The following is a 55,142-nucleotide window of genomic DNA, read 5'->3' on the forward strand; positions in this document are numbered from 1 at the left end:
CCTTGCGGCCGTGATAGGTGTGTCCTCGGATCAGGTCGACGGTCATGCCACCTCCGCCATTGCGCCGCGCGCCAGGATCGCCCCGGCCACCTCCGCGCCACTGGCCAGCCCGTCTTCGTGAAAGCCGTTCTTCATCCAGGCGCCGCAGAACCACGTCCGCGATGTGCCGTTCATCGCCGCGATCTCGCGCTGCGCCTCCAGCGCGCCCAGGTCGTAGACCGGGTGGCGCAGCGTCACCTCGTCATGGATCAGCTCTTCGCGGATCGGGCGGGTGGTGTTGAGCGTCACGAACAGCGGGTCATTTTCCGGGATCGGTTGCAGGCAGTTCATCCAGTAGGTCAGGTCGATGCAGTTCATCTCCTTGCGCGCCGCCTCGGTGTAGTTCCACGCGGACCAGCAGGCCCGGCGTTTGGGCATCAGCGACGTGTCGGCGTGCAGCACCACGCGGTTCGGCTGGTAGGCGACCTTTCCCAGCGCCGAACGCTCGGCCGGTCGGGCATCGGACAGCAGGCGCAGGGTGTCGTCCGAATGGGTGGCAAAGACCACCTCGTCGAAACGTTCCCACGCGCCGCCCCGGGCGCGCACCTCGACCCCGTCGGGCAGGCGGCGGACGCCAGCGATGGGCGCCCCCAGCCGCAAAGCCACGTTCTGCGCCCGCATCGCTGCCTCCAGCCGCGACACGTATTCCTGCGCCCCCCCCCTGACCGTGTACCACTGGTGCTGGCCGGTATGGCTGAGCAGGGCGTGGTTCTCGAAAAAGCGGATCAGCGCGTAGGCCGGGAAATCCAGGATCTTTTCCGTCGGTGTGGACCAGATCGCCCCCGACAACGGCAACAGGTAGTAGTCGCGGAACCAGTCGCCGGTGCCCAATTTCGCCAGGAAATCACCCAGCGGCACGTTTGGATCGCGCGCCTCGTCCAGCGCGCGCGAGTTGAACCTCATGATATCCCGGATCATCCGCAGGAAGCGCGGGTTCAGGGCATTGCGTTTCTGCGCAAAGACGGCGCGCAGGTCACGCAGGCCGTATTCCATTGCCCCGCCGCGCAGGCTGGCGGAAAAGCTCATGTCCGATTTCACCACCGGCACGTCCAGCTTGTCGAACAGCGCGGTCAACAGTGGGTAGTTGGCATAGTTGAACACGATGAACCCGGTGTCGACCGGCTGCGTCCCGCTCTTGCCCGCCAGACGCGTGCGGGCGTGCCCGCCCAGCCGCGGCTCGGACTCGAACAGGGTGATCCGATGCTGGTCGGCCAGCATGTGGGCTGCGCCCATGCCGGAAATGCCCCCGCCGATCACGGCAATCTTGCGTCGGGCGGCCGGGGTGGCTTCGAATGGCATGTGCTGTCACGTCCCTTTGAGAAAGCTTTGTCATGTACCGTTTACGCCGCAGCTTTCACAACGGATGAAAAAAGAACCGAAAAGTTCCGCCCCCGGGTGTGATCCAAACCGCCACGCGCGGCGTATCCTTCACATGTTAGGCGCACTGCACCCTCACGACCCCCGCGACGCTACGACTATTGCCGCCGCGTCGATCGCAAGGCATGTCAAGGCGAGGAACTTTGACAAGGGTAAGCCCGTGGGAGCGCAGAAAGCAGAGGGCGACACAAAGGATTGGGTCGCGGTCCTGGTCCGCATTCGCGATGACCGGGACGAACGGGCCTTCGTCGAGGTGTTTCGGCACTTCGCGCCGAGGATCAAGGCGTTTCTCATGCGGTCCGGCGCCGATGCCGCGCTGGCAGAGGAATGCGCGCAGGAGGTGATGGCCACCGTCTGGCAGAAGGCGGCGCAGTTCGATCCCTGCCGCGCCTCGGTGGCGACGTGGATCTTCACGATCGCCCGCAACCGCAGGATCGACGTCCTGCGCCGACACAAACGACCGGAGCCCGAGGATCTTCCCTGGGGCCCGGAGGCCGAGCCGGACCAGGAGGACTGGCTCAGCCTGCAACAAGAGAGTGAACAACTGGGAGAGGCGATTGCCTCTCTCCCCGACAAGCAACGGGACCTGATCGAAAAGGCCTATTTCGGCGATCTGTCGCACAGCGAGATCGCCGAGGCGACCGGCCTGCCCCTGGGCACGATCAAGTCCCGCATACGATTGGCGCTGGACCGCCTCAGACACGCTATGGACAGGAAGTGATCACGCGATGAGCAAGATAACGCATCACCTGACCGATGACCTCATCATGGGATATTCCGCCGGGCTGCTGCCCGAGGCGGTCAACCTTGTCATCGCAACCCATGTGTCGCTTTGCGACGAATGCCGCGCGGCGGTGGAGGCGCATGACGCCGTGGGGGGCGCCGTGCTGGACACGGCCGAAGGCGTCGCCGTGTCGGAGGACTGCCTGCAAGGCGCGCTGGTGCTGATCCGCGGCATGGAGCCGGAACCCGCGCGTCGAGAGATCCGCGTCGCGTCCGACCCGGTGCTGCCGGCCCCGCTGCTGGACTACATCGGCGGATCGCTGGACGCGGTGAAGTGGCGGCCCATCGGCATGGGGGTCAAGCAGGCCATCCTCAAGACCTCGCCCGATGCGACGGCGCGCATGCTGTACATCCCCGCCGGAACCGCGATGCCGGATCACGGCCACCGCGGGCTGGAACTGACGCTGGTCCTCAAGGGCGCCTTTCACGACGACGAAGGCTATTTCGCGCGCGGCGATATCGAGATCGCGGACGCCTCGCTGAACCACACGCCGGTGGCCGACATCGCCGAGGACTGCATCTGCCTCGCGGTGACCGATGCGCCGCTGCGGCTCAAGGGGCTGGCGCGGCTGGCACAGCCTTTCCTCAAGATCTGACCCTCCTCCCGTCAGATCGCGAAGCGGGCCTGCGACCACCCCGGTCGCAGGCCTGTTTCTTGTCTGGCACCCGGCGAAACCTAGTGCTTGATCATCACGTGCCGCGCGACGGTGTAGTCCTCAAGCGCGTACATCGACATGTCCTTGCCATAGCCCGAGGCCTTGAGCCCGCCGTGCGGCATCTCGTTGGTCAGCATGAAATGCGTGTTGATCCAGGTGCAGCCATAGCGCAACCGCGCCGCCGTCGACATGGCGCGGCCGATGTCCCTGGTCCAGACCGACGACGCCAGGCCATAGTCGCTGTCGTTGGCCCAGTTCACCGCCTCGTCGACGTCACTGAACGGCGTGACTGACACCACGGGGCCAAAGACCTCGCGCTGCACGATCTCGTCGTGCTGCTGCGCACCCGCGATGACGGTGGGCGTATAGTAGTAGCCGCGTTGGCCATGCACCGCGCCGCCGGTTGTGATCTCGATGTGGTTCACGTCGCGGGCGCGTTCGACAAAGCTGGCCACGCGGTCGCGCTGGCGGGCCGAGATCAGCGGCCCGATCTCGTTCTGCGTGTCGTCGGCGTTGTCATAGACGATCGACGACACCGCCGAGGTCAGGTCGGCGACAAGGTTTTCGTAGACCTTTTTCGAGGCGTAGATCCGGCAGGCGGCGGTGCAGTCCTGCCCGGCGTTGTAATAACCAAAGGCGCGCAGCCCCTCGACCACCTCCGAGATATCGGCATCGTCGAACACGATGACCGGCGCCTTGCCGCCCAGTTCCAGGTGCGTACGCTTGACCGTCTTCGAGGCCGCTTGCAGCATCTTCTTGCCCGTCGCCACGTCCCCGGTGAGGCTGATCATGTCCACGCCCTTGTGCGTGACCAGCGCGTTGCCCACCGTTTCGCCGCGCCCGGTGATGACGTTGACCACGCCCTTGGGCAGTTCCTCGGCCAGGATTTTCGCGAATTTCAGCGCCGTCAGCGGGGTCTGCTCGGACGGCTTGAACACCACGGTGTTGCCGCCCGCGATGGCCGGGGCCAGTTTCCACGCCATCATCATCATCGGGTAGTTCCACGGCGCGACAGAGGCGACCACGCCCACCGGGTCACGCCGGATCATCGAGGTATGGCCGGGCAGGTATTCACCCGCGACCGGCCCGTGCATATTGCGCGCGGCCCCGGCGAAATAGCGGTAGGTGTCGACGATGGCCGGGACCTCGTCGCCGATGGCGGCGTTGATCGGCTTGCCGCAGTTCAGCGCCTCGAGCGCGCCGAAGGCCTCGCCCTCGGCCTCGATCCTGTCGGCGATGCGCAAGAGCGCGGCCGAGCGTTCCGCGGGCGAGGTGCGCGACCAGCCATCAAAGGCCTCGTTCGCGGCGGCGACGGCGGCGTCTACCTGCTCGGGCGAAGCTTCGGGCAGGTCGAGGATGGTCTCGCCGGTGCGCGGGTTCAGGATCGCCTCGGCCGTCTCGGTGCCTGCGGTGAAGGCGCCGTTGATCAGAAATTGGGTGTCCATGTCAGGTCTCCACGTCTTTGTGTCACTTGCCGCCCCCGGCGGTCTCAGCGCCGCCGCGGGTCAGGTAATAGGCGCCGAGGATCGGCAGGAAGGTCACCAGCACCACCATCATGGCGACGACGTTGGTCACCGGGCGCTGGCGCGGGCGCACCAGTTCCTCCAACATCCAGATCGGCAGCGTCTGCTGCTGGCCGGCGGTAAAGGTGGTCACGATCACCTCGTCGAAGGACAGCGCAAAGGCCAGCATCCCGCCCGCCAGAAGCGCGGTGCCGATGTTGGGCAGCACGATGTAGCGGAAGGTCTGGAACCCGTTGGCCCCGAGATCGGCGGAGGCCTCCAGCATCGGGCCGGAAATGCGCCGGAACCGCGCCACCGCGTTGTTGTAGACGACGACGATGCAAAAGGTCGCGTGGCCCAGGATGATGGTCAGGGTCGAAAACGGGATGCCGCCCAGGTTGAAGGCCGACCGCAGCGCGATGCCGGTGACGATGCCGGGCAGCGCGATGGGCAGGATCACCAGCAGCGACACGGTTTCCCGGCCAAAGAACCGCGCGCGGCTGACGGCGGCGGCGCAGAGCGTGCCCAGTACCAGCGCCAGCACGGTCGAGACCGTGGCGACCTTCAGCGAGAGCGTCAGCGCCTCCCACACGTCGGGGCGGTTCCAGGTCACGCCAAACCACTTCAGCGTCAGCCCTGGCGGCGGCCACTGGTAGGTGCGGTCCTCGGTGGTGAAGGCGTAGACAAAGATCAGCAGGATCGGCAGGTGCAGGAACAGCAGCCCGGCAAAGGCCGCGATCTTCAACCCCAGGGAGGCGCGGTCAGAGGGCATCGAAGGCTCCCTTCCGCTTGGCCACCCACAGGTAGACCCCCATGATGACGATGGGCACCACGGCAAAGGCGGCGGCCAGCGGGATGTTCCCCGCCGTACCCTGGTGGGCATAGACCGCCTGACCGATGAAGTTGCGCGACGAGCCGACGATCTGCGGGATGATGTAGTCGCCCAGTGTCAGCGAAAAGGTAAAGATCGACCCGGCGATCATCCCCGGCAGCGCCATCGGCAGCACGACATGCCGCAGCGTCTGGCGGCGCGAGGCGCCGAGGTCGTCCGAGGCCTCCAGCAGGTTCTGCGGCACCCGCTCCAATGAGGCCTGCAGCGGCAGGATCATGTAGGGCAGCCAGACGTAGAGAAACACGAGGAAGGTGCCGATGTAGCTGACCGAGAGCGAGTTGCCTCCGATCACCGGCAGCGCGAGGATCGCGTTCAGCACCGCGCTGGCGCCGATGCCGTCCACCGCCCAGGTCAGAATGCCCTCCTTGGCCAGGATCAGCTTCCAGGCGTAGACCTTGACCAGGTAGCTGGACCACAGGGGCAGCATCACGGCCAGGTAGAAGAACGCCTTCATCCGGCCCCGCGCATAGCGCGCCGCGTAATAGGCGATGGGAAAGGCGATGAAGACAGAGGCCACCGTGACGGCGGCCGCCATGACCGTCGTGCGGATGACGATGTCATAGTTCGACGGGCGCAACAGCTCGCCGTAGGTCTTGAGCGTGAACTCGTAGTTGATCAGCCCTGAGAATTCGTCGATCGAGAAAAAGCTCTGCACCAGCAGCGCGGCGAGCGAGCCGATGTAGACCACCCCCAGCCACAGCAGCGGCGGCCCCAGCAGCAGCGCCAGCAGGACGCGCGGACGCCGCCAGAACAGGTCGGACAGCGGATCGGTCAGGCGGGCGAGGGCGGCCATCAGCCTTCCTCCATCCGGTGCAGCGCGTCCGCGTCCCAGGTCAGGCCCACGGCGGTGCCCGGCGCGGGCGCGTCGAGGCTGGCGGGCTGGTCGACGGCCAGCTCGGCCGCACCGGCGCGGACCGTGATGCGGTTCACCGGACCCAGGTAGCGGCGGCCGGTCACCGTGCCGTCGATCAGCCCCACGCCGGGGGCGGTCAGCGCGATGACCTCGGCGCGCAGGCTGGCCCAGCTTTTCGGCGAGCCGACAGCGGCGCAGAACGCGGGCGGCAGCACGTTGGCGGAGCCGACGAAATCCGCGACAAAGCGTGTGCGGGGGCGCTGGTAAATCTCTTGCGGCGTGCCGATCTGCACGATCCGCCCCTCGTTGAAGACGGCGACCTGGTCAGCCATCGACAGCGCCTCGCCCTGGTCGTGGGTGACAAAGACAAAGGTGATGCCCAGCCTTTGCTGCAGCGTCTTCAGCTCGTCCTGCATCGCCTCGCGCAGCTTGAGGTCCAGCGCGCCCAGCGGTTCGTCCAGCAGCAGCACCTTGGGCTTGTTCACCAGCGCGCGCGCCAGCGCCACGCGCTGCCTTTGGCCGCCAGACAGCTGTGCGGGTTTGCGGTCGCCGTAGCCCTCCAGCTTGACCAGGGCCAGCATCTCCTCGGCGGCGGCGTGCCGTTCGGGGCGGGACACGCCGCGCACCATCAGCCCGTAGGCCACGTTGTCGCGCACGCTGAGGTGCGGAAACAAAGCGTAATCCTGAAAGACGGTGTTCACCGGGCGACGGTTGGGCGGCAGGTCGTCAGACTGCGCGCCAAAGATGCGCACATGCCCCGACGACGGCCGCTCAAAGCCCGAGATCAGCCGCAGACAGGTCGTCTTGCCCGAGCCGGACGGCCCGAGCATGGCGAAAAAGCTGCCTTCGGCGATTGTCAGCGATACGCCGTCCACCGCGCGCACTGTCCCGAAATGGCGCGAAACCCGGTCGAATTCCACCGCGTGAGTCATGACACATCCCTTCATCGGCGGCGCTTTGACAGCGCCGCCGGCAATGGCGTTCCGTGAGTGGATTTGATCAGCGGCCGCCGATCACGCCGATGTAGTCAGAGACCCAGCGATAGTAGGGCACGCATTCGCCCTGGCTTTCGCACTTGCTGACCGGGGTGGTCCAGAAGCGGATCTTGTCGAAATCGGCGAGGCCGTTGGCGTCGCAGCCTTCTTGCGTCTGCATCCCGCGCCCGTCCGAGCAGGCCGCCGGGACCGAGGGAACCGCGCCGAACCAGACCGACAGGTCTGATTGCAGGTTCGACGACAGCGTGTGCTCCATCCACATGTAGGCGCAGTTCGGATGCGCGGCGTCGGCGTGCAGCATGGTGGTGTCGGCCCAGCCGGTGGCCCCCTCTGCCGGGATCACCGAGGAGATCGGCAGGCCCTCGCTCTTGAGGATGTTCACCTGGAACGGCCAGGAACCGGAGGCGACGACGCCCTCGTTCTTGAAATCGTCCATCTGAATGAAGGCATCATGCCAATAGCGGCCCACGAGGGTCCGCTGCACCCGCAGCAGGTCCAGCGCGGCGGCGTACTGGTCAGCGTTCAGCTCGTAGGGCGAGGTGATGCCAAGCTCGGGCTTGTGGGTCATCAGGTACTGCGCCGCGTCGGCGATGTGGATCGGGCCGTCATAGGCCTGCACCCGCCCTGCGTTGGACTTGCCATCCGGCAGGGTCATTTCCTCGAACACCACGTTCCACGAGGTCGGCGGCTCGGGGAACACCTCGGTGTTGTACATCAGCACGTTCGGACCCCACATGTAGGGCGTGCCATAGTGGACGCCGTCCACGGTGTGCCAGGGCGCGCTCTTCAGCCGGTCGTCGACCGTGTTCCACGAGGGGATCAGGTCCGTGTTGATCGGCTGCACCCGCTTGCCGGCGATCAGCCGCAGCGAGGCATCGCCCGAGGCGGTCACCAGGTCAAAGCCGCCTTCGTTCATCAGCGCCACCATCTCGTCCGAGGTGTTGGCGGTCTTGACGTTGACCTTGCAGCTGGTGGCCTCTTCGAACTTGGTCACCCAGTCAAAGGCGGCATCGGTTTCGCCGCGCTCGATGTAACCCGGCCAGGCGACAATATCGACCTGGCCCTCACCCGCGCCCAGCGCTGCCATTTGCGCCAGAACCGGCTGCGCAACCACCAGCGCCGAAACCGCGGCCGTCATCAGAAAACGTGCAGTCATATCCATACTCCCCGTTGGTTATTGTATGTCGCGTTCCCGCGGTCACGCAGAGGCGCCGCAGGTTTGGCGAAAGTGTCCGCCCGACCGCGCATATTCGCAAACTCAAAATCCCGGCGCTCGATATCGGAAATACCGATACCTCAGGACACCCCCTGGAACGAACTGCGCGCCAGGCGCACGAAATCGCGCGCGTTGTCCGACAGGGGCGCGCCGCGCCGCCAGGCCATGCCCACCTGCACCGTGGGCAGATCGCCCGAGACATCGCGGATTTCGATCCGGTCGCCTTCCAGCGACCAGGGGCGATAGATCAGGTCCGGCAGGATCGCCACGCCCATGCCCGTCGCCACCAGCGAGCGCACCGCCTCCACCGAGCTGGTGCGAAAGGCCACCTCGGGCCGCGCGCCCAGCGAGGACAGCAAGGACTGGGTGCTCGACTCGATCTCCTCGACCGACAGCATGATCAGCGGTTCGCGCGCCACGTCGGCCAGGCTGACCGCCTCTTCGGCCGCCAGCGGATGGCCCAACGGCAGCCACAGCCGCATGGCCGAGGCGGCGATGCTTTCCATCTGGAACGCGGCGCGGTTGTGCAGGTTCGACACGATCAGAAAGGCGACGTCGATCTCGCCGCCGATCAGCAGGTGTTCGAGGTATTCGCCGCTGTCCTCGACGGCGCTGATGTGCACGCCGGGAAAGGTGCGGCGGTAGCGGCCCAGCGCGTCCGACAGCCCGTAGCCCGCCACCAGCGAGGTCACGCCCAGTCGGATCTCGCCGGTGCGCGCGTCGCTTTCCACCATGAAGGCGCGGCGCGCGTCGGACACGTCATCGCGGATCTTGCGGGCGTGGCGCAGGAACTGGTGGCCCGCCACGGTGATCTCCAGCCCGCGCGCGCGGCGTTCGAACAGGCGAATACCCAGGTCGGCCTCCAGCGCCTTGATCGCCTCGGTGACGGAGGATTGCGAGATCGCCAGCGCCTTGGCCGCAGCCGAGACGCTGCCCTGCTCCGCCGCCGCGACAAAGAACTGAAGCTGCCTGAGCGTGAACGCCACCTGTCCTCCGGGTTCGATCCCCAACCAGTGAAGCAGGTTTCGCCCCACCGCGATAGCGCGTCAGAGCGTGATCGTCTCCACCCGCAGCGTTTCCTTTGATGCGGCGGCATGGCGCGCGATCTCTTCCATCGGGGCAAACCACACGTCGCCCGCCGCCAGCGCCCTCTCCAGCAGCTTTTCCATCTGGTGCCAGCGCGCCAGCCGCCCGGTCAGGAAGGGGTGCAGCACCGGCATCCAGAAGCCCCCCGCCGCGTGCATGGCGTCGAACTCCTCGGCAAAGGCGCGGACCCCATCCGAGGGCGCGCGCACCGGCATCAGGTAGTCGATCTCGGCGAAATGGGCGAAGGGCGGCCAGTCGTCCGCGCCCCAGTGCGGCGGCAGCTCGATCAACTCGCCCTTGGGTGTCTTGACCAGGTAAGGCAGGTCATCCGCCATCATCGAGCTGTCGTAGAGAAAGCCGTGGTCCAGCAGGCGCCCGACCATCGGCGGCGTGATCGAGTAGACCGGCGCGCGGTAGCCGCGCGGCTTGCGGCCCGTCATCCGCACATGAACCTCGACGGCGCGCTCGAACAGCTCGGCCTCGACCTCGTCGGAATGGTGCATCGGGTCCTCGTGGCACCAGGAATGGTGCCCGATCTCGTGCCCGTCCTTGAGGATCGCCTCGACCGTGGCGGGATATTCCTGCATCACCCAGGCCGGCATGAAGAAGGTCTGCGTCAGCCCCAGCCGGCGATAGGTGTCCAGGATGCGCGGCACACCCACCGTCGGCCCGTAGCGCCCCATCGAGATTGGCTGAAGCCGCAATTCCGCGTCCTTGGGCCGGGCCGTCCGGATCAGCGAATCGGCGTCCACGTCGAAGGTCACGCAGGCGGCGCAGCGCTTGCCCTCGGGCCAGTCCAGCGGGTGAAGGAACATCGGTCTCTCCTGTATCAAGGCCCGCGGGGTCAGGCCGCGCGCACGGCAAACAGCGCCGCAAGGTCATTGCGCAGGCGAGTCTCGACCTCGTCGCGAGTCAGCGCATCGGACGAAATGAACTGGATGAAGTGGGCGTTCTGCAAGTGGAACAGCGCCTTGCCAAGGTGCACCGGGTCGATGCCCGCGGGCAGGTGTCCCGCGGCCTGCATCGCCTCGATGCGCGTGATCAGGACTTGGGCCAGCTGCTGGTCCAACTTGAAATAGGCCTTGCTCAGCTGGGTTCCGGCCTCGCTGGTCACGGCGGCGATCACCTGACGCCAGATCTTCTTTTCCAGGTTGCCCATGGCGTGATCCATGATCTCGCGCGCAAAGGTCACGGTGAGGTCGGTCAGGTCGGTGGCATCGCGGGGCAGCGTTTCGGACAGCTTGGCGATCAGCAGCGCATCGCTGTCGACCACCAGCGCCAGCAGGACGCCCGCCTTGGTGCCGTAATAATTGTGCACGGTGACGCCGGACACGCCGGCCGCCTCGGCAATGCTCTCGATCGTGGTGGCCTCGTAGCCATATCTTTTGAAAAGGCTTTTGGCCGCAGCAACGATCCTTTTGCGGCGGTCTTCCTTCTGCCGGGCGCGCAGCTTGCTCACCAGTCTCTCCCGTCCCGCCGGGCACCGGGCCCGTCTTCTTCCGGATTATTAGCGGAGACAAAATTTTTATTGAATAAAAAATTTGCCCCGGTACATTTTTTCACAACGTCCAGACGACCAGCATCGGGGATCATCATGCGCACCATCCGTACCATCGCAGCGGCCACCGTCATCGCCACCGGCGGCGCCGCCAGCGCCGACACCGTGAACGTCGGCCTCTGCGTGTCCTGGCCCGGCTACGCCATGCTGGAAGTCGCCCGGCAAAAGGACCTGCTGCCCGGCCACGACCTGAACCTGACCATCTTCGAGGATCCGCTGGGCGGCCACGCCGCGCTGGCCGCCGGGCAGATCGACGTCTACGAATGCACCGCCGACTACACGCCGCTGATCGTGGATCGCGGCACGGACGTGGTGAACGTCGGCTTCATGAACCCGTCCTACGGCGTCGATCACATCATCCTGTCCCCGGATGTCGAAGTCGCCGACCTGCCTGGCAGGAAGGTCGCCGCGCCGCAGGCCTACATCGGCCACCTGCTGATGGGGATCTGGCTGGATTCCATGGGCATCACCCCGGACCAGGTGGACTGGGTGAACCTGAACGCCGACGAGGCGGTAGGCCCGATGATGTCCGGCGACCTCTCGGCCGCCTATATGTACGAGCCGTGGATTTCGAAGGTGCTGGAGGCCAGGCCCGGCTCGCGCTCCATCGTCGATACCGGCGCCGCGGACGTGTTGCAGACCGGCATCTTCATGGACGCCCTTTACATGAACAAGAACTTCATCGCCGAGAACCGCGACACCGCGCTGGCAGTGCTCAAGGCGCGCTGGGACGGGCTGGGTTACTGGAACGCCAACGTCGCAGAAACCAACCAGCTGCTGGCCGACTACCTGCAATGGCCGGTCGAGGACATCGGCTATGTCATCGGCACCGACGGCAAGAGCTTTGAAGGCGGGATCTACATGTTCGACTTCGACGAATCCGCCCGGCTGTGCGGCGTGCTGGACGGCGACGGCCCCTTCGGCATGGCCAACGGGTCGATGGTCGCCTCCGTCGCCCTGACAAATGAATGGTGGATCAAGCTGGGCCTGATGGACAAGACGGTGGATCCCGCCGCCGGCGTCGACTGTTCGCTGATGGGTGACCTTGTCGCCTCGGGCTATCGCCAGACCCTGACGGCGCGCTGACATCTGACCGGGCGCGCCCGTCGTGCCCGGTCTCGCGGTGGCTGGAAAGGATCGGCCGTGGCCTCCAACTTCTTTGGATTGCGCAAGCCCGTCGGGCGCGGCCAGCGCCTTGTCTCTGCCCTGGGCATCTGGGCGCTGTTTTTCGGTATCTGGGTGCTGGCCTCTGCCGCAGGCTGGGTGAACGCGCTGCTGGTGCCTTCGCCGCAGGCGGTCTTTGCCACCACCTTTGACCTGTTCTGGAACCGCGGCTTCGGCAGCGACGTGCTGATCTCCATCGGCCGGGTGCTGGCGGCCTTTGCCATGGCCTGCGCCATTGCCGTGCCGCTGGGCGTGCTGATGGGCAGTTTCCCGGCGATCGAGGCGGTGTTTTCGCCTTTCGTGTCAGCCTGGCGCTACCTGCCCGCGCCCTCCTTCATCCCGATCCTGCTGATGTGGTTCGGCACCGGCGAGGCGCCGAAACTGGCGCTGCTGTTCCTTGGCGTGATCTTCTTCCTGATCACGCTCATCCTCGACCACACCAGGAACGTGCGCGAGGAGCTGATCGAAACCGCGCTCACCCTGGGCGCGGGGCGGTCCACGGTGGTGGCGCGGGTGATCTTTCCCGCCGTGCTGCCCGACATCGTGGTGTCGATGCGGCAGATGCTGGCCATGGCCTGGACCTACCTGGTCATCGCCGAAATCGTCGCCTCCACCACCGGGATCGGCGCGATGATGATGCGCGCGCGGCGCTTTCTGAACACCGACGAGATCCTCGCCGGGATCATCGTGATCGGCGCTTTGGGGCTGTTCTTCGACCTCATGTTCGCGGCGCTGCACCGCCGCGCCTTTCCCTACCTGCGGAAGGGCTGACATGAGCACCGACAGCGCGCTGACCGTCCGCAACCTCTCGAAACGCTTCGACCTGGGCAAGGGCAGGTCGGTGCAGGCGGTCCAGGACCTCAGCTTTGACGTGGAGCCCAACGGCATCTGCGTCCTGCTCGGCCCCTCGGGCTGCGGCAAATCCACGGTGCTGCGCATGATGGCGGGACTGGAGACGCCGACCGAGGGCGAGATCACCCTGGGTGGCCGCCGGGTCGACGGGCCCGGCCGCGACCGGGGCATGGTGTTCCAGGCCTATACCTCGTTCGACTGGCTCTCGGTCCGGCGTAACGTCGAATTCGGCATGAAGATCAACAACGTCCCGGCGTCCGAACGCGAGGACCGCGCGGCGCATTTCATCCGCCTCGTGGGGCTGGAGAAATTCGCCGACGCCTATCCTTCGCAGCTGTCCGGGGGGATGCGCCAGCGCGTCGCCATCGCCCGCACCCTGGCCAATGGCCCCGAAGTGCTGCTGATGGACGAACCATTCGGCGCGCTCGACGCCGAGACGCGCTGGCAGATGCAGGAGATGATGATCGGCATCGCCGAACAGACCAGCACCACCATGGTGATCGTCACCCATGACCTCGAAGAGGCGATCTTTCTCGCCGACAAGATCGTGTTCCTGTCCAGCCACCCCGGCCGCCTGCGCGCGGAGATCATGCCCGAATTCAAGCAGGGCCGTCGCATCGCCGACAAGGAAGAGGTCGTGCGCCTCGACGGCTACGGCGATCTCGAATCGCACCTGATGCGCCTGATGCGCGAGGAAGGACACCGCACCCCATGACCGGACAGGCGCGTTTCGATTTCACCGACGTGTCGGTCCTGGTGACCGGCGCCTCCAGCGGGATCGGCTTTGGTGTCGCGCAGGCCTTTGCCGAAGCGGGCGCGGAGCTGACCATCCTGGCCGAGACCGACGCCATCTTTGACGCCGCCGCCCGCCTGCCCGGCGCCCCCCGCGCCATCCGCTGCGACATCGCCGATGCAAGCGCCGTGACAGAGGCGCTGTCGGGCATCGAGCATCTCGACGTGCTGGTGAACAACGCAGGCCTCGAGCGCCCTACCCCGCTGACGGGCCGGAACCCGACAGGCAATGCCACCTTCGAGCGCATCATCGCCGTCAACGTCACCGGCACGCAGAACATCACCGACACGCTGGCAAGCCGCATCGCGGACGGCGGGCGGATCATCCTGACCGCGTCGATCTGGTCGCGCACCGCGGTGCCCGGCTTTTCCGCCTATGTCGCCAGCAAGCACGCCAGCCTTGGCCTGATGCGGACCTGGGCGCAGGAACTTGGGCCGCGCCGGATCTGCGTCAACGCGGTCTGCCCCGGCTGGATCATGACAGGCCCGGCGCTGAACTCGCTGCGCGAACTGGCGGACAGCAGCGGCCGGACCGAGGCGGAGGTGCAGCAGGAGATCATGTCGGCGCAGGCCATCGACGGGCTGATGGAGCCGCGCGACATCTCCGCGCTCTACGTCTTCCTCGCCTCCGACGCCGCCGCCAACATCACCGGGCAGGCGATCAACATCGACCGGGGCGAGGTCATGGCGTGACCCTTTCGGGCCAGACCGCGCTTGTCACTGGCGGGTCGCGCGGGATCGGGCGGGCCATCGCGCTGGCGCTGGCGGTGGCCGGCGCGCGCGTGGCCTTCTGCCACCCCGGAGACCCGCAAGCGGCGCAGACGCTGGACGACCTGTCCCGGCACGGCGAAGCGATGGCCGTGCAGGCCGACGTCTCGGACGAGGCGCAAATGATTGCGTTCTTCGATAGGGTCACAGACCATTTCGGACCTCCTGACCTGCTGATCAGCAACGCGGGCATCCTGCACGAGGCGCCCATTACGGAAACCCGCGCCGAGGATTTCGACCGCGTGATCGCCGTCAACCTGCGCGGCACCTTCCTCTCGGCCCGCGAATTCGCCCGCCGCACGGACAGGGGCCGCATCGTCACCATCGCCAGCGACCTCGGCCACCTCGGGCGGCAGGGCATGACCGCCTATGCCGCCTCCAAGGGTGGGGTCATCGCCCTCACCCGCAGCCTCGCGCGTGAACTCGCCCCCGGCATTCTCGTCAACGCCATCGCTCCCGGCCCCATCGACACCGACATGACCAGCCCCGCCAGCATGAGCCCCGAGCAACTGGCGCTGGACCTCGACTCGCCGCTGGCCCGCTTCGGTACGCCGCAGGACGTGGCCGCCATGGCGGTCTTTCTCTGCGGACCGGGTGCGGGCTTCATCACCGGCCAGTGTTTCGGCGTCAACGGCGGCAGCGTCATGACCTGAGCCTTGTCGCCGGGGACGGTGGGCGGGGCGATGTTCCGGCTCCGAACGGAGCCGGGACGAGCGTCGTTCCCGTCCCTGCAAAGGAAAAGGGCGGCCGAAGCCGCCCTTTCAGAAATTCCAGTCGCCTCAGTGCTTGCGCTTCTTCGGCGGCATCAGGTCGGTGATCGTGCCCTCGTACATCTCGGCGGCAAAGTTTACCGTCTCCGACAGCGTCGGGTGCGGGTGGATCGTGTGGCCCAGGTCCACCGCGTCCGCCCCCATCTCGATCGCCAGCGCAGCCTCCGAGATAAGGTCGCCCGCGTTGGTGCCCACGATGCAGGCGCCGATGATGCGATCGTCCTCCGGGTTGAACAGCAGCTTGGTGATGCCCTCGCTGCGCCCGTTCGACAGGCTCTTGCCCGATGCCGCCCAGGGGAACACGCCCTTTTCGTACTTGATCCCCTTGGCCTTGGCCTCGGTCTCGGTCACGCCGCACCAGGCGACTTCCGGATCGGTGTAGGCCACCGAGGGGATCAGGTTGGCGTCGAAGAACCGTTTGTGCCCGGCACAGACCTCGGCCGCCACCTTGCCCTCGTGCACCGCCTTGTGCGCCAGCATCGGCTGGCCCACCACGTCACCGATGGCAAAGATATGCGGCACACCGGTGCGCTGCTGGCGATCCACGGCGATAAAGCCGCGGTCATCCACCGCCACGCCGGCCTTGTCGGCATCGACCAGCTTGCCATTCGGCCTGCGGCCCACGGCAACCAGCACCTTGTCGAAGGTGTCCGAGAAGGTTTCGCCCTTGTCGTCCTCGAAGGTGACCTTCAGACCCTCGTCCAGCGCCTCGACTGCCGTCACCTTGGTCTTGAGGAAGATGTTTTCATATCTCCCCTTGATGCGGGTCATCAGCGGCTTGACGATGTCCTTGTCGGCGCCCGGGATGATCTGGTCCATCAGTTCGACGACCGTGATCCTGGATCCCAGCGCGTCGTAGACACAGGCCATTTCCAGCCCGATGATCCCGCCGCCCAGCACCAGCATCCGGCCCGGAATGTCCTTCAGCTCCAGCGCGCCGGTCGAATCGATCACCCGCGGGTCGTCGTGCGGGATGAAGGGCAGCGCGACAGGTTCCGACCCGGCAGCAATGATGCAATTGTCAAAGGAAACGGTGGTCACCCCCTCGTCGCCCTGGACCGAGATCATGTTCGGCCCGGTGAACTTGCCGTAGCCGCGCACCACCTGCACCTTGCGCGCCTTGGCCAGCCCGTCGAGACCGCCGGTCAGCTGCCCCACGACACCGTTCTTGAAGGCGCGCAATTCGTCCAGGTCGATCTTCGGCTTGCCAAAGCTGATGCCGTGCGAGGCCATCTCCTCGGCCTCGGTGATCACCTTTGCCACGTGCAGCAGCGCCTTGGAGGGGATGCAGCCGACGTTGAGGCAGACACCGCCCAGCGTCGGGTTGCGCTCGATCAGCACAACCTTCTTGCCCAGGTCGGCGGCACGGAAGGCAGCGGAATAGCCGCCGGGGCCCGAGCCCAGCACCACCACCTCGGCGTGCACATCGCCCGGGCCGCTGGCTGTTCCGGTGGCCGCAAGCGCCCGAGGCGCTGCCTCGGCGGCCGAGGGGGGTTCAACGCCCCCCGAGGCCGGGGCGTCGCCTGCATCCGCGCCTTCCAGCACCAGGAGGACCGATCCCTCGGACACCCGGTCACCTTCCTTGACGGCGATCGACACGACCTTGCCCGCGGCGGGCGAGGGCACTTCCATCGTCGCCTTGTCGCTTTCCAACTCGACCAGCGGGTCCTCGGCGCTGACCGTGTCACCGACCGAAACCAGCACGGCGACGACAGGAACGTCCTTGAAATCGCCGATATCGGGTACTTTCACATCCATCGGTTTTCCCCTCACCACATCAGCTTGCGCATGTCGCCGAGCAGCGTCTTGAGCGTCACGCAGAAGCGCGCGGCCAAGGCACCGTCGACGGCGCGGTGGTCATAGGACAGCGACAGCGGCTGCATCAGGCGCGGCACGAACTGCTCGCCATCCCAGACCGGCGCGATCTTGGACCGGGTCAGGCCCAGGATCGCCACCTCGGGCGCGTTGACGATGGGCGTGAACGAGGTCCCGCCGATGCCCCCCAGCGAGGAAATGGTAAAGGTCGCGCCCTGCATGTCGGGGCCCTTCAGCTCGCCCTTGCGCGCCTTGGCGCTCAGCTCGCCCAGTTCCTTGGAGATCTCGACCAGGCCCTTGCGGTCCGCGTCCTTGATCACCGGCACCATCAGCCCGTTGGGCGTGTCCGCCGCGAAACCGATGTTGTAGTAGGACTTCCTGATCAGCTTGTCGCCGTCTGGATGGATCGACGAGTTGAACTCCCAGTGGGTCTTCAGCGCCGACACGGCAGCCTTGATGACAAAGGACAACAGCGTGACGCGATAGCCCTCTTCCTTGGCCTGGGTGTCCATCTCCTTGCGGTACTTGTCCAGTTCGGTGATGTCCGCCTCGTCGTTGTGGGTGACGTGCGGCACGTTCAGCCAGGACCGGTGCAGCGCGGGGCCGGAGATCTTCTTGATCCGCGGCATCTCCACGTCTTCCACCGGGCCGAACTTGGAGAAGTCGATCACCGGGATCGGCGGGATGCCCATCCCGCCCGACACCGCGCCGCCGCCCGCAGCCGCCGGAACGACCTGCGACTTCAGCGCCTTTTCCACGTCCTCGCGCAGGATGCGGCCCTTGCGGCCCGACCCGTTCACCTTGTTCAGGTCCACCTCGACCCGGCGCGCATAGGCGCGCACCGACGGAGAGGCATGCACCTTGGAGAACCCGGCATCGGTCACCGCCGCCGCGGCAGAGGCCGCAGCCGGCGCCGGAGCAGCCGCGGCCGGAGCCGCAGCCGCAGCCGCAGCCGGGGCGGCCGCCTTCGGCGCCTCGGCCTTGGGCGCGTCCTTGGCCGCCGGCGCATCCGCCGCCTCGACGATCAGCAGCACCGCGCCTTCGGAGACCCGGTCGCCCTCGGCGACCTTGATCTCCTTGACGACACCCGCCACCGCGGTCGGCACTTCCATCGTCGCCTTGTCGGACTCGAGCTCGACCACCGGGTCTTCGACGGCGATCGTGTCTCCCACGCTCACCAGGATCGTTACCACCGGCACATCCTTGAAATCGCCGATGTCCGGCACCTTAACTTCTACGGTCATGTGTTATGTCTCCTCGTGCCGCGTTTCAGACCAGACGCGGGTTCGGCTTGCCGCCGTCGATGTCGTATTTCTTCATTGCCGCCTCGAGATCCTTGTCCGAGACCGCGCCCTCGCGCCACAGGTCCACCATGGCCGCCGCCGCGATGTGGTTTGCATCCACCTCGAAGAAGCGTCGCAGGTTCACCCGGCTGTCCGACCGGCCGAAACCGTCCGTGCCCAGCACCGTAAAGCGGTTCTTGACCGCGCCGCGGATCTGCTCGGCATAGTTCTTCATGTAGTCGGTGGCGACGATGATCGGCCCCTGCGCGTTGGTCAGCGTCTGGGTGACGTAGGGCACCCGCTCTTCGGCGAAGGGGTTCAGGCGGTTGTGCCGGACGCAATCCTGGTAGTCCCGCGCCAGTTCGTTGAACGAGGTCGCCGACCAGATGTCCGAGGTGACGCCAAAGTCGTCCTCCAGCATCTGCGCCGCCTTCAGCGCCTGCACCAGGATCGTGCCCGAGCCCATCAGGTTGACGTGCTTCTTGGCCGGTTTTGCCGTCTTGCGGAAACGGTACAGCCCCTTGATGATGCCTTCTTCGGACCCCATCGGCATGTCCGGATGCTGGTAGTTCTCGTTCATCAGGGTGATGTAGAAGTACACGTCCTCCTGGTTGACGAACATCCGCTGCAACCCGTGCTGAACGATGACCGCGACCTCGTAAGAGAAGGTCGGGTCGTAGGTGATGCAGTTCGGGATGGTGCCGGCAAGGATGTGCGAATGCCCGTCTTCGTGCTGCAGGCCCTCGCCGTTCAGCGTGGTCCGCCCGGCGGTGCCTCCCAGCATGAAGCCGCGCGCCCGGCTGTCGCCGGCGGCCCAGGCCAGGTCGCCGATCCGCTGGAACCCGAACATCGAGTAGTAGATGTAGAACGGGATCATCGGCACGCCGTGGTTGGAATACGCCGTCGCGGCGGCGATCCAGTCGGCCATGGCGCCGGCCTCGTTGATGCCTTCCTGAAGCACCTGCCCGCTCTCGGATTCCTTGTAGTAGGACATCTGTTCACGGTCTTCGGGGGTATATAGCTGCCCCTTCGGGTTGTAGATGCCCACCGATCGGAACAGCCCCTCCATGCCGAAGGTACGGCTTTCGTCGGGCACGATCGGCACCACCTGCTTACCGATCTTCTTGTCACGCAGAAGCGTGGTCAGGATGCGGACAAAGGCCATGGTGGTGGAAATCTCGCGGTCGCCGGTCGATTCCAGCTGGGCCTTGAAGGCGTCCAGCTTGGGGATCTCCATCGGCGGCACATCCGAATGCCGCACCGGGAAGGCGCCGCCCAGCTCACGGCGACGGTCGGCCAGATAGGCCTTTTGCGCGTTGTTGAGCGAAACGAACGGGATGTCCTTGTCCAGTTCTTCATCCGTCACCGGAATCTTGAACCGGTCGCGCATCGCCTTGAGCTGGTCGAGCTGCATCTTCTTCTGCTGGTGGGTGGTGTTCTGCCCCTCACCGGCTGTGCCCATGCCGTAGCCCTTGACCGTCTTGACCAGCAGGACGGTGGGCTGGCCATCGGCCTTGGAGGCACGCAGGAAGGCGTTGTAGACCTTCTTGGGGTCGTGCCCGCCGCGGCGCAGGGCCCAGATCTGGTCGTCGGTCCAGTCTTTCACCAGTTCGGCGGTCTCCGGGTACTTGCCGAAGAAATGCTTGCGGATGTAGGCGCCGTCCTTCGACTTGAAGGTCTGGTAATCGCCATCGATGGTTTCATCCATCAGCTGCCGCAGCTTGCCGCTGGTGTCCTGTTCCAGCAGTTCGTCCCAGCCCCGCCCCCAAAGCAGCTTGATGACGTCCCAGCCGGAGCCGCGGAAATTGCCCTCGAGTTCCTGCACGATCTTGGAGTTGCCGCGCACCGGACCGTCCAGCCGCTGCAGGTTGCAGTTGATGACGAAGATCAGGTTGTCCAGCCCCTCGCGCGCGGCCAGGTGAATGGCGCCGATGCTTTCGGGTTCGTCCATCTCGCCGTCGCCGAGGAAGGCCCAGACCTTGCGGTCCTGCTTTTCGATCAGGCCGCGGTTCTCGAGGTATTTCATGAACCGCGCCTGGTAGATCGCCATCAGCGGGCCAAGGCCCATGCTGACGGTCGGAAACTGCCAGTAGTCGGGCATCAGCCAGGGGTGCGGATAGGACGACAGCCCGCCGCCGTTCACCTCGGAGCGGAAGTTCTTCAGCTGCTCCTCGCTGATCCGGCCCTCCATGAAGGACCGCGCGTAGATGCCGGGGATCACGTGCCCCTGGAAGAACACCAGGTCGCCGCCGTGGATCGCGCTCTTGGAACGCCAGAAATGGTTCAGACCGATGTCATACAACGCTGCGGACGAGGCGAACGACGCGATGTGACCGCCGTATTCGCTCGATTCCTTGTTGCGCTTGACCACTGTCGCCATGGCGTTCCAGCGGTTGATGGTGCGGATGCGCCATTCCATCTCGGTGTCGCCGGGGATCTCGACCTCGTCGTCCGGCGAGATGGTGTTCTGATAAGGGGTGGTCGCGGAAAACGGCAGCTTGGCGCCCGCCGCGCGGGCCCGCTGCACCGCCTTGTCCAGGAGATAATGCGCGCGGTCGGCCCCGTCGCGTTCGATCACATCCTCGATCGCGTCCTGCCACTCCTGGCTTTCGACGGGATCCATGTCCTGGGGGGTGTCTTTCATAGGCCCTCTTCCCTTATGTGCGCCGGCATCAGCGCGATTTGGTTTAACGTTAAACGAACCGGGAGATCCTGACAGGCGAAGCGTTGATCCACATCCCTGTCCGGTCCTCCCGGTGCTTGGCGGGTGGTTTACCAGCGCCGGGGACGTTGCGGCAGGCGCATGGATGCATAACGTCCTTGCACTGACTGCATGGCAAATGTTTAGGCTTAAACGATCTTGCGCGCATCAAATGTTTCATCCATTTCCCCGCCAAGGCCGTTCCGTCCGGGCCGGTCATGGACCGATCGGCAATCCGCCAAAGCACACGATCCTTCGCTCCCCAGCGATTCTCCCAAGAGTATAACCCCTTGTGCGGCAATTGATCCAAGCCCTTCGGCAAAGCAGTTTCGGCGCTAACATCAACATGCAGACATTCGGATCGGCTCACCACCCCCGAAGTGCAGTTTTTTCCGTTTTTGCCGGGCGGTTCGGGCCACGGACCTGTGACGGCAATCAGCCCGACCCGCCGATCAGGATGGCCGTTGCCGCAAGCCATTGACCTTGCTGGACTCAGCCCGTGCAGTGGCGGCCTATTCCGCTGGGTCGGTCAGGCGCAGCACGCGCCCCGCCGGTTCCTCTTTCAGATCCTCGAAATCGAACTGGTCCAGCCGGCGCGCCCGCTTGCCCGCCTTGTCGGCGCTGATCTTGATCTCTTCGATGTCCCGCGCCGCCTGGCCGAAATGCCGGTCAAGGTTGCCGACCCGCGCCGCCAATCGTTCGATGTCGCCATAGAGCGCGGACAGCTCGCGCCGGATCGCCCCGGCTTGTTCCTTCATCCGGGCATCCTTGAGCACCGCGCGCATCGTGTTCAGCGTCGCCATGCAGGTCGTCGGCGACACGATCCAGACCCGCGCGTCGAAACCTTCGCGCACCACCTCGGGGAAATTCGCGTGCAGCTCGGCGTAGACCGCCTCGGAGGGCAGGAACATCAGCGCGCCGTCGGCGGTCTCGCCCTCCAGGATGTAGCGGTCGGCGATATCGCGGATGTGCTTGCGCACCGACAGCCGAAACGCCTGCGCCGCGCGTGCCCGGCCATCCTGCCCCTCGGCCCGATGCAGCGCCTCGTAGCCTTCCAGCGGGAACTTGGCGTCCACCGCGATCGGTCCGGGCGGCTGCGGCAGGTGGATCAGGCAATCCGCCCGCCGCCCGTTCGACAGCGTGGCCTGGAGGGTATAGCCATCAGACGGCAGTGCGCGGGCCACGATCTCGCGCAGCTGGATTTCGCCGAAGGCGCCGCGCGTCTGCTTGTTCGACAGGATGTCCTGCAACGAAAGAACGTCACCCGACAGCCGGGTGATGTTGTCCTGCGCTTTGTCGATGACCTGTAGCCGTTCCTGCAATTCCCCCAAAGACCGCGCGGTACGCCGGGCCGAGCCATGCAGCGTCTCGCCCATGCGCTCCTGCACCTCGGCCAGCCGCCGCTCCATCATCTCCAGCATCGCGGTCTGGCTCGCCGCCTGCGCTTCGGACACGTGGTGCAATCCGCCGGCCAGCCGCTCCTGCCCGTCCGACAGGCTCTGCACCCGGGCGGACAAGTGACTGACGTGGTGCAGCAGCGGCTCGGTCATACGCGCCGTCCGTCCCGCCGTGCGCACCGCTGAGACCAGCAGGATGAGGAACAGCAGCACGACCCCGACAGCGGCCAGCCCGGCGAGCGTCCACGGATCGTCCAGGCTGACCGCACCGCCGCCGACCTCGATCATGTGCGCCCGAACAGCCGTTCGATGTCCGACAGCTTCAGTTCCACGTAGGTCGGACGGCCGTGGTTGCACTGGCCGGAATGCGGCGTGGCTTCCATCTCGCGCAGGAGGGCGTTCATCTCTTCGCCTCGCATTGCCCGGCCGGAGCGGATCGAGCCATGGCAGGCGACGCGCGACAGGATCGCCTCGATCCGCGACTGCACCAACTGGCTGTCGCCCAGGTCCGACAGTTCGTCCAGGATGTCGTGCACCAGCGCCGTGGCGTTGACCTCGCCCAGGATCGCCGGGGTTTCACGCACCGCGATGGCGCCGTGGCCAAAGGGTTCGATCCGCAGGCCCATGCGGTCCAGGTCGTCCGCCCGAGCCAGCAGGCAGGCAACGTCGTCGACTGACAGTTCGACCACCTCGGGGATCAGCAGGCCCTGCGCCGGCACGCCGTTTTCGGTCATCTGACGCTTCAGCTTTTCGTAGACCAGGCGTTCATGCGCGGCGTGCTGGTCGACGATGACAATGCCGTCCTCGGTCTGGGCGATGATGTAGTTCTCATGCACCTGCCCGCGCGCGGCGCCCAGCGGGCGTGCGACGGCTTCTTCGGCGGGTTCGGCTGCGGATGCCTCGGGCACCTCCACCACGCGCCCGGAAAAGCCGCCCGACACCTCGGCCAGTCCCGGCGCCTGCGCGGCCCAGGCCGCCTGCCGCGCGCCCAGCGAGGGGCGGTCCATCTGGTAGATACGCGGCGCCGCCGCAGGCTCGGGCCGGAACGCGCCCAGCGCCGCGCCCGCCACTGTGGTCGAGGCGCGATGCCCCGCCTCGGCCAGCGCGTGCCGTAGCCCCGAAACGATCAGCCCGCGCACCACGCCCGGCTCGCGAAAGCGCACCTCGGACTTGGCCGGATGCACGTTGACGTCCACCCGGTGCGGAGCGACATCGACGAACAGCGCCACCGCCGGATGCCGGTCGCGCGACAGGAAATCCTGGTAGGCGCCGCGCAACGCGCCGATCAGCATCTTGTCGCGCACCGGCCGCCCGTTGACGAACAGGAACTGCGCCACCGCCGTTCCGCGCGAATAGGTCGGCAGCGCGGCATAGCCGGTCAGCCGCACGCCTTCACGCTCGGCGTCGATGGGCAGGGCGTTGTCGACGAATTCCGCGCCCATCACCCGGGACAGCCGCCCGCGCAGCGCGTCGAACAGGTCGCCGCTTTCCGGTTCGACGCGAAAACTGACCCGCTCCTGCCCGCCGGTCACGTCGCGCAGGGTGAAACCGACCGAGGGTTCGGCCATGGCCAGCCGTTTCACGGTGTCACCGATGGCCTGCATCTCGGCCCGGTCAGAGCGCAGGAACTTCAGCCGCGCGGGGGTGGCGTAGAACAGGTCGCGCAGCGTGACGACGGTGCCGCCGTTCAGCGCACAGGGTTTCACCGCTGATGGCGCGCCGCCGGACACGGTGATCTCGGCCGCCGTCTCGCCGGCGCTGCGGCTTTGCAGCGTCAGCCGCCCCACCGCGCCCAGCGAGGGAAGCGCCTCGCCGCGGAAGCCGAAGGAATGGATGTTCAGCAGGTCGGTGCCGTCGATCTTGGAGGTGGCATGCCGCGCCAGCGCCAGCGGCAGATCCTCGGGAGACATGCCGCAGCCGTCGTCGGTGACGCGGATCAGGGTCTTGCCACCATCCGCCACGTCGACCTGGACCCGCCGCGCCCCGGCATCGATCGCATTCTCCACAAGTTCCTTCACCGCCGAGGCAGGCCGCTCCACCACTTCGCCGGCGGCGATGCGGTTGATGGCGGCCTCGTCCAGCTGTCGGATGGTCGGGCGGATATTGCGGTCCATGGTGTTCACACCACAAGACTTAGCAGACTTCCTGCGATTCTGGAAAGGGGTCTCCTCGACGCGCGGATCATACACGTTACGGGTCCGTTCACGGATTACGACAAAGGTAGCGTAACATTTGAATGCGACTCTTCTTTATTGAGTAAGATAATTGCGTTAATAATTGGAACAGACAAATGACGGAGGCAGAGATGCTGGTTCCCCTGATCACGTTCGAAACCATCAGTGCGATGTACGGTGAAGCCTTTGCGCGGACCTGGTTCCGCCCGGTTTCCGCAGTCAAGAAAAGCCGCTGAGCCCCAGCCTTCGGCACCCAGGTCACAGCTGCCCGGGAAACGGTCTTTCGCGAAGACCGCAAGGCGCGCAGCGCATATCAACGATCCTGTCATCCACATCGAACGGCGGGCGGCATGTCAGGAGTGCGTTTCGCCGTTTTCGTCCGGCGGCACAGTCTTTCCGGGCACGCGCGCTGCCCGGTCCCGGGATCGGCGCCCCGCCTTGCACCCGTGGCGCCAAGAGGCCAGATATTGGGTACAACCCCATCCTCAGGTGCCCGGGAGATCCCATGAAGACCGAAACCATTGGCGACGCCACCTTCGAAACCTGGAGCGTGGACGAGGTCGCTCAGGCCGTCGCGAACAAGTCGATCGTGCTGATCGACGTGCGCACGCCGCAGGAATACATGTTCGAACACATCGAAGGAGCGCTGTTGATGCCGTTGGCCTTCTTCAAGGCCGACGCGCTGCCGGGGCAGGGCGAAAAGCGGATCGTGTTCCACTGCGGCTCGGGGGTTCGGTCCGAACGCGTGTCGCGCGCCGCCATCGACGCGGGCCTCAAGCAGATCGCCCACATGGAGGGCGGCTTCGGCGCCTGGAAAACGGCGCAGAAGCCTTATGTCGGCACCAACATGTCCACCGGCGCACCGCAGCGCGTCGGCGGCTGAGGTTCTCGCGGGCGGGCCTGTCAGCCCGCCTGCATATGCCCTTCGGCGGTCAGCTGCACCAGCGCCTCGTCCAGGCTCTTGCGCGCCCGCTCGATCAGGATGTCGATCTCGTCGTGGCTGATGACCAGCGGCGGAGACAGGATCATCCGGTCGTAGACGTGGCGCATGACCAGGTTGTTGGCAAAGCAGCGTTCGCGGCAGATGTAGCCGGCGGTCCCGGCCTCGGCCTTGAACGGCGCGCGTGTCGCCTTGTCCGGAGTCAGCGCGAGGCTGCCCATCATGCCGACGATCTTGACCTCGCCCACCAGCGGGTGATCGGCCAGACTTTCGAAGCGCTGCTTGAGGTAGGGCGCGGTGGTCTCGCGGACACGCTCGATGATGCCGTCCTCCTCGAGGATGCGCAGGTTCTCCAGCGCGACGGCGCAGGCCACCGGGTGACCGGAATAGGTGTAGCCGTGGTTGAACTCGGTCGCCTCGATGACCTTGGCGACCTTGTCCGACACGATCGACGCGCCGATTGGCTGGTAGCCCGAGCTCAACCCCTTGGCCACCGTCATGATGTCCGGCTGGATGCCCATGGTCTGGCTGCCGAACCAGTTGCCGGTGCGGCCGAACCCGCAGATCACCTCGTCGGCGATCAGCAGGATGTCGTATTTCTTCACGATGCGCTGGATCTCGGGCCAGTAGGTGTCCGGCGGGATGATCACGCCACCGGCACCCTGGATCGGCTCGGCGATGAAGGCCGCGACCTTTTCCGGGCCGATCTCGAGGATGGCCTTTTCCAGCTGCTGCGCGCGCTCCAGGCCAAATTCCTCGGGCGTGAGGTCACCGCCCTCGTTGTACCAGTGCGGCTGGTCGATGTGGTGGATGCCCGGGATCGGCATGCCGCCCTGCTCGTGCATCGGCTTCATGCCGCCCAGGCTGCCCGACCCGACGGACGACCCGTGGTAGGCATTCCAGCGCGAGATGATGACGTGGCGGTCGGGCTGGCCCAGCTCGTCCCAGTAGGTCCGCACCATGCGCAGGTTGGTGTCGTTGGCCTCGGACCCGGAGCCGGCAAAGAAGACGTGGTTGAGGTCGCCGGGCGCCACTTCCGCCAGCTTGGCCGCGAGGTTCAGCGCGGGCACGTGGCTGGTCTGGAAGAAGGTGTTGTAGAACGGCAGTTCCTGCATCTGGCGATAGGCGGCATCGGCCAGCTCGGTGCGGCCGTAGCCCACGTTCATGCACCACAGCCCGGCCATGCCGTCGAGGATGCGGTTGCCTTCGCTGTCGGTCAGCCAGCAGCCGTCGGCCCGGGTGATGATCCGGGCCCCCTTCTGGGCAAGCGCGGCCCCCTTGGTAAAGGGATGCATGTGGTGCGCGGCGTCGAGCGCCTGCAATTCTACGGTGGGGGAATTCAGCGAAAGGATGGTCATGTGCGGCTCCCGAAAGACTTGGGCGCAGAATATGATCAAATTACAAAGTGTCAATCGAATCAGGTCGCCCGCGTCCCATCGCGGGCGGCCGGTGGGCAAGGGTGTCTTTCGCGCCAGCGAAAGATCACCAGCCCACACAGTCCCATTCCGGGTGCAACGTCAGCCCGCGTCCCGGCGCGCACGGCCTCGAAGATACGACGGGTGACGCTCGCGCGCTGCGGGAGCATCGTGCCACCCACTGCCCCTGCCCTAAAGGCTCTGCAGGATCATGCCCATGCCCTGCGACACGTCTTCCTCGACGGCCAGGGCCGCGGCGTCAGGGTCGCGCGCCTCGAGTGCCGCCAGCAAATCCTTGTGGCAATCCGGAAGATGCCGCGTCCCCAACTGCCCGCAGACCACCCGCAGCGACGGCCCGAAGCGCAGCCACAGCGTCTCGGTCAACGATTGCAAGATCGGCGCATCGGCGATGCCGTTCAGCACCGCGTGAAAGGCGTGGTTCTCGCGCAGGTAGCCCTCGATGTCGCCGCGCAGAATCGCCCGGTCGAGCAGGCCGTCGACTTCTCCCAGCAGGTCCACGTCCTCGGCGTCCGCGCGTTCTGCCGCGCGCCGGGCCAGCCTCGGTTCGATCGCCATCCGCGCCTCGGTCAGTTCCGCCACCAGCGCCTCGGTCAGGATCGGGACCTGGATTCGCCGGTTCTCCAGCGCCTGCAACGCACCTTCGGCCGTCAACCGCCGGATCGCCTCGCGCACCGGGGTCATCCCGGCGTCCAGCCGCTCGGTCAAGCCCTTGATCGTAACGGGTTCTCCGGGCGCAAGGGCCCCGAACAGAATCGCGTCGCGCAGGTTGCGGTAAACCTGTTCATGGGCCGGCAAACCGGCCGCGGCCCGGGTCTCTGCCATAATTGTCATCACAAAGGACCCCCCTGCCTGCTGCCTGAGCAGCATCCCTTGCACACATTCGTCACCCGTGGAAACATCGCCGAAGTTGCATCGCGACGCAACTTATGATCAAAAAATTGGTGACGGGGCACTGGAGACCCCGTGACCAACGGGAGAACTGGATGACCAAGACACTTTTGACAATGACCGCTTCCCTTGCGCTCGTGGCCGGCATGGCTGCCGCCGAGGAAGTGCGCGTCTACAACTGGTCTGACTACATCGACGAAAGCCTGCTGGAGAAATTCGAGCAGGAAACCGGCATCGACCTCATCTACGACGTGTTCGACAGCAACGAGGTTCTCGAGACCAAGATGCTGGCCGGCGGTTCGGGCTATGACGTCGTGGTGCCCACCGGCACCTTCCTGCAGCGTCAGATCATGGCGGGCGCCTTCCAGCCGCTGGACAAGTCCAAGCTGCCGAACATCGACAACATGTGGGACGTGATTTCCAAGCGGACCGCCGTCTACGATCCGGGCAACGAATACTCGATCAACTACATGTGGGGCACCACCGGCATCGGCGTGAACGTGGGCAAGGTCAAGGAACTGCTGGGGGACGACGCGCCGATTGGCAGCCTCGCGCTGATCTTCGACCCCGCCAACATGGAAAAGCTGGCCGCCTGCGGCGTGCACCTGCTGGACGCGCCCGTCGAGGTGGTGCCCGCGGCGCTGGCCTATGCCGGGCTCGACCCGGACCGCAAGGACGACGAGGCGCTGGCCAAGGCCGAAGAGGTCCTGATGGGCGTCCGTCCCTACGTGCAGAAATTCCACAGCTCGGAATACATCAACGCGCTGGCCAACGGCGACATCTGCGTGGCCTTCGGCTGGTCGGGTGACATCCTGCAGGCACGCGACCGCGCCGCCGAGGCCGAGAACGGCGTCGAGATCGCCTACAACGCGCCCTCCGAGGGTGCGCTGATGTGGTTCGACCAGATGGCCATCCCGGTCGACGCCCCGAACCCGGCGGGCGCCCATGTGTTCCTGAACTTCATCATGGATGCGCAGAACGCGGCCGCGGCCTCGAACTACGTCTACTACGCCAACGGCAACAAGGCGTCGCAGGAATTCCTGGTCGAGGACGTGATCGGCGACACCGCGATCTACCCGGACGCGGCAGCGCTGGACAACCTCTACACCACGACGCCCTTCTCACCCAGGGAGCAGCGGTCGCTGACCCGCATGTGGACCAAGGTCAAGTCGGGCACCTGAGCCTCTGACCTGCGCGCCGCCCGACCGGGCGGCGCGTTTCCTGACTTCAGTGGTGGAATGATATGGCCGGACCCGTCTTTGCCCCTTGGAACGATCCCGAGGCAAAACCGCTCATCCAGTTCAAGGGCGTGACCAAGCGATTCGGCGATTTCACCGCCATCGACAACCTCACCCAGGACATCTACGAAAAGGAATTCTTTGCCCTGCTCGGCCCGTCCGGCTGCGGCAAGACCACGCTGATGCGGATGCTGGCGGGCTTCGAGGAACCGACCGAGGGCGCCATCCTGCTGGGCGGCGTCGACATCGGACATGTGCCGCCCAACAAGCGCCCCGTGAACATGATGTTCCAGAGCTACGCGCTGTTTCCGCACCTGTCGGTCTACGACAACATCGCCTTTGGCCTGCGGCGCGAACGCAAGTCCAAGGAGCAGATCGACGAGCGGGTCAAGGAAATGCTCCGCCTGACCCGGCTGGAGCGCTTTGCCCAGCGCAAGCCGCACCAGATTTCCGGCGGCCAGCGGCAGCGCGTGGCGCTGGCGCGCAGCCTGGCCAAGGCGCCCAAGCTGCTGCTGCTCGACGAACCGCTGGGCGCGCTGGACAAGAAGCTGCGCGAAGAGACGCAGTTCGAACTGGTCGACATCCAGGAAAAGACCGGCACCACCTTCATCATCGTGACGCATGACCAGGAAGAGGCGATGACCGTCGCCAGCCGCGTCGCGGTCATGAGCGAAGGCCGCATCGCCCAGGTCGCCACCCCGGACGTGATCTACGAGGCGCCGAACTCGGTCTACGTGGCCGACTTCATCGGCAACGTGAACCTGATCCGTGGCATCGCCAAGGCGCGCCCGGCGCAGACCCCCGCCCCCGCGCCCGCGCCCACCGCGGAACCGGCCCCTGCACCCGCGGCAGAGGCCGCCGCCAAACCCGCCGTCGAGACTGCGCCGCAGCCCCAGACCGTGGGCCCCAAGCCCAACGCCCTGGGCCGCGCCCTGCATGACAAGGTGCTGGCCCCGATCGTCGGCAAGTGGATTGACGAACCGCCGCGCCAGTTGCCGCCGCCCGAGGTCGGCGACGAAAGCCCGGCTGACGAACCGGCGCTGCAACCCGCCGCCGCGCCCGGTGCCGCGCCTCAGATCCCGCCCGGCGGGATCGAGATCCGCTGGGCCGAGGGCCTGCCGCCGCTGATCGCCGTCAACGGTACTGCCGACCTTGACGGCCATCCCGTCGTGCTGGCGCTGCGCCCCGAAAAGCTGGGCATCTCCAAGGAAAAGCCTGCCGCCGCCAACGCGCTCAGGGGCAAGGTGATCGACATCGCCTACCTCGGCAACATCTCGACCTACCACGTCGAGGTCGCAAAGGGCCTGATGCTCAAGGCGCAGGCCGCCAACACCCGGCGCATCTCGCGCCGTGACATCACCTGGCAGGACGAGGTCTGGCTGAGCTTCACCGCCACCGCCGGCGTCGTGCTGAAGGACGAATGATGCGCCGCGTCGTCCTCATCGCCCTGCCCTACCTGTGGCTGTTGGCGCTGTTCCTGGTGCCCTTTCTCATCGTCCTGAAAATCTCGCTGTCGGACACCGCGCTGGCCCGGCCGCCCTACATGCCGCAGCTGGACCTGAGCGAAGGCTGGACCGGTATCCGGACCTTCCTGTCCGGGCTGGACTTCGAGAATTTCACCTTCCTGACCACGGACGCGCTGTACTGGAAGGCCTATCTCAGCTCGCTCCAGATCGCCGTCACGGCGACCTTCATCACCCTTTGCGTGGGCTACCCGGTGGCCTATGCCATGGCCCGCGCGCCGCAGGAATGGCGGCCGACGCTGCTGATGTTGGTGATCCTGCCATTCTGGACCTCGTTCCTGATCCGGGTCTATTCCTGGATGGGCATCCTGTCGACCGAAGGCACGCTGAACCAGTTCCTGATGTTCCTCGGGCTGATCGACACGCCGCTGACGATCCTCAACACCAACACCGCGGTCTACATCGGCATCGTCTACACCTACCTGCCGTTCATGATCCTGCCGATCTACTCGGCGCTGGAAAAGCTGGACGAAAGCCTGCTGGAGGCCGCCGTGGATCTGGGATGTTCCAGGATCCAGACCTTCTGGCTGGTGACCGTGCCGCTGTCGCGCAACGGGATCATCGCCGGCTGTTTCCTGGTCTTCATCCCCTCGCTGGGCGAATTCGTCATCCCCTCGTTGCTGGGCGGGTCGGACACGCTGATGATCGGCAAGATCCTGTGGGAGGAATTCTTCTCCAACCGCGACTGGCCGGTGGCCTCGGCGGTGGCGGTGATCCTGCTGCTGATCCTGATCATTCCCATCATCCTCTTCCAGCGGTCGGAAGAGAAGGCGCGGGAGGCAAACCGTTGACAGCCCCCCGCTGCACCCCCCTGTGCGAGGCCCGGACATGAGACGTTTTTCCTGGTTCAACGTCACCTCGCTGACGCTCGGCTTTGCCTTCCTCTATCTGCCGATGGTGCTGCTGGTGATCTACTCGTTCAACGAGAGCCGCCTTGTCACCGTCTGGGCCGGCTTTTCGACCAAGTGGTACGGCGAGCTTCTGCGCAACAAGGAGTTCCTCGACGCCGCCTGGGTCACCCTGCGCGTGGGCTTCTTCTCGTCGTGCATGGCCACCGTGCTGGGCACCATGGCGGCCTACGTGCTGGTTCGCGCCGGCCGCTTTCCCGGGCGCACGCTGTTTTCCGGCATGATCTACGCGCCGCTCGTGATGCCCGAAGTCATCACCGGCCTGTCGCTGCTGTTGCTGTTCATCGGCATCGGTCTGGACCGGGGCGTGTTCACCGTCGTGCTGGCGCACACCACCTTTGCCATGTGCTACGTCTCGGTCGTGGTGTCGTCGCGGCTGGCCAGCTTTGACCAGTCGCTCGAAGAGGCGGCGCTGGACCTGGGCGCCTCGCCGCTGGAGGCCTTCATTCTGGTCACCTTGCCGATCATCGCGCCGGCGGTGATCTCGGGCTGGCTCCTGGCCTTCACGCTGTCGCTGGACGACCTGGTGATCGCCAGCTTCACCACCGGCCCCGGGGCGACGACCCTGCCGATCAAGGTCTTTTCCGCCGTGCGCCTAGGCGTGTCGCCCGAGATCAACGCGCTGTCGACCATCATGATCGGCATCGTGACGGTCGGGGTGATCACCGCCTCGCTGATCTCGAAACGCGCCGCCGTTCAGCGCGCCCGCGACGAACAGGCCGCCCTGCGCACCTCGTGACCCGCCTGTTCGAGCCGCCCGCCTACGGGCCGCAGGGCGCCTGTTTCTGGGCCGACACCGTCGCGCCCGGGGACTGGCCACGCCTTGACGGCGATGTGACCACGGACGTGGCGATCATCGGCGGCGGCTTTACCGGGCTGAACGCCGCGCGGACCCTGGCGCGCGCGGGCGCATCTGTGGTCGTGCTGGAAGCGGACCACCCCGGCTGGGGCGCCTCGGGGCGCAACGGCGGGTTCTGCTGCCTCGGTGGGGCCAAGGCCTCGGACGCGATGCTGGAGCGTCGCTTTGGTGCGGGCGCGGCACGCGCCTGGGCCGCGACGGAACAGGCCGCCGTCGCCCATGTCTCGGGCCTGATCGACAGGCATGGATGGGATGTCGACCGCCATTCGCAGGGCGAAACCCTGCTGGCGCATACCCCCCGGAAATTCGCCGCGCTCAAGGCCAGCGCACCGGTCCTCTCGTCCGAACTGGGCGTGACGGTGGAGTTGCACACCAAGGACGAGTTGCCGGCGCTGGGGCTGGGCGGGCCCTGGCATGGCGCGATGACGGTGCCGGTGGGCTTTGCACTGAACCCGCGCAAGTACCATGCCGGATTGGCGCGGACGGCCCAAACCGCCGGGGCGCGCCTGATGGCGCACAGCCCGGTCACCGCGCTGGAACGTCTCGCCGCGGGCTGGCGCCTGCGCACGCCCGGCGGCACGGTCACGGCGAACAGGATCGTTCTCGCGACCAACGGTTACAGCCACGAGGACCTGCCGCCGTGGATGCGCGCCCGCACCCTGCCGGCGCAGTCCACCGTCATCGTCACCCGCCCCCTGTCGCAGGACGAACAGCGCGCGGCGGGCTGGTGGTCATCGCAGATGGCCTATGACACGCGGTTCCTGCTGCACTACTTCCGGCTGTTGCCGGACGGGCGGTTCCTGTTCGGGATGCGCGGCGGTCTGTACGCGACCGAGACCGCGCAGGCGCGCATCTCGCGCCGCATCCATGCCAATTTCAACCGTCTGTTCCCCGCGTGGCGGGACGTGGAGATCACGCATGAATGGTCCGGCCTGGTCTGCCTGATGCGCACGCTGACACCCTTTGTCGGCGCGGTGCCGGGCCACGCCGGGCTGTTCGCCGCGCTGGGGTATCACGGCAACGGGGTGGCGATGGGCTCCTACGCCGGGCACCTGGTGGCGCAGCGCATGCTGGGCCGGGCGCCCGAAGGCCCCGCACCGGAGTGGCTGGCGTCTGAGCCGCCGCGCTTTCCCCTCGGCCGGTATCGCCGCCTGCTGCTGGCCCCGGCCTATGCCGTGGCCGAGGCGCTGGACCTCTGACGCCTCAGCCCTGCGGAGTCATCGTCGGACGCGCCTTGCCGCGTTGCAGGCCCAGCTGGCGTTCGCGCCAGATGATGATGCCGCCCGCCGTCACAACGATGGCCGATCCGACCAACACCATGCTGGTCGGCGACTCGTCGAAGAACCAGTAACCGAACAGGATCGCGAACAGGATCGAGGCATAGTCGAACGGCGCGATCACCGCCGCCTCGGCAAAGCGGTAGGCCGAAGTCAGCAGGATCTGCGCCACCCCGCCGATCAGCCCCGCCCCCACCAGCATGGCCAGCACATGCGCCGGCGGCAGGGTCCAGCCAAACGGCGCCGTGAGCAGCGAAAAGCCCGTCGCGGTCAGCGAAAAATAGAACACGATGGCCGAGGTCTGTTCGGTCGCCACCATCTTGCGGATCTGGATCTGCGCCAGCGACCGCATCACCGCCGAGGCCAGCACCAGCGCCACACCCAGCGCCGCGGTTTCCGCCGCGCCGTCGAATTGCAACCGGGGCCAGAGCACGATCACCACGCCCACCAGCCCCAGCGCCACCGCCGACAGCCGGAAAACGCGCAGCCGCTCGCCCAGCAGCACCGCCGCCAGCAGCACGGTGATCATCGGCGCGGCAAAGCCGATCGCCGTCACCTCGGGCAGCGGCAGCAGGCCCAGCGCGGCAAAGCCGCAGCCCATCGCCGTCACCCCGACCAGCCCGCGCCAGACATGCATCAGCGGGCGCTGCGCCTTCAGCCCGGTCTTGAGGTCGCCACGCATGGCCAGCCAGGCGACGATCACCGGCATGGCAAAAAACGACCGGAAGAACACTGCCTGCCCGGTCGGCACATGCGCCGAGCTGGCCTTGATGAACGAGGCCATGATGGTGAACAGGACGACGGAGGTCAGCTTCAGGGCGATGCCGCTCAGCGGGGACATGGGGGCTCCTACGCGGGTCGCGCCAGAGTGGACCCCCCTGCCGCCAGCGTCAATCGCCTGAGATCACCGGGTTTCCCGGCAATGGCTGCGGAATGCCCGTTTCAACAGGTCCAGTTCGGCGCGCAACAGCGCCACCTCGGCGCGGATGTCGTCGGCCAGCGCCTCTCCGGCGATCAGGGCAAAGCTGGCCAGCACCTCTTCGCTGCGGGCATCGCGGATCAGGATCGTCTTGACGCCGTCGCCCAAGGCCTCCACCGGCACCGGCACTTCCACGACCCAGCGGCTGGGGTCCGAGGTGCGGGTCAGCGTGACGCCGGGCAAGGGACGGCCTTCAAGGCTCGCCCCGACCTCGGGCATCGGATCGGCGTCCGTGGTGGCCACCAGCAGCCCCTCCCAGACGCCTTCGCGGAACCGGGTCTTGGTCAGCGTCAAATCCGTCATCTGCCCCTCTTCCGTCCGGTCACAGCGGCGCCCGTCTGCGGCGGCTGAGAGTCAAGTCCCGCAGCACGATCCGGTTCATCCGCGGCCCTTCGAAGATGAGGTCCAGCCACATCTTGTCGACCCGCTTTTCGTTGAGACGGGTATAGGCCAGGTCGAACTCGACGAACACGGTTTCCTTCTGCAAGGGCAGTTCGCGCACCACCTGTTCGGTGTTCGGTCCATGGCGCACGTTCAGCCGCGAAAATATCTCCAGCCGCTTCTCCATTTCCACCGTCGCCTCGAGCCGGATCAGGTGTTGACGTGTCAGCCCCTCGACCGCCGCCTCGGGCAGGTCGATCGCCAACGACAGGTACGACCCCTGAAAGGCAAAGACATCCAGTTGCAGGCCAAAGGCGGCCAGGTCCGCCTCGCGCAGGTTGCGGATCTGGCGCAGCGCCATCTCGGCACGGGGGCAGTCGTGGAACAGCGTCGTTTCCTGCCCCAGGCTGGCCTTGGTCCGGACGTCGACCAGGCCCTGCACCGGCAGCGGACCGCTCCAGACCTCGGGGCGCCAGGCCCAGTCCGAATCCTGCGGGCGCGGAAAGCTCTGGTTGCCGATCATCGGCAGCGCCAGCCGCGCGTCGGCCACGTGAATCAGTTCGTCCAGCCGGGTCTTGAGCCGCCGGGCCATCGTCCTCTGACGGCGCAATTCGGGCAGGTCGGTGTCCGGCGCGGCGCGGGCCAGACGGGTCCAGCGGCGCAATCCCCGCACCTGAACCGCCCGGTCCAACCATCCCTGCCCGTCGCTGCCCATACCACCGCCGATCCTGCCGTCCGGTTACGGAAAACCGTTTCCGATCCCGAAACTATTATGGCAAATCCTGAGGATTGAATAAACGCCCCAGCACGCCCTTACGCAAGATCGGCGTCCGCGCCGGCCTGGCCGCGTCGGCGCTTTGCCGGGCAATGATGTCGCTGACCCGGTCCAGCATCGCGGCGCCGCCATCCCCGGCCAACGCGCTGCCCCTGGGGGCATAGAGCGCGAGTCCGACCATCCGGTTTCCCTGCACGAAGGCAGATCGCCAATAGCGCGGGTCGCTGCCTTCGAACTTGCCTTCGCCGCCGGTCGCCAGGTGGGCCGTCACCCGCAGATCGGTGCGTTTCGAGGTGATCAGCTGCGCACCGGAGGCGCGCGCCAGTCCCTCGGCGGTCGGCAGGTCCTGGCTGTCGCCGCGCGGGCCGACCGTGATGGTCACCAGCATCGGCGGCACCTCTTCCCCGGCCTTGCCGTCGCTCAGGATGTGGCAGGAGGCGATGACCGCAAAGCCGCGTTCCGGCCCGGCGCTCTTGGTCTCGGGATCGATGCAGTAGCCCCTTGGTCCGGCCACGACCACGTCGCCGCCCGCAAGACTGGCCTTGGCCAGCGGGGCGCGACCTGACGCGACAGACCCGGAAACCAGCGCCTTTGTGTCGGTGCCGGTTCCCGTGTCACGGTCTGCCTGAGGTGTCAGGGCAAGGCACCCCGACACCAGCAGCGCGCCCGCGGCGCACACCCACAAGCGCGCCGCCATGGATCAGAGATCCGCGTAGACGTGCTTTTCCTCGGCGCCGCCGGGATGCGTCACCGCTCCGCGGTAGGTCTCGCCCACCAGCTGCGCGTATTTCCACAGCGCGCCCGAGGCGTAGATCGTCTCGCGCGGGCCTTTCCACTCGGCCTTGCGCGCGGCCATTTCGTCTTCGGTCAGGTCCACGTCCAGCGTGCCCTTGATCGCGTCGATGGTGATGATGTCGCCATCCTTGAGCAGCGCGATCGGCCCGCCATGCGCCGCTTCCGGCCCGACGTGACCCACGCAGAAGCCGCGCGTCGCACCCGAGAAACGGCCGTCGGTGATCAGCGCCACCTTCTTGCCCATGCCCTGGCCGGACAGCGCCGAGGTGGTGGACAGCATCTCGCGCATGCCGGGGCCGCCGGCGGGGCCCTCGTTGCGGATGACCAGCACCTCGCCTTCCTTGTAGGAACGCGCCTTGACGGCGGCAAAGGCGTCTTCCTCGCATTCGAAGACGCGGGCCGGGCCGCTGAACACCTGCTCGTCGGCCTTCATGCCGGCCACCTTCACGATGGCGCCCTGCGGGGCAAGATTGCCCTTCAGGCCCACGACACCGCCGGTCTTGGTGATCGGTGTCTCGATCGGGTAGATCACCTTGCCGTCGGCCTCGCGCTCGATCAGGTCGATCTCTTCGCCCATGGTGCGGCCAGAGGCAGTCATGCAATCCTCGTGGATCAGGCCCGCCTTGCGCAGCTCCTTCATCACCACCGGCACGCCGCCCGCCTCGTAGAGGTCCTTGGCGACATAGTTCCCGCCCGGCTTGAGGTCGACGAAATAGGGCGTGTCACGGAAGATGTCGCAGACGTCGTCCAGGAAGAACTCCAGCCCCGCCTCGTGCGCGATGGCCGGCAGGTGCAGGCCCGCGTTGGTCGATCCACCGGTGCAGGCGACGACGCGCGCGGCGTTCTCCAGCGACTTGCGGGTGACGATGTCGCGCGGGCGGATGTTCAGCTCCAGCAGGCGCATGACGGCGATGCCCGAGGCGGTGCCGTAGGCATCGCGGCTCTCGTAGGGGGCGGGCGCGCCGGACGAGTTGATCAGTGCAAGGCCGATCGCCTCGGACACGCAGGCCATGGTGTTCGCGGTGAACTGGCCGCCGCAGGCGCCGGCGCTGGGGCAGGCGGCCTTTTCGATGGCGCGCAGTTCCTCGTCGCTGTTGGCGCCGGCCTGGTGCTGGCCCACGGCCTCGAATACGTCCTGGACGGTGATGTCGCGGCCCTTGTACTTGCCCGGCAGGATCGAACCGCCATAGACAAAGACCGACGGCACGTTCAGACGCACCATGGACATCATCATCCCCGGCAGCGACTTGTCGCAGCCCGCGAGGCCCACCAGCGCGTCATAGCCGTGGCCCCGCATGGTCAGCTCGACGGTGTCGGCAATCGCCTCGCGCGAGGCCAGCGACGACCGCATGCCCTCGTGTCCCATGGCGATGCCGTCGGTGACGGTGATGGTCGTGAACTCGCGCGGCGTGCCCGAGGCTTCCTTGACGCCCAGCTTGACCGCCTGGGCCTGCCGGTTCAGCGAGATGTTGCAGGGCGCGGCCTCGTTCCAGCAGGTCGCGACGCCGACCAGCGGCTGATGGATCTCGTCCTCGGACAGGCCCATGGCATAGAGAAAGGACCGGTGCGGCGCCCGCTCGGGGCCCTCGGTCACATGGCGGCTGGGCAGTTTGGACTTGTCGAATGGACGCTTGAGCATCTGGAGGCTCCTCCCGCGAAATGGCTTTGACTTGGAATAGCGAAGCGCTCCGCACGGCACAAGCGTCAAGCGATGGATGGTATACCAGCGGCAGCCGAGGCGGACAGCGTGGCCATTTGGGTATTTTTGCAGAGAAGAAGCAACAGGTCGCACCCGGAGTTTCTTCTCTGTAGAAATACCCAAGTCCGGTCACCGATGTGCGCACGGCCCGAGGGCCGCGCCCGATGAGACGGCGGGTGGGGCGATGTTGCGCGCAGCGCTGACCGGGCGGCGCCCGTCGTCAGCCCGCGCCAATCAATGCACCCGCCGCGAACACCAGCGCTCCGCCAAGCACAACCTGGAAGGTGGCGCGCAGGAACGGGGTCTCCATGTAGCGCATCTGGATCCAGACGATGGCCCACAACTCGACAAAGACCACGACCAGCGCGATGGTCGTCGCGGTCCAGAAATGCGGGATCAGGTAGGGCAGCGCGTGGCCCAGCCCGCCCAGGGTGGTCATCACCCCGGCGGCGATGCCGCGCTTGATCGGCGACCCGCGGCCCGACAGCGTGCCGTCATCCGACGCCGCCTCGGTGAAGCCCATCGAGATCCCGGCGCCGACGCTGGCGGCCAGGCCGACCAGGAAGGTGGTCCAGGTGTCCTGCGTGGCAAAGGCGGTGGCAAAGATCGGCGCCAGGGTCGAGACCGAGCCGTCCATCAGCCCGGCCAGCCCCGGCTGCACCCAGGTCAGCACGAACTGCCGCTTGGCACGGTCGTCCTCCTCGCTGCGGGCGTCCTCGTGCAGGTGCTTCTGTTCCAGCTTGTGCGCCGCGTCCTGGTGCTTGGCCTCGACCGCCGCCAGATCGCCCAGCAGCCTGCGGGTATCCGCGTCCTGCGCGTTCTGCGCCGCGATGTGGTAAAAGCGTTCGGCATCCCGCTCCATGTTCGCCGCTTCCTCGCGGATACGGTCGAGCGAGAGGTTTTCGGTCAGCCAGACCGGTCTGCGGGCATAAAAACCTGCCACATGCTCGCGACGGATCAGCGGGATGACCTCGCCAAAGCGGCGGACATGCAGGTCGATCAGCGCCCGGCGGTGGCCGTCCTCCTCGGTTGCCATCCCTTCGAACACCTTGGCGGTGTCGGGATAGTCCGCCCGCAGACGTTCGGCAAAGCTGCGGTAGATGCGTGCGTCGTCCTCTTCGGAGGAAATCGCCAGCGCCAGGACTTCCTGTTCTGTCAGGTCCTTGAACTGGCGGCGGTAGCCCATGTTCAGCATGATGGTCCTTTCTTAGAATCATTCCAATCTATCCCGCGCGCGCCAAACCTCAACCCCCTGGACACCGACCCTTGCCATCGCCGCCCCCGGCCCCGACATGTCATGCATCACGCGCAGGCATCGTGCTGCGGGGCGGCGCATCGGGGCGGGCAAGCGGGCTTGCTTGCCGGAACTGAACTGCGCGGTTTATAGTCGCCGAACCCAGGGGAGGGACGAGATGACGGCAGAGGCTCTGGTCCGCAAGGGACGCAAGTTCGACCAGGTGATCGAGGGCGCGCGCGAAGTCTTCATGCGCGACGGGTTCGAAGGCGCCAGCGTCGACGAGATCGCCCGCCAGGCCGGCGTGTCCAAGGCCACACTCTACAGCTATTTCCCCGACAAGCGGCTGCTGTTCATCGAGGTGGCCAGCGCCCAGTGCCGCCACCAGGCCGACGAGGCGGTGCTGTCGATGGACATGAAACAGCCGCCCCGCGCGGTGCTGGGCCAGGCCGGGCGCAAGTTCCTGGGCTTTCTCTATTCCGACTTCGGGCAGCGGATCTTTCGCATCTGCGTCGCCGAGGCGGACCGCTTTCCCCAGCTGGGCCGCCAGTTCTACCAGAGCGGCCCGATGATCATGCGCCGGGTGATGACGGATTATTTCCGCGCCGCCCGCGACCGCGGCGAATTGCGCATCGACGACATCGACCTCGCCTCGGACCAGTTCGCCGAACTTTGCAAGGCCGACCTGTGGCCCAAGATCATCTTCGGCATCCAGACCAGTTTTTCCGAGGCCGAAATCACGCGCGTGGTGGATGGCGCGGTCGAGACCTTCATGGCACGGTACGGCGCGTGAGGCGCGGTCCTGCCTGCCGGACAGTCAAGAGGAAGACAAGATGAAGACGGTATCCGAAAACAAGTGTTTCGAGGGCGTACAGGGTGTCTACACCCACGCCTCGCAGGCCTGCGGCTGCGACATGACCTTTGGCCTGTTCCTGCCGGCAGAGGCCGCGCATGGGCCGGTGCCGGTGCTGTGGTACCTCTCGGGGCTGACCTGCACGCATGAAAACGCCATGGTCAAGGCCGGCGCGCAGGGCTGGGCGGCCGAGCACGGCATCGCGCTGGTCTTTCCCGACACCTCGCCGCGCGGCGAGGACGTGGCCGACGACGAGGCCTATGACCTGGGCAAGGGCGCCGGCTTCTACGTCAACGCCACCGAAGCCCCCTGGGCGCCGCATTTCCGCATGTGGGACTACGTGGCCGAGGAACTGCCCGCCCTGCTGGGCCAGAACTTCGCGGTCGACATGGAACGGCAGGCGATCACCGGGCATTCGATGGGCGGGCACGGCGCGCTGACACTGGCGATGAACCTGCCGGGGCGCTTTGCCTCGGTGTCGGCCTTCGCGCCGATCGCCAATCCCACCGCCTCCGACTGGGGGCGCAAGCAGCTTGGCGCCTATCTTGGCGCGGACGAAAGCACCTGGCGGCGGCACGATTCCTCGCTGCTGATGCGCGAAACCGGGTTCGACGGCCCTGTCCTGATCGACCAGGGCAGCACCGACCAGTTCCTTGACCTTCTGAAGCCCGAGGCGCTGGCCGATGCCATCGCCGCGTGCCGCCAGGACGCGACCTTCCGGATGCAGCGCGGCTATGACCACAGCTATTTCTTCGTTTCCAGCTTCATCGAGGATCACGTCGCCTTCCATGCCGAGGCGCTTCATGCATGACCCCGTCCCGGCCCCGCGCCGGGACCTCGTCCGCTCAGGTTTGGTGCGGTGCCGGACATGACCCTCTACGTCGACGCCGACGCCTGCCCGGTCAAGGCCGAGTGCGAGACCGTCGCCACCCGCCACCGTCTGCCGATGGTGCTGGTGGCCAATGGCGGCCTGCGGCCTTCGCGCAACCCGCTGGTCTCGCTCCGGATCGTTCCCGACGGCCCGGACGAAGCCGACAAGTGGATCGCCGAACAGGCACAGCCGGGTGACGTGGTGATCACCAGTGACATCCCGCTGGCCGCGAAATGCGTCGCGGCGGGGGCGCAGGTGCTGCGCCCGGACGGCTCGGCGCTGACACAGGCCAATATCGGCGCGCAACTGGCGATGCGTGACCTGATGACCGACCTGCGCGCCGCAGACCCGTTCCGCCAGGGCTCGGGCAAGGGCTTTACAAAGGCTGACCGCAGCCGTTTCCTCGACGCGCTGGAACGCGCGCTCCGGCAAGCAGCGAAAGACGCACAATGACCATAGAGGCGGTGATCTTCGACATCGGCAACGTGCTGATCGAATGGCAACCCGAACGTTATTACGACGCAAAGATCGGCGAGGCGCGGCGCCGCGCCATGTTCGCCGCGCTCGACCTGCACGGCATGAACGACCTCATCGACCGCGGCGGCGATTTCCGGCAGACCGTCTACGACTGGGCCGATCGCAACCCGGAGTGGGCCGCGGAAATCCGCCTCTGGCACGACGACTGGCTGGAGATGGCGACCCCGGCCATTCCCCATTCCGTCCGCCTGCTGCGCGCCCTGCGCGGCAACGGCCACAAGGTCCACGCGCTGACCAACTTCGGCATAGGCACCTGGGCCATCGCCACGCCGCGCTACGATTTTCTCAACGAATTCGACCACGCCTTTGTCAGCGGCCACTTGGGCGTCACCAAGCCCGACCCGCAAATCTACCAGATGGTCGAGGATCACCTTGGCCTGCCCGCCGCGGCGCTGCTGTTTGCCGACGACCGCGCCGACAACCTCGCCACCGCCGCCGCGCGGGGCTGGCACACCCATCTCTTCACCGGCCCCCAGTGCTGGGCAAACCGCCTCGTGACCGAGGGGCTGCTGACCGAGGAACAGGCACGATGACCACCATCATTCCCTTCGCCGAGGGCGAGAAAAATCTCGACTGGCTGGCCCTCACCCGGGCTCTCGACGCCGGCCACCGCCTGCCCAAGGCCGAGATCGCGGATGTCTTTCTCTACAGGGGCGAAGACACCCTGCTGAACCGCTCCGCCTGGATCGACGGGCTGGGCATCGCGGTCAAGGCGGCGACGGTGTTTCCCGGCAACCCCGAAAAGGGCAAGCCGATGATCGGCGGCGCGGTCAACCTGTTCGACGATGCCGACGGCAGCCTTTCGGCGGTGGTCGATTTCCACCTGGTGACCAAGTGGAAGACCGCCGGCGACAGCCTCTGTGCCGCGCTGAAACTCGCCCGCCCGGACAGCCGCAAAATCCTGATCGTCGGCGCAGGCACAGTGGGCGCTTCGCTGCACGAGGCCTATTCCGCCGGCTTCCCGCAGGCCGAGTTCACCGTCTGGAACCGCACCCCCGACAAGGCCCGTGCCTTTGCCGAGGACCGTGGCATCGCCTGGGCCGAGGACCTGGAAACCGCCGTCAAGGCGGCCGACATCGTCACCTCCGCCACCATGTCGACCCAGCCGATCATCCAGGGCGCCTGGCTGCAACCGGGCCAGCACCTCGACCTGATCGGCGCCTACCGCCCCGACATGCGCGAGGCCGACGACACCGCCATCACCCGCGCGCGCCTGTTCGTCGACAGCTACGACACCACCCTGGCCCATATCGGCGAGTTGAAGATCCCCTTCACCAACGGGTTGATCACCGGCCATGACATCATCGCCGACTACTACAACCCCGAGGACTTCCACCGCCGCAGCGACGACGAGATCACCCTGTTCAAGAACGGCGGCGGCGCGCATCTCGACCTGATGTGCGCGCGCTACATCCTCGACGCCTGGTCGCAAAAATGACCCTGCTCGGCGGCGCGCTGACCCTCGCCGCTCTCGGCACCGCCGCGCTGCCGATGTGCCGCGAGGCGCGCCGCTCCCCGATCGCCGCCCTGCGCGACGCGGCCCCGGGAGGCTTCGCGAAACTCCCCTCCGGCACCACCCACTACCAGTGGTTCGGACCCGAGAGCGGCCCCGTCACCGTCTGCATCCACGGCCTGACCACCCCCAGCTTTGTCTGGCAGGGCCTCGTTCCGCACCTGGTCAAGGCAGGCCAGCGTGTCCTGACCTATGACCTCTACGGGCGCGGCTATTCCGACGCCCCGCGCGGGGCGCAGACACCGGCCTTCTTCATCCGCCAACTGACGGAGCTGCTGGCACACGTACAGGTCCCCGCCCCCGTCACCCTGATCGGCTACTCCATGGGCGGCGCCATCGCCGCCTGCATGGCCGCCCAGGCCCCGGAACGCATCGCCCGGCTGGTCCTGCTCGCCCCCGCCGGCATGGGCCACGACCTGGGCAGCCTTTCCCGCCGCGCCGCGCAAGTGCCGCTGATCGGCGACTGGCTCTTTCACATGGCCTACCCCGGCATCCTGCACACCGGGATCGAGTCCGAGCGTGGCACCCCCGGCTCGGTCCCCGACATCGCCGACCAGCAGCTCTTTCAGCTGACCCGCCGCGGCTACCTGCGCGCGGTCCTGTCGTCGCTGCGCGGCCAACTGGCCCGCCCGCTGGAGGACGAACACTGCAGGATCGCCAGGGCCGGCACCCCGGTGCTTGCCATCTGGGGCCGCGATGACAGCGTCATCCCGATCCGCGCCATGGGCACCCTCGCGCAATGGAACCGCAGCGCGCACCAGGAGGTGATCGCAGGCGCAGGCCACGGCCTGACCTACACCCACACCCCGCAGGTCGCCCGGGCCATCCTGGCCTGACGCCCCTGCTTCTTCTCTGCAAAAATACTCCCGGGGGTCTGGGGGCAGCGCCCCCAGCCGTCAGGCCGCCACTGCCACCGCCGGCAGGGCGCGGCGCTCGCGGATCGGAAGGTGCACCAGCGCGCTCAAAGCCCCGACCCCCACGCCGATCCACCAGACCAGCGTGTAGTTGCCCGACACGTCGTACAGCCGCCCGCCCAGCCAGACGCCCAGGAACCCGCCCAACTGGTGGCTGAGAAAGATCACGCCATAGAGCGTGCCCATGTAGCGCAGCCCGTAGAGATGCGCGACCAGCCCCGAGGTCAGCGGCACCGTCGCCAGCCACAGCGCCCCCATCACCGCCGAAAAGACCAGCACGCTGGCCGGTGACATCGGCAGCAGGATGAACACCGCCGCGGCGATGGTGCGCGCGGTATAGATCCCCGCCAGCAGATACTTCCTGGTGTACCGCTTGCCCAGCCAACCTGCCGACAGTGTGCCCAGGATGTTGAACACCCCGATCAGCGAGATCGACACCGCCCCCAGCGCCGAGGTCGTGGTGATCCCCACCGAATGCAGGATGCCGCCCACGGCGATCGGCCCGCAGGTCTCGGTCACGAAGGCGGGGAAATGCGCGGTGATGAAGGCCAGCTGGTAGCCGCAGGAAAAGAACCCTATGAAGATCAGCGAAAAGGACGGATCGCGGAACGCGCGGGTCAGCACGGCGCCCATGCTCTCTTCCAGTTCGGCCTTCGTCGCGGCCGGGGCGCGCATGGCGGGCAGCACCAGCAGCACCGCCAGGATGGCGCAGGCGAAGACGACAAAGACCCACTGCCAGCTCATCACCGTCATCAGCGCCTCGGCCAGCGGTGCGCCGACGACCTGCCCTGCGCTGCCCGCCGCCGTGATGATCGCCAGCGACATCGAGCGGTTCTCGTCGCTGGCGGCGCGGCCGACCACGGCCAGCACCACGCCGAACCCGGTGCCGGCGATGCCGAAGCCCACCAGCACCTCCAGCGCCTGCATGGAAAAGGGATCCGTCGCAAAACTCGACAGCACCAGCCCGGCGGCATAGAGCACCGCGCCCAGCACGATGGCGCGCCGGTCGCCCAGCCGCTCGGCAAAGGCGCCGAACAGCGGCTGGCCAATGCCCCAGGCCAGGTTCTGGATCGCGATGGCCAGGCTGAACTCGGCCCGCGCCCAGCCGAATTCCTCGGCGATGGGGATCTGGAAGACGCCAAAGCTGGCCCGGATGGCAAAGCTGACCATGATGATCACGCAGCTGGTGATCAGCACCGGGGTGAACAACGAGACGCGACTCGACATGGGGCAGGCTCCTGCAAAGCCCGCATTGTCTGCCCCGTCGCCGCGCCACCGTCAAATTCGAATGCGTGATGCGTCGGTCAAGATGACCTTATGCGTGGCCGATGCGGCCGGACATCAGGCCGCCGCCGGTGAGATGGTCGATCAGGTCCCGCGCGCGCACCAGGGGATCGCCGCTGTCGGCATTGATCCGCGCCAGCACCTTGTTGCGGGTCACCACCGGGGTGTCGTCAAGAAGGATGCTCGCCGCGCTGTCCGGGTCCATGAACCGTGGAAACCGCAAGAGCGGCGTGATGTCGTCCACCTGCGTTCCGGTCAGGTCCAGGGTTTCCAGCTCGGGCAGATCGGCCAGCAGGCCGAGGTCGGAAAACGCCGTCCGCCGCACCGACAGGCAGCGCAGCGCCCGGCAGTCGGCCAGCGGCGCGAAATCGGTCACCTGCGTGCCGTCCAGCCGCAGTTCCTGAAGGTCTGGAAACCGTGCCGCGACAGAGATGTCAGTGATCCCCGTGCCTTCCAGCATCAGCGCGCCCATCCGCGTCATGCCGGCCAGAGGTGACAGGTCCGTGACCGGCAGACCGCGCAGGTCCAGCTTTTCCAGCCGGGTCAGCGGCGCGATGGGCGACAGGTCGGTGATCTGGGTGCCTTCGAGATCCAGCCAGGTCATCCAGTCCAGCCGCCCGATCTGCGGTGGCAACGCCCGGATCGGCACGTCGGACGCGTAGTAGAGAAAGGACAGCCCGTCCCGACGGTTGATCTTGGCGTCCTGGATGTCCTCCCGGATCGCCGCCTCCAGCGCCGCCTCGTCCGCACTCGCGCCCATAACCGCCTCCAACCCGTTCCACCGCGCCAGCGTGGCACGGTCCCGCCCTCTACACAATGCGGGGATGACGCGCTAAGGGAGGCCATGACCACGGTTTTCCACCTCTATGACACCCGAGTCGCCGAAGGCCGGCTCAAACCGGACGATGCCCAGCTGGCCGTCTTGCCCGAGTTCGAGCGCCTGCGCGCGGACCTGGCCCAGCCGGTCAAGCGCGGCTTTTTCCGCCGCACCGTCGAGGCGCCCAAGGGGCTGTACCTCTGGGGTGGCGTCGGGCGCGGCAAGTCCATGCTGATGGACCTGTTCGTCGAGACGCTGGAGGTGCCCGCCCGCCGCGTCCATTTCCATGCCTTCATGCAGGAGGTCCAGGCCGAGATCCACCGCCTGCGCAAGCAGGGGGTCGAGGACCCGATCAAGCCCGTCGCCAAGGGCGTCAGCGATGCGATCCGCGTGCTGGCCTTCGACGAGATGCAGATCACCGACATCGCCGACGCGATGATCGTCGGCCGCCTGTTCGAACAGCTGTTCGAGGCCGGGACCACCGTGGTCACCACCTCCAACCGTGTGCCCGACGACCTCTACAAAGACGGGCTCAACCGCCAGCTTTTCCTGCCCTTCATCGCCCTGCTCAAGGACCGCATGGTGGTGCGCGAACTGGCCTCGGAGCGCGACCACCGACAGGACCGTCTGGCCGGGGCGCAGGTCTATTTCACCCCCGCCGACGCCGCCGCACGCAAACAGATCGACGCGCTGTGGGAAGAGCTGACCCACGGGCTGGAAGAGCCGCTGACCCTGCACGTCCAGGGCCGGCAGGTGGACCTGCCGCGCTATCACAACGGGGTGGCGCGGGCGTCGTTCTTTGACCTCTGCGGGCGGATGCTGGGCCCGGCCGACTATCTCAAGCTGGCCGAAAGCGTGCGCGTGCTGATCATCGAGAACGTGCCGCGCCTGTCGCGCCACAACTTCAACGAGGCGAGGCGCTTCGTGACCCTGATCGACGCGCTCTACGAGGCACGGGTCAAGCTGATCACCTCTGCCGCCGCCCAGCCCGAGATGCTGTATGTCGAGGGCACCGGCAGTTTCGAGTTCGAACGCACCGCCTCGCGCCTGCGCGAGATGCAGGCCGCCGACTGGAGCGCCTGAGCCCCCAAAAAAGAACGGGGCCGGTTTGCCCGGCCCCAGTTTTGCTCGCTGCTTGCCTGTGGTCGTCTGGTTCAGAGGTGCGGGATCGTCAAAGTCACACCCGTGCGGATTTGGTCGGGGGCGTCGATCTTGTCCCGGTTGGCCTCGAAGATGTCCTTGTGGTGAATGGTCTCTCCGTAGAAACGGTAGGAGATCGCGGCGAGGCTGTCGCCCGGCTGGACCGTGTAGACCCGCCGTGACGGTGCCCCCGGGGCCGCCGCCTTCGGCGGCGGGGCCGGCGCAGCAGGTCCCACGGAACGCTGCACCAGCACCGCCAGAAGTGTCCCGGTATCCACCTTGCCGTCCGACGTGATCAACGCCGCGGGGACAACGATGCTGCCGGTCTGGCGCGCTTCGTTCAGCAAGGCGTCGACATAGGCGTCCGACTGGCCTTCGCGCAGCGCCTCGACCACCAGGGCCTGAAGGGTGGCCGCCCGGGGCGTGGAGGCGCCGAGGGTCGACAGGACAGTTTCGGTCATCGCCCACAACGGGTCATCCTGCGCCGCCCCAGGGGTCAACTCCGGGGTCACGCGCTGGGCGGCAGGGGGCTGGACCGGGCCGCCATCGCGCGCGACCTGTGCCGCCCGAACGGCGGCGGTCAGCGCCGGAAGAGGATCGCCAGCCATCGGCACCGTTCCATCTTGCGCTGCGGACAGCAAGTGCGCCGGAACTGCCGCGTCCCTCGGATCAGCCTCGGCGGCCGACTGCGGCGGCATGCCGTCCGGTCCGCCCGCAGCGCGGGTCACCGCCAGCGCATTGTCCGCATCCAGCCGGTTCCGTATCTGCTGCGCGCCCGGTTGATAGATGATCAGCACGGCGGTCATGCCGAGGAAGGCGATGCTCAGAAGGATCATGCGGATCATCGTCTGGTCCCTTCCTGCATCCGTCGTCAGGCGGTCGGCAGCTTGACGGTGAGGCCCAGTTGCAACCAGACCTGAATGCCACCGCGATAGTACAGGATCTTTTCCGGCGGGTAGCCCGCGTCCAGCAGGCTGCGGACCGCGCGCGGGCTCTGATCGCTCCAGGGTCCATTGCAGAACATCAGCAGCTCCAGCGCGTTGCTGAAATCCCAGCGGCTGCCGACCTGGCGTGCGCCCAGCGCCTGGAGGATCTGGTCACGATAGGGGTTGTCGGCGTCCAGCGTCGCAAAGGGCACGTTGACCGCGCCGGGGATGGTGCCCTTGACGAACCATTCGGGCAGACGACTGTCGACCAACAGGCCGGCCCCCCTGGCCGCCTTGGCCTCGAGAAATGCCATCACCTCAAGCTCGCCCACGGTGGCGACGCCCGCACCGGCGGACATCGGCAGGATGCAGAACGGCGGGCAGGGGCGCGAGGTCTTGGTGAATTCGCTGTCGAGACGGTGCGACGTGTCCTGGTTGCGCTCGATCACGATGTTCTCGCCGTTGATCCAGAACGACCGAAAGGCTGCGTCAGGTGTGATCTGGACCTCCTGGGAGACGGAAGGACCGGCAATCAGACAGAGGCCAAGCGCAAATGCGCGACGCATTTGGTACATCATCACTTATTGCCCCCAAGATACGGCAGAACGCTCCTCCCATGAGTGTTCCAGCGCAGCAATTGGCCAACATATAGAAGAACGCCTGCGAATCAGTCAACAAAAACCGATTCGCTTCAAACGCTCTGCGCAGTAAATCAAGCCGATTCGGCTGATTCTCAATTCACGGGATCGAAAGCAGCACCGCTCAGGACGACCCTTCGCGCAGGACATTCCCGGCCAGGTAGAGAGAGCCGCAGATCAGTACGCGCGCATCCGGGGTGTGTGCCGCGATGGCCCGCAGCGCCTCGCCCAGGTTTTCGGCCACGCCGACGCGATGTCCCACCTCGGCCGCCAGCCGCGCGGTTTCCTCCGCCGGCAGGGTGTTGCCCTCGCCGGGGATCGAGACCGCCGTCAGGCTTTGCGCGTGGGGGGCCAGCGGGCGCAGGAAGCCGCGCGCGTCCTTGGTGTTCAGCATGCCGCAGATCAGGTGCGTTTCGCGCCCGGACTGCCGCGCCAGGTGCTCGGCCAGCACCTCGCCCGCGCCGGGATTGTGGCCGCCGTCCAGCCACAGTTCCACCCCCGGCGCCGCGTCGACCAGCGGGCCGCGCCGCAGCCGTTGCAGCCGGGCGGGCCATTCCGCGCGGGTCAGCGCACCGTCAAAGGCCGCCTCGCCCTGTTCCAGCAGTCGCAGCGTGGCCAGCGCCGCGCCCGCGTTCTGGATCTGGTGCGCCCCCGGCAGCACCGGCAAGGGCAGGTCCAGCAGGCCGCTTTCGTCCTGGAACACCAGCCGCCCGCGCTCCTCCCAGGCGTGCCAGTGCTGACCATGCGCGATCAGCGGCGCACCCAGCGCCTGCGTACGGGCCTCGATGACCTCCAGCGCTTCGTCGCGTTGCGGGCCGACGATGCAGGGCACGCCGCGTTTGATTATGCCTGCCTTTTCGCCGGCGATCTTGGCCAGCGTGTCGCCCAGGTATTGTTCATGATCCATGGAGATGGGCGTGATCACCGTCGCCGCTGGCCTGGCTATCACGTTGGTCGCGTCCAGCCGCCCGCCCAGCCCGGTCTCCAACAGCACGAAATCCGCCGGATCGCGCGCCATGGCCAGCAGGGCGGCGCAGGTCGTGATCTCGAAATAGGTGATCGTCTCCGTCCCGTTGGCGGCAGCGCATTCGTCCAGAACGGCCGTCAGCGCCTGTTCCGAAATCAACTCGCCGCCCAGCCGGATGCGTTCATGAAACCGCGCCAGGTGCGGCGAGGTATAGGCGTGCACCCGGTGCCCGGCCGCCTCCAGCCCGGCGCGGATCATCGCCAGGGTGGATCCCTTTCCGTTGGTCCCGGCCAGGTGCACCACCGGCGGCAGCGCCTCGTGCGGGTTGCCCAGCGCCTCGAGCAGGCGCCAGACCCGGTCCAGCGTCAGGTCGATGATCTTGGGGTGCAGCGTCATCATGCGCTGCAACAGCAGGTCAGAGCCGGGGACGGATTCGCTCATCTGAAGCATCTTTCAGCAGAAACGGGCCTCAGCCCTTCGTGGCTTCGTCCAGCGCCTTGTTCGGCTCTTTCGCCGGGGCCGCGTCCTCGGGTCCCGGCGCGGGAAGCTCGCCCCAGACCGGCGGCGGCAGCTTCATCAGCATCCGGCAGATCACGATCAGTTCCTCGCGCATCTGCCGCCGGTCGGTGACACGGTCCAGCATGCCGTGTTCCAGCAGGTACTCGGCGCGCTGGAACCCTTCGGGCAGCTTTTCGCGGATGGTCTGTTCGATCACGCGCGGCCCGGCAAAGCAGATCAGCGCGTTGGGCTCGGCGATCTGCACGTCGCCCAGCATGGCATAGGAGGCGGTCACGCCCCCGGTCGTCGGATGGGTCAGCACCACGATGTAGGGCAGCCCCGCCTCGCGCAGCATCTGCACCGCCACGGTCGTGCGCGGCATCTGCATCAGCGACAGGATGCCCTCCTGCATCCGTGCGCCCCCGGCGGCCGAGAACAGGACCAGCGGGCGGCGCAGCTTGACCGCCTCCTTGGCCGCGGCGATGATCGCGTTGCCGACGTACATGCCCATGGACCCGCCCATGAAGCTGAAGTCCTGCGCCGCGGCCACGATGGGCGTGTGGCCGATTTCTCCGGCGGCGACCAGCATGGCCTCTTTTTCATGCGTGGATTTCTGCGCCGCCTTCATCCGTTCCGGATAGCGCTTCTGGTCGCGGAAATGCAGCGGGTCGGGCAGCGGGTCGGGCACCGCCACCTCGGCAAAGACGCCGCCGTCAAACAGCGCGGTAAAGCGGTCGCGCGGCGTGATGTGCATGTGATGCCCGCAGCTGGTGCAGACGTTCAGGTTGTCGCTGATCTCGCGGTGGAACAGCATCGTGCCGCAGCCGTCACACTTGGACCACAGGTTATCCGGCACCTCGCGGCGCGAAAAGATCGAGTTGATCCGGGGACGGACGTAGTTGGTGATCCAGTTCATGTACGGCTCGCGGTCATTCGGGCTGGGCGAGAAATAGGCACAAGGCCGGTGAATTGCAATCAGCCAGCGGCGGGCTGCCCTTCCGGCCCGTCCTGCAACAGGGTCGCCACCATGGCGCTGTCAGGATCGGCCAGCGCGTCGATCACGTCGAAATGGTGTCTGCCCGGTTCCACCACCAGCCCGCAGCGCCAGACCTCGGCCAGCTTGCGCGACTGCGCGACCAGCGCGGGCCGTTCGTCCGCGCCGACCCAGACGGTGACCGGCGCCGCGGGCGGCGGGCAGAAGATCGGGCTTTCGGCGCGGGCCTCGGCCTCGTCCAGCCGCAGGTCGGCATTCATCGACGTGTTCAACAGCGGCCGCAGGTCCGCCAGCGGCGAGATCGGCAGCACCTGCGCCAGCCTGTCGCGCAGCGGATCGGGCAGCACGCCGCGCGTGCCCAGCCGCGCCACCAGGTGCCCGCCCGCCGAATGCCCGGTGAGGCGGATCTCGCCCGGCACCTCAGAGCCGGCCACCGTGACCGCCTGCGCCACCTGCCGCGTGATGTCCGAGATGCGCACCCTCGGGCACAGGTCATAGGACGGCATCGCCACCGCCCAGCCGCGCGCCCGCGCACCTTCGGCCAGCCAGGACCAGCTGGAGCGGTCAAAGGCCTTCCAGTAGCCGCCATGCACAAAGACCACCAGGCCGCGCGCCGGTGTGTCGGGCAGGAACAGGTCCATCGCCTGGCGCGAACCGTGACCGTACATCACCCCCAACCGCGCCCGCCCGGCCACCGACAGCCGCTTGCGGTAGGCCTCGGAGGCTGCCGCCCAGCGCGGCGGGTAGCTGTCCCAGTCGGGGGTGTGGCTGGCTATGGCGTAGGCGTCGCTCAGGTCCATTTCGTTCTCCGGCGTTTTCCCCATACTTGGCGCGACCGCCGCGCCATGGCAAAGGGCAAAAGACCACCGGAGACCGCCATGCCCCAATCCGCCCCCCGATCCGCCCAGCCTTTGACCGGACACTCTCCGCGATGAGCGACCGCCTGACCGCCGTCGACCGGCTGGACGCCTGGCGCCGTGCCGCGCAGGGCGGCGACGGGTCGCCCTGGCTGCGCGCCGCCGAGGCCGAGGCGCTGGCCCGCTTTGCGCTGCGCTTTGGCGAGGGCGTGGCGCTGATGGAGGCCGTCGCCACCCGGTTTCGCGAACCGGTGCGTGACACCGGCTGGGAAATCCTGGGCGACGATCCGGAAGGCGAGAACTGGGAGGATCACCACGACCCGCAGCGCGCGCTGGATCTGCTGCGCCGCAAGCTGGCACGGGCCCGCCACGACGGGGCCGTGCTGGAATACAAGCTGTGGCTGCGGGCCAGCCATGGCTGAGCCGATGGTCGCGCACCTCTACCTCTACCCGGACCTCCGGCAGCGGGTGGCCAGCGGGCGGCACGGGCTCCTGACCACCCTCTGCACGCTCCTGCGCGATCAAGGCTGGCAGGTCGCGCTGTGCGACGACACCCCCGAGGCGCTGGCAGCCGCCATCACCGCCCCCGGTCATTCCCTCGTCCGGATGATCACACCGCCGAACGCGCACGGGCTGACCTTCCGCCGCACCTACTACGCGCCGTTCTGGCGGATCGAGCGCAGCGCGGAACGCTGGGCCTGGCCGGTGGCGCGCGCCACCTTCGATCCCGCCGGCATCGACCCGGCCAAGGCCGCGCGTTTCCTCGGCAACATGCGAGAGCGCCATTTCGCCCGCATGGCCGCGCCCACGCGGGAGGGGCTGGTGCTGATCCCCTTGCAGGGCCGCCTGTCCGAGCAGCGCAGCTTTCAGGCTTGCACCCCCTTGCAGATGATCGACCACCTGCTGGCGCATGACCCAAGGCGCCGCCTGCACGCCACGCTGCACCCGCGCGAGGTTTACGGCCCGCAGGACATCGCCGCGCTGGACTCCTTCGCGCGCCGTTTTCCCCGCTTCAGCTACACCAGAGGCGGGACAGAGACCTATCTGCCCGCCTGCGATTACGTGGCGACGATGAATTCCTCCGTCGCGCTGGCCGGCTATTTCCTGCAAAAACCCGCTGTCCTGTTCGGGCAGGTCGACTTTCACCACATCGCCGCCAGGGTGCATGATCAGGGCATCGCCGAGGCCGTGATCTGCGCCCCGGAGATGACACCCGATTTTGCCGCCTACCTGTGGGGGTTCTTCCGCGACATGGCCATCGACGACAGCCGCCCCGACGCCACCCACCGCATCGCCACGGCACTGGCGCGCGGCGGCTGGCCGGTCACGGCACCCTGAGCCGTCCCGCGGCGAAGACTACCCGGTCAGCACCGGGCGCAACTCTTCGATCTGCTTGCCGACGAAATCGAAGAAGGCGTCGACCCGGCGAAGCTTGCGCGCATCGGGATGGCAGAGCAGCCGCCAGGCCCGGTTCAGTTCGGGAACCGGCGGCAGGATCCGGACAAGTCCGGGCTCCGCGTCACCCAGGGCAATTGGCAGGGCAGAGATACCAAGGCCCGACTTGACGGCCGAGACGAGGCCGAGAACACTCCCGCACCGTGCCGTGACATGCGCGTCCGGCGCGATGTCGGTCAGCCACTGCGACAGGCGATGGCCGGACATGCCGGCATCGAATGCGACCACGGCATGTCCCGCAATCTCGGCAACCGTGGCCGGCGCCCCATGCCGTTCCAGGTAGGCGGCGCTGGCATAGATGGCCCAGACCGACTCTGCGACCTTGCGTCCGACCAGAATGCCATCCGTGTCGCCGGACCGGAACGCGACGTCAGCCTGCCCTTTTGCAAGGTCGACGTAGTGGTCCGCCAGCACGAATTCGACCCGCAGGTCGGGATGCCTGGCGTGGAACCGGTCGAGAAACCCGGATTGCGTCAGGCGTTCGGCGACCGGTTCGGGACAGGTCAGCCGCAGCACGTATTCATGCGCGGTCTCGGCACAGACGCTTTCGAACTCCCTGACGGCGGAAGCGACCCGCCTGGCCATTTCCAGGACCGATTGCCCGGCCGGTGTCAGCCGATGGCCGGTCGCGCACCGCTCCACCAAGCGTAGCCCGAGGCTAGCCTCGAGTTCGACGATCCGGCGCTGCACGGTAGACTGGTTCACGTTCAGCAGGCGCGCGGCCGCCAGCGTGCTTCCTTCGCTGGCCACCGCAAGAAAGACCTTCAGATCGTTCCAGTGAAACATGCTCGCGCGCCCATCGGGTTTCGCAAGGCCATGTTATGCGATTCTGCGGCCGGGTTATGCACATTTGTCGACTGCTCCGGCCGCGCCATCCGGGACAGAGTGGTCGGCAGGATCGCGCAGCCAGGCGACCAGACCGAAGCCCGCGCGCAGATCTCTGAAACATTTCACAAAATCCCCGCCCCGGCGAGCGGCTTTGTCCGCGTGCCCGGGCCTTATTGACAGGTGGAACATGTCCAAGAACCTCAATCCCATCGTGCGCAGCTGTGCCACGATCCTGACCGCCCTTGCCATTTCCTCGGGGGCTGTCGCCCAGGATGCGGCACTGACCGACCCCGACCTCTACAAGACCCTGTTCGAGAACGACGGTGTCCGGGTGCTGGAGTACCGCGACGAACCCGGCGCCAGGACAAGCATGCACGAACACCCCGCCTTCGTGGTCAACGCGCTCAGCGCCTTCGAGCGTCGCCTGACGCTTCCGGACGGCAAG

At 66.8% G+C, this 55,142-nt stretch carries 54 protein-coding genes (2 of these 54 cut by a window edge); 23 read left to right on the forward strand and 31 right to left on the reverse strand.

Going from position 1 to position 55,142, the window contains the following annotated elements:
• Positions 1 to 46: the 5' end (the start) of a DUF1365 domain-containing protein gene (locus tag MAA8898_RS09770; RefSeq protein WP_094020801.1), read on the reverse strand. It extends 758 nt beyond the left edge of the window; the window shows 46 of its 804 coding nt (coding positions 1–46); its start codon is at positions 44 to 46; its stop codon lies beyond the left edge, outside the window.
• Complete coding sequence (locus MAA8898_RS09775) at positions 43 to 1,338, reverse strand: NAD(P)/FAD-dependent oxidoreductase (RefSeq protein WP_094020802.1); 1,296 nt, start codon at positions 1,336 to 1,338, stop codon at positions 43 to 45. Before MAA8898_RS09775 ends, MAA8898_RS09770 begins: the two co-directional genes overlap by 4 nt.
• 133 nt (positions 1,339 to 1,471) lie before the next feature.
• On the opposite strand from MAA8898_RS09775, the gene MAA8898_RS09780 reads away from it, so the two are divergent.
• Positions 1,472 to 2,137, forward strand: a complete 666-nt coding sequence (locus MAA8898_RS09780; RefSeq protein ID WP_094020803.1) for a sigma-70 family RNA polymerase sigma factor — start codon at positions 1,472 to 1,474, stop codon at positions 2,135 to 2,137.
• Positions 2,138 to 2,144: 7 nt separating this feature from the next.
• Complete coding sequence (locus MAA8898_RS09785) at positions 2,145 to 2,795, forward strand: ChrR family anti-sigma-E factor (protein ID WP_094020804.1); 651 nt, start codon at positions 2,145 to 2,147, stop codon at positions 2,793 to 2,795.
• Positions 2,796 to 2,875: 80 nt separating this feature from the next.
• On the opposite strand, the gene MAA8898_RS09790 is transcribed toward MAA8898_RS09785, so the two are convergent.
• From MAA8898_RS09790 to MAA8898_RS09825, 8 genes are all read right to left on the reverse strand, one after another.
• Positions 2,876 to 4,300 carry a gamma-aminobutyraldehyde dehydrogenase gene (locus tag MAA8898_RS09790; RefSeq protein ID WP_094020805.1) on the reverse strand — a complete coding sequence of 475 codons (1,425 nt, stop codon included), beginning with the start codon at positions 4,298 to 4,300 and terminating at the stop codon, positions 2,876 to 2,878.
• A gap of 22 nt (positions 4,301 to 4,322) precedes the next feature.
• Positions 4,323 to 5,129, reverse strand: a complete 807-nt coding sequence (locus tag MAA8898_RS09795; protein ID WP_094020806.1) for an ABC transporter permease — start codon at positions 5,127 to 5,129, stop codon at positions 4,323 to 4,325.
• Complete coding sequence (locus MAA8898_RS09800; protein WP_094020807.1) at positions 5,119 to 6,042, reverse strand: ABC transporter permease; 924 nt, start codon at positions 6,040 to 6,042, stop codon at positions 5,119 to 5,121. The genes MAA8898_RS09795 and MAA8898_RS09800 overlap by 11 nt, the downstream gene beginning before the upstream one ends.
• Positions 6,042 to 7,034 carry an ABC transporter ATP-binding protein gene (locus MAA8898_RS09805; RefSeq protein WP_094020808.1) on the reverse strand — a complete coding sequence of 331 codons (993 nt, stop codon included), beginning with the start codon at positions 7,032 to 7,034 and terminating at the stop codon, positions 6,042 to 6,044. Before MAA8898_RS09805 ends, MAA8898_RS09800 begins: the two co-directional genes overlap by 1 nt.
• 67 nt (positions 7,035 to 7,101) lie before the next feature.
• Positions 7,102 to 8,253 carry an ABC transporter substrate-binding protein gene (locus MAA8898_RS09810; RefSeq protein ID WP_094020809.1) on the reverse strand — a complete coding sequence of 384 codons (1,152 nt, stop codon included), beginning with the start codon at positions 8,251 to 8,253 and terminating at the stop codon, positions 7,102 to 7,104.
• 140 nt (positions 8,254 to 8,393) lie between these two features.
• Positions 8,394 to 9,299, reverse strand: coding sequence for a LysR family transcriptional regulator (locus MAA8898_RS09815; RefSeq protein ID WP_094020810.1), 906 nt, complete (start codon positions 9,297 to 9,299; stop codon positions 8,394 to 8,396).
• Between the two features lie 60 nt (positions 9,300 to 9,359).
• Positions 9,360 to 10,214, reverse strand: a complete 855-nt coding sequence (locus MAA8898_RS09820) for a polysaccharide deacetylase family protein (RefSeq protein ID WP_094020811.1) — start codon at positions 10,212 to 10,214, stop codon at positions 9,360 to 9,362.
• 29 nt (positions 10,215 to 10,243) lie between these two features.
• The gene (locus MAA8898_RS09825; RefSeq protein ID WP_176445116.1) at positions 10,244 to 10,858 is read right to left on the reverse strand and encodes a TetR/AcrR family transcriptional regulator; all 615 of its coding nucleotides are present in this window, start codon (positions 10,856 to 10,858) and stop codon (positions 10,244 to 10,246) included.
• Between the two features lie 135 nt (positions 10,859 to 10,993).
• On the opposite strand from MAA8898_RS09825, the gene MAA8898_RS09830 reads away from it, so the two are divergent.
• The 5 genes from MAA8898_RS09830 to MAA8898_RS09850 all read left to right on the forward strand — a co-directional run bounded on the left by MAA8898_RS09830 (position 10,994) and on the right by MAA8898_RS09850 (position 15,186).
• On the forward strand, positions 10,994 to 12,043 hold the full coding sequence (locus tag MAA8898_RS09830; protein WP_094020813.1) for an ABC transporter substrate-binding protein: 1,050 nt from the start codon (positions 10,994 to 10,996) through the stop codon (positions 12,041 to 12,043).
• Positions 12,044 to 12,121: 78 nt separating this feature from the next.
• Entirely contained in the window at positions 12,122 to 12,892 is a 771-nt protein-coding gene (locus tag MAA8898_RS09835) for an ABC transporter permease (RefSeq protein WP_245853326.1), read from the forward strand.
• Position 12,893: 1 nt separating this feature from the next.
• The gene (locus MAA8898_RS09840; protein WP_094020815.1) at positions 12,894 to 13,688 is read left to right on the forward strand and encodes an ABC transporter ATP-binding protein; all 795 of its coding nucleotides are present in this window, start codon (positions 12,894 to 12,896) and stop codon (positions 13,686 to 13,688) included.
• Entirely contained in the window at positions 13,685 to 14,458 is a 774-nt protein-coding gene (locus MAA8898_RS09845; protein ID WP_094020816.1) for an SDR family NAD(P)-dependent oxidoreductase, read from the forward strand. Before MAA8898_RS09840 ends, MAA8898_RS09845 begins: the two co-directional genes overlap by 4 nt.
• Complete coding sequence (locus tag MAA8898_RS09850) at positions 14,455 to 15,186, forward strand: SDR family NAD(P)-dependent oxidoreductase (protein ID WP_094020817.1); 732 nt, start codon at positions 14,455 to 14,457, stop codon at positions 15,184 to 15,186. The genes MAA8898_RS09845 and MAA8898_RS09850 overlap by 4 nt, the downstream gene beginning before the upstream one ends.
• A 126-nt stretch (positions 15,187 to 15,312) precedes the next feature.
• Here MAA8898_RS09850 and lpdA read toward each other — a convergent pair whose 3' ends face one another.
• The 5 genes from lpdA to mutL all read right to left on the reverse strand — a co-directional run bounded on the left by lpdA (position 15,313) and on the right by mutL (position 24,613).
• Positions 15,313 to 17,061: a dihydrolipoyl dehydrogenase gene (gene lpdA / locus MAA8898_RS09855; RefSeq protein WP_094020818.1), complete on the reverse strand. Its 1,749-nt coding sequence runs from the start codon at positions 17,059 to 17,061 to the stop codon at positions 15,313 to 15,315.
• An 11-nt stretch (positions 17,062 to 17,072) separates the two neighbouring features.
• On the reverse strand, positions 17,073 to 18,362 hold the full coding sequence (gene aceF / locus MAA8898_RS09860; RefSeq protein ID WP_094020819.1) for a dihydrolipoyllysine-residue acetyltransferase: 1,290 nt from the start codon (positions 18,360 to 18,362) through the stop codon (positions 17,073 to 17,075).
• A gap of 25 nt (positions 18,363 to 18,387) precedes the next feature.
• A complete protein-coding gene (gene aceE / locus MAA8898_RS09865; RefSeq protein WP_094020820.1) occupies positions 18,388 to 21,045 on the reverse strand; it encodes a pyruvate dehydrogenase (acetyl-transferring), homodimeric type in 2,658 nt (885 codons plus the stop codon).
• Positions 21,046 to 21,614: 569 nt separating this feature from the next.
• The gene (locus MAA8898_RS09870) at positions 21,615 to 22,787 is read right to left on the reverse strand and encodes a DNA recombination protein RmuC (protein WP_094020821.1); all 1,173 of its coding nucleotides are present in this window, start codon (positions 22,785 to 22,787) and stop codon (positions 21,615 to 21,617) included.
• Positions 22,784 to 24,613, reverse strand: a complete 1,830-nt coding sequence (mutL, locus tag MAA8898_RS09875) for a DNA mismatch repair endonuclease MutL (RefSeq protein ID WP_094020822.1) — start codon at positions 24,611 to 24,613, stop codon at positions 22,784 to 22,786. The genes MAA8898_RS09870 and mutL overlap by 4 nt, the downstream gene beginning before the upstream one ends.
• Before the next feature lie 565 nt (positions 24,614 to 25,178).
• On the opposite strand from mutL, the gene MAA8898_RS09880 reads away from it, so the two are divergent.
• Positions 25,179 to 25,556, forward strand: a complete 378-nt coding sequence (locus tag MAA8898_RS09880; RefSeq protein WP_094020823.1) for a rhodanese-like domain-containing protein — start codon at positions 25,179 to 25,181, stop codon at positions 25,554 to 25,556.
• A 20-nt stretch (positions 25,557 to 25,576) separates the two neighbouring features.
• On the opposite strand, the gene MAA8898_RS09885 is transcribed toward MAA8898_RS09880, so the two are convergent.
• Both MAA8898_RS09885 and MAA8898_RS09890 read right to left on the reverse strand, forming a co-directional pair.
• Positions 25,577 to 26,971 (reverse strand): aspartate aminotransferase family protein, encoded by a 1,395-nt coding sequence (locus tag MAA8898_RS09885; protein WP_094020824.1) that lies wholly within the window; start codon positions 26,969 to 26,971, stop codon positions 25,577 to 25,579.
• A gap of 249 nt (positions 26,972 to 27,220) precedes the next feature.
• Complete coding sequence (locus tag MAA8898_RS09890) at positions 27,221 to 27,871, reverse strand: GntR family transcriptional regulator (protein WP_094020825.1); 651 nt, start codon at positions 27,869 to 27,871, stop codon at positions 27,221 to 27,223.
• A gap of 161 nt (positions 27,872 to 28,032) precedes the next feature.
• Here MAA8898_RS09890 and MAA8898_RS09895 point away from each other — a divergent pair, with 161 nt between their 5' ends.
• From MAA8898_RS09895 to MAA8898_RS09915, 5 genes are all read left to right on the forward strand, one after another.
• Positions 28,033 to 29,118, forward strand: a complete 1,086-nt coding sequence (locus MAA8898_RS09895) for a polyamine ABC transporter substrate-binding protein (protein ID WP_176445117.1) — start codon at positions 28,033 to 28,035, stop codon at positions 29,116 to 29,118.
• 62 nt (positions 29,119 to 29,180) lie between these two features.
• Positions 29,181 to 30,599 (forward strand): ABC transporter ATP-binding protein, encoded by a 1,419-nt coding sequence (locus MAA8898_RS09900; RefSeq protein ID WP_094020827.1) that lies wholly within the window; start codon positions 29,181 to 29,183, stop codon positions 30,597 to 30,599.
• Positions 30,599 to 31,489 (forward strand): ABC transporter permease subunit, encoded by an 891-nt coding sequence (locus MAA8898_RS09905; protein ID WP_094020828.1) that lies wholly within the window; start codon positions 30,599 to 30,601, stop codon positions 31,487 to 31,489. Before MAA8898_RS09900 ends, MAA8898_RS09905 begins: the two co-directional genes overlap by 1 nt.
• A 37-nt stretch (positions 31,490 to 31,526) precedes the next feature.
• Positions 31,527 to 32,345, forward strand: coding sequence for an ABC transporter permease subunit (locus MAA8898_RS09910; RefSeq protein ID WP_094020829.1), 819 nt, complete (start codon positions 31,527 to 31,529; stop codon positions 32,343 to 32,345).
• Complete coding sequence (locus tag MAA8898_RS09915) at positions 32,342 to 33,664, forward strand: NAD(P)/FAD-dependent oxidoreductase (RefSeq protein WP_094020830.1); 1,323 nt, start codon at positions 32,342 to 32,344, stop codon at positions 33,662 to 33,664. The genes MAA8898_RS09910 and MAA8898_RS09915 overlap by 4 nt, the downstream gene beginning before the upstream one ends.
• A 4-nt stretch (positions 33,665 to 33,668) precedes the next feature.
• On the opposite strand, the gene MAA8898_RS09920 is transcribed toward MAA8898_RS09915, so the two are convergent.
• From MAA8898_RS09920 to mbfA, 6 genes are all read right to left on the reverse strand, one after another.
• A complete protein-coding gene (locus tag MAA8898_RS09920; RefSeq protein ID WP_094020831.1) occupies positions 33,669 to 34,583 on the reverse strand; it encodes a DMT family transporter in 915 nt (304 codons plus the stop codon).
• A gap of 63 nt (positions 34,584 to 34,646) precedes the next feature.
• Entirely contained in the window at positions 34,647 to 35,024 is a 378-nt protein-coding gene (locus tag MAA8898_RS09925; protein ID WP_094020832.1) for a hypothetical protein, read from the reverse strand.
• Between the two features lie 19 nt (positions 35,025 to 35,043).
• Positions 35,044 to 35,817 carry a DUF6478 family protein gene (locus MAA8898_RS09930; protein ID WP_094020833.1) on the reverse strand — a complete coding sequence of 258 codons (774 nt, stop codon included), beginning with the start codon at positions 35,815 to 35,817 and terminating at the stop codon, positions 35,044 to 35,046.
• 55 nt (positions 35,818 to 35,872) lie between these two features.
• Complete coding sequence (locus MAA8898_RS09935; RefSeq protein WP_094020834.1) at positions 35,873 to 36,574, reverse strand: hypothetical protein; 702 nt, start codon at positions 36,572 to 36,574, stop codon at positions 35,873 to 35,875.
• A gap of 3 nt (positions 36,575 to 36,577) precedes the next feature.
• Entirely contained in the window at positions 36,578 to 38,311 is a 1,734-nt protein-coding gene (ilvD, locus tag MAA8898_RS09940) for a dihydroxy-acid dehydratase (RefSeq protein ID WP_094020835.1), read from the reverse strand.
• Positions 38,312 to 38,591: 280 nt separating this feature from the next.
• Complete coding sequence (gene mbfA, locus MAA8898_RS09945) at positions 38,592 to 39,566, reverse strand: iron exporter MbfA (RefSeq protein ID WP_094020836.1); 975 nt, start codon at positions 39,564 to 39,566, stop codon at positions 38,592 to 38,594.
• Positions 39,567 to 39,783: 217 nt separating this feature from the next.
• On the opposite strand from mbfA, the gene MAA8898_RS09950 reads away from it, so the two are divergent.
• From MAA8898_RS09950 to MAA8898_RS09975, 6 genes are read left to right on the forward strand one after another with little or no spacing between them, the layout of a single operon-like run.
• Positions 39,784 to 40,398: a TetR/AcrR family transcriptional regulator gene (locus MAA8898_RS09950; protein WP_094020837.1), complete on the forward strand. Its 615-nt coding sequence runs from the start codon at positions 39,784 to 39,786 to the stop codon at positions 40,396 to 40,398.
• Positions 40,399 to 40,438: 40 nt separating this feature from the next.
• Positions 40,439 to 41,269, forward strand: coding sequence for an S-formylglutathione hydrolase (gene fghA, locus MAA8898_RS09955; protein ID WP_094020838.1), 831 nt, complete (start codon positions 40,439 to 40,441; stop codon positions 41,267 to 41,269).
• Positions 41,270 to 41,326: 57 nt separating this feature from the next.
• Entirely contained in the window at positions 41,327 to 41,782 is a 456-nt protein-coding gene (locus MAA8898_RS09960) for a YaiI/YqxD family protein (protein WP_094020839.1), read from the forward strand.
• A complete protein-coding gene (locus MAA8898_RS09965; RefSeq protein ID WP_094020840.1) occupies positions 41,779 to 42,399 on the forward strand; it encodes an HAD family hydrolase in 621 nt (206 codons plus the stop codon). Before MAA8898_RS09960 ends, MAA8898_RS09965 begins: the two co-directional genes overlap by 4 nt.
• Positions 42,396 to 43,304, forward strand: coding sequence for an ornithine cyclodeaminase family protein (locus MAA8898_RS09970; RefSeq protein WP_094020841.1), 909 nt, complete (start codon positions 42,396 to 42,398; stop codon positions 43,302 to 43,304). The genes MAA8898_RS09965 and MAA8898_RS09970 overlap by 4 nt, the downstream gene beginning before the upstream one ends.
• Entirely contained in the window at positions 43,301 to 44,215 is a 915-nt protein-coding gene (locus tag MAA8898_RS09975) for an alpha/beta fold hydrolase (RefSeq protein WP_176445118.1), read from the forward strand. Before MAA8898_RS09970 ends, MAA8898_RS09975 begins: the two co-directional genes overlap by 4 nt.
• Before the next feature lie 60 nt (positions 44,216 to 44,275).
• On the opposite strand, the gene MAA8898_RS09980 is transcribed toward MAA8898_RS09975, so the two are convergent.
• A complete protein-coding gene (locus MAA8898_RS09980; RefSeq protein ID WP_094020842.1) occupies positions 44,276 to 45,520 on the reverse strand; it encodes an MFS transporter in 1,245 nt (414 codons plus the stop codon).
• A gap of 88 nt (positions 45,521 to 45,608) precedes the next feature.
• The gene (locus tag MAA8898_RS09985) at positions 45,609 to 46,337 is read right to left on the reverse strand and encodes a leucine-rich repeat domain-containing protein (protein WP_094020843.1); all 729 of its coding nucleotides are present in this window, start codon (positions 46,335 to 46,337) and stop codon (positions 45,609 to 45,611) included.
• 84 nt (positions 46,338 to 46,421) lie between these two features.
• Between MAA8898_RS09985 and zapE the strand changes: the two genes are divergently transcribed.
• On the forward strand, positions 46,422 to 47,477 hold the full coding sequence (gene zapE, locus MAA8898_RS09990; protein ID WP_094020844.1) for a cell division protein ZapE: 1,056 nt from the start codon (positions 46,422 to 46,424) through the stop codon (positions 47,475 to 47,477).
• A gap of 71 nt (positions 47,478 to 47,548) precedes the next feature.
• Here zapE and MAA8898_RS09995 read toward each other — a convergent pair whose 3' ends face one another.
• The 5 genes from MAA8898_RS09995 to MAA8898_RS10015 form a co-directional block, all read right to left on the reverse strand.
• Positions 47,549 to 48,379: a LysM peptidoglycan-binding domain-containing protein gene (locus MAA8898_RS09995; protein WP_094020845.1), complete on the reverse strand. Its 831-nt coding sequence runs from the start codon at positions 48,377 to 48,379 to the stop codon at positions 47,549 to 47,551.
• 26 nt (positions 48,380 to 48,405) lie between these two features.
• A complete protein-coding gene (locus MAA8898_RS10000) occupies positions 48,406 to 49,026 on the reverse strand; it encodes a rhodanese-like domain-containing protein (protein WP_245853327.1) in 621 nt (206 codons plus the stop codon).
• Between the two features lie 196 nt (positions 49,027 to 49,222).
• Positions 49,223 to 50,506 (reverse strand): bifunctional folylpolyglutamate synthase/dihydrofolate synthase, encoded by a 1,284-nt coding sequence (locus tag MAA8898_RS10005; protein ID WP_245853328.1) that lies wholly within the window; start codon positions 50,504 to 50,506, stop codon positions 49,223 to 49,225.
• 28 nt (positions 50,507 to 50,534) lie between these two features.
• Positions 50,535 to 51,479 (reverse strand): acetyl-CoA carboxylase, carboxyltransferase subunit beta, encoded by a 945-nt coding sequence (gene accD / locus MAA8898_RS10010; protein ID WP_094020846.1) that lies wholly within the window; start codon positions 51,477 to 51,479, stop codon positions 50,535 to 50,537.
• Positions 51,480 to 51,538: 59 nt separating this feature from the next.
• Positions 51,539 to 52,357 carry a hormone-sensitive lipase gene (locus tag MAA8898_RS10015; RefSeq protein WP_094020847.1) on the reverse strand — a complete coding sequence of 273 codons (819 nt, stop codon included), beginning with the start codon at positions 52,355 to 52,357 and terminating at the stop codon, positions 51,539 to 51,541.
• A gap of 131 nt (positions 52,358 to 52,488) precedes the next feature.
• Here MAA8898_RS10015 and MAA8898_RS10020 point away from each other — a divergent pair, with 131 nt between their 5' ends.
• Positions 52,489 to 52,836: a hypothetical protein gene (locus MAA8898_RS10020; protein ID WP_094020848.1), complete on the forward strand. Its 348-nt coding sequence runs from the start codon at positions 52,489 to 52,491 to the stop codon at positions 52,834 to 52,836.
• Positions 52,829 to 53,752 (forward strand): hypothetical protein, encoded by a 924-nt coding sequence (locus MAA8898_RS10025; protein WP_141194822.1) that lies wholly within the window; start codon positions 52,829 to 52,831, stop codon positions 53,750 to 53,752. Before MAA8898_RS10020 ends, MAA8898_RS10025 begins: the two co-directional genes overlap by 8 nt.
• Positions 53,753 to 53,770: 18 nt before the next feature.
• Here the strand turns inward: MAA8898_RS10025 and MAA8898_RS10030 are convergent, their stop codons facing one another.
• The gene (locus tag MAA8898_RS10030; protein ID WP_094020850.1) at positions 53,771 to 54,655 is read right to left on the reverse strand and encodes a LysR family transcriptional regulator; all 885 of its coding nucleotides are present in this window, start codon (positions 54,653 to 54,655) and stop codon (positions 53,771 to 53,773) included.
• Between the two features lie 229 nt (positions 54,656 to 54,884).
• Here MAA8898_RS10030 and MAA8898_RS10035 point away from each other — a divergent pair, with 229 nt between their 5' ends.
• A protein-coding gene (locus MAA8898_RS10035) for a cupin domain-containing protein (RefSeq protein WP_217900495.1) crosses the window boundary here: on the forward strand, positions 54,885 to 55,142 show its 5' portion. Its footprint extends 114 nt past the window's final position; the window shows 258 of its 372 coding nt (coding positions 1–258); its start codon is at positions 54,885 to 54,887; its stop codon lies off the right edge, out of view.

The organism is Antarctobacter aquimaris, from assembly GCF_900184945.1.
In the GTDB taxonomy this organism is placed as follows: domain Bacteria; phylum Pseudomonadota; class Alphaproteobacteria; order Rhodobacterales; family Rhodobacteraceae; genus Maliponia; species Maliponia aquimaris.

What these genes read in the sequence shown, in the direction of transcription:
- MAA8898_RS09885 (WP_094020824.1), bottom strand. Translation starts at nt 26,971, where the DNA reads ATGACCATCCTTTCGCTGAATTCCCCCACCGTAGAATTGCAGGCGCTC.
- MAA8898_RS09930 (WP_094020833.1), bottom strand. Translation starts at nt 35,817, where the DNA reads ATGGGCAGCGACGGGCAGGGATGGTTGGACCGGGCGGTTCAGGTGCGG.
- MAA8898_RS09780 (WP_094020803.1), top strand. Translation starts at nt 1,472, where the DNA reads ATGTTAGGCGCACTGCACCCTCACGACCCCCGCGACGCTACGACTATT.
- MAA8898_RS09920 (WP_094020831.1), bottom strand. Translation starts at nt 34,583, where the DNA reads ATGTCCCCGCTGAGCGGCATCGCCCTGAAGCTGACCTCCGTCGTCCTG.
- MAA8898_RS09810 (WP_094020809.1), bottom strand. Translation starts at nt 8,253, where the DNA reads ATGACTGCACGTTTTCTGATGACGGCCGCGGTTTCGGCGCTGGTGGTT.
- MAA8898_RS09890 (WP_094020825.1), bottom strand. Translation starts at nt 27,871, where the DNA reads ATGGCAGAGACCCGGGCCGCGGCCGGTTTGCCGGCCCATGAACAGGTT.
- MAA8898_RS10020 (WP_094020848.1), top strand. Translation starts at nt 52,489, where the DNA reads ATGAGCGACCGCCTGACCGCCGTCGACCGGCTGGACGCCTGGCGCCGT.
- MAA8898_RS09950 (WP_094020837.1), top strand. Translation starts at nt 39,784, where the DNA reads ATGACGGCAGAGGCTCTGGTCCGCAAGGGACGCAAGTTCGACCAGGTG.
- MAA8898_RS09795 (WP_094020806.1), bottom strand. Translation starts at nt 5,129, where the DNA reads ATGCCCTCTGACCGCGCCTCCCTGGGGTTGAAGATCGCGGCCTTTGCC.
- MAA8898_RS09985 (WP_094020843.1), bottom strand. Translation starts at nt 46,337, where the DNA reads ATGGGCGCGAGTGCGGACGAGGCGGCGCTGGAGGCGGCGATCCGGGAG.
- MAA8898_RS09790 (WP_094020805.1), bottom strand. Translation starts at nt 4,300, where the DNA reads ATGGACACCCAATTTCTGATCAACGGCGCCTTCACCGCAGGCACCGAG.
- MAA8898_RS10005 (WP_245853328.1), bottom strand. Translation starts at nt 50,506, where the DNA reads ATGAGCGAATCCGTCCCCGGCTCTGACCTGCTGTTGCAGCGCATGATG.
- MAA8898_RS09800 (WP_094020807.1), bottom strand. Translation starts at nt 6,042, where the DNA reads ATGGCCGCCCTCGCCCGCCTGACCGATCCGCTGTCCGACCTGTTCTGG.
- zapE (WP_094020844.1), top strand. Translation starts at nt 46,422, where the DNA reads ATGACCACGGTTTTCCACCTCTATGACACCCGAGTCGCCGAAGGCCGG.
- MAA8898_RS09995 (WP_094020845.1), bottom strand. Translation starts at nt 48,379, where the DNA reads ATGATCCGCATGATCCTTCTGAGCATCGCCTTCCTCGGCATGACCGCC.
- MAA8898_RS09805 (WP_094020808.1), bottom strand. Translation starts at nt 7,034, where the DNA reads ATGACTCACGCGGTGGAATTCGACCGGGTTTCGCGCCATTTCGGGACA.
- MAA8898_RS10000 (WP_245853327.1), bottom strand. Translation starts at nt 49,026, where the DNA reads ATGCGTCGCGCATTTGCGCTTGGCCTCTGTCTGATTGCCGGTCCTTCC.
- mbfA (WP_094020836.1), bottom strand. Translation starts at nt 39,566, where the DNA reads ATGCTGAACATGGGCTACCGCCGCCAGTTCAAGGACCTGACAGAACAG.
- MAA8898_RS09965 (WP_094020840.1), top strand. Translation starts at nt 41,779, where the DNA reads ATGACCATAGAGGCGGTGATCTTCGACATCGGCAACGTGCTGATCGAA.
- MAA8898_RS09900 (WP_094020827.1), top strand. Translation starts at nt 29,181, where the DNA reads ATGGCCGGACCCGTCTTTGCCCCTTGGAACGATCCCGAGGCAAAACCG.
- MAA8898_RS09910 (WP_094020829.1), top strand. Translation starts at nt 31,527, where the DNA reads ATGAGACGTTTTTCCTGGTTCAACGTCACCTCGCTGACGCTCGGCTTT.
- MAA8898_RS10025 (WP_141194822.1), top strand. Translation starts at nt 52,829, where the DNA reads ATGGCTGAGCCGATGGTCGCGCACCTCTACCTCTACCCGGACCTCCGG.
- MAA8898_RS09845 (WP_094020816.1), top strand. Translation starts at nt 13,685, where the DNA reads ATGACCGGACAGGCGCGTTTCGATTTCACCGACGTGTCGGTCCTGGTG.
- fghA (WP_094020838.1), top strand. Translation starts at nt 40,439, where the DNA reads ATGAAGACGGTATCCGAAAACAAGTGTTTCGAGGGCGTACAGGGTGTC.
- MAA8898_RS10030 (WP_094020850.1), bottom strand. Translation starts at nt 54,655, where the DNA reads ATGTTTCACTGGAACGATCTGAAGGTCTTTCTTGCGGTGGCCAGCGAA.
- MAA8898_RS09905 (WP_094020828.1), top strand. Translation starts at nt 30,599, where the DNA reads ATGCGCCGCGTCGTCCTCATCGCCCTGCCCTACCTGTGGCTGTTGGCG.
- MAA8898_RS09975 (WP_176445118.1), top strand. Translation starts at nt 43,301, where the DNA reads ATGACCCTGCTCGGCGGCGCGCTGACCCTCGCCGCTCTCGGCACCGCC.
- ilvD (WP_094020835.1), bottom strand. Translation starts at nt 38,311, where the DNA reads ATGCTCAAGCGTCCATTCGACAAGTCCAAACTGCCCAGCCGCCATGTG.
- MAA8898_RS09925 (WP_094020832.1), bottom strand. Translation starts at nt 35,024, where the DNA reads ATGACGGATTTGACGCTGACCAAGACCCGGTTCCGCGAAGGCGTCTGG.
- MAA8898_RS09870 (WP_094020821.1), bottom strand. Translation starts at nt 22,787, where the DNA reads ATGATCGAGGTCGGCGGCGGTGCGGTCAGCCTGGACGATCCGTGGACG.
- MAA8898_RS09775 (WP_094020802.1), bottom strand. Translation starts at nt 1,338, where the DNA reads ATGCCATTCGAAGCCACCCCGGCCGCCCGACGCAAGATTGCCGTGATC.
- lpdA (WP_094020818.1), bottom strand. Translation starts at nt 17,061, where the DNA reads ATGGATGTGAAAGTACCCGATATCGGCGATTTCAAGGACGTTCCTGTC.
- MAA8898_RS09935 (WP_094020834.1), bottom strand. Translation starts at nt 36,574, where the DNA reads ATGGCGGCGCGCTTGTGGGTGTGCGCCGCGGGCGCGCTGCTGGTGTCG.
- MAA8898_RS09840 (WP_094020815.1), top strand. Translation starts at nt 12,894, where the DNA reads ATGAGCACCGACAGCGCGCTGACCGTCCGCAACCTCTCGAAACGCTTC.
- MAA8898_RS09960 (WP_094020839.1), top strand. Translation starts at nt 41,327, where the DNA reads ATGACCCTCTACGTCGACGCCGACGCCTGCCCGGTCAAGGCCGAGTGC.
- MAA8898_RS09970 (WP_094020841.1), top strand. Translation starts at nt 42,396, where the DNA reads ATGACCACCATCATTCCCTTCGCCGAGGGCGAGAAAAATCTCGACTGG.
- MAA8898_RS09895 (WP_176445117.1), top strand. Translation starts at nt 28,033, where the DNA reads ATGACCAAGACACTTTTGACAATGACCGCTTCCCTTGCGCTCGTGGCC.
- MAA8898_RS10015 (WP_094020847.1), bottom strand. Translation starts at nt 52,357, where the DNA reads ATGGACCTGAGCGACGCCTACGCCATAGCCAGCCACACCCCCGACTGG.
- mutL (WP_094020822.1), bottom strand. Translation starts at nt 24,613, where the DNA reads ATGGACCGCAATATCCGCCCGACCATCCGACAGCTGGACGAGGCCGCC.
- MAA8898_RS09830 (WP_094020813.1), top strand. Translation starts at nt 10,994, where the DNA reads ATGCGCACCATCCGTACCATCGCAGCGGCCACCGTCATCGCCACCGGC.
- MAA8898_RS09880 (WP_094020823.1), top strand. Translation starts at nt 25,179, where the DNA reads ATGAAGACCGAAACCATTGGCGACGCCACCTTCGAAACCTGGAGCGTG.
- MAA8898_RS09785 (WP_094020804.1), top strand. Translation starts at nt 2,145, where the DNA reads ATGAGCAAGATAACGCATCACCTGACCGATGACCTCATCATGGGATAT.
- MAA8898_RS09820 (WP_094020811.1), bottom strand. Translation starts at nt 10,214, where the DNA reads ATGTTCCTTCACCCGCTGGACTGGCCCGAGGGCAAGCGCTGCGCCGCC.
- accD (WP_094020846.1), bottom strand. Translation starts at nt 51,479, where the DNA reads ATGAACTGGATCACCAACTACGTCCGTCCCCGGATCAACTCGATCTTT.
- MAA8898_RS09980 (WP_094020842.1), bottom strand. Translation starts at nt 45,520, where the DNA reads ATGTCGAGTCGCGTCTCGTTGTTCACCCCGGTGCTGATCACCAGCTGC.
- aceE (WP_094020820.1), bottom strand. Translation starts at nt 21,045, where the DNA reads ATGAAAGACACCCCCCAGGACATGGATCCCGTCGAAAGCCAGGAGTGG.
- aceF (WP_094020819.1), bottom strand. Translation starts at nt 18,362, where the DNA reads ATGACCGTAGAAGTTAAGGTGCCGGACATCGGCGATTTCAAGGATGTG.